This window comes from Gelidibacter gilvus (assembly GCF_004115975.1).
In the GTDB taxonomy this organism is placed as follows: domain Bacteria; phylum Bacteroidota; class Bacteroidia; order Flavobacteriales; family Flavobacteriaceae; genus Gelidibacter; species Gelidibacter gilvus.
Map to the genome: position 1 here is coordinate 288357 of NZ_SDDZ01000004.1, position 57671 is coordinate 346027.

53 protein-coding genes and 2 tRNA genes (2 of these 55 cut by a window edge) are annotated in these 57671 nt (G+C 38.0%); 23 read left to right on the top strand and 32 right to left on the bottom strand.

Annotated elements, in window-relative coordinates; genetic code table 11:
- A protein-coding gene (locus ESZ48_RS09620) for a type I restriction endonuclease subunit R (protein WP_129017199.1) crosses the window boundary here: on the top strand, window positions 1–1564 show its 3' portion. It extends 1310 nt beyond the left edge of the window; only the last 1564 of its 2874 coding nucleotides appear in the window; its start codon lies off the left edge, out of view; it ends in the stop codon at window positions 1562–1564.
- A gap of 164 nt (window positions 1565–1728) precedes the next feature.
- Here the strand turns inward: ESZ48_RS09620 and ESZ48_RS09625 are convergent, their stop codons facing one another.
- The gene (locus ESZ48_RS09625; protein ID WP_129017200.1) at window positions 1729–2478 is read right to left on the bottom strand and encodes a hypothetical protein; all 750 of its coding nucleotides are present in this window, start codon (window positions 2476–2478) and stop codon (window positions 1729–1731) included.
- Window positions 2479–3132: 654 nt separating this feature from the next.
- Between ESZ48_RS09625 and ESZ48_RS09630 the strand changes: the two genes are divergently transcribed.
- The 3 genes from ESZ48_RS09630 to ESZ48_RS09640 all read left to right on the top strand — a co-directional run bounded on the left by ESZ48_RS09630 (window position 3133) and on the right by ESZ48_RS09640 (window position 7369).
- Complete coding sequence (locus tag ESZ48_RS09630; protein WP_129017201.1) at window positions 3133–3951, top strand: GIY-YIG nuclease family protein; 819 nt, start codon at window positions 3133–3135, stop codon at window positions 3949–3951.
- Between the two features lie 299 nt (window positions 3952–4250).
- Entirely contained in the window at window positions 4251–5930 is a 1680-nt protein-coding gene (locus ESZ48_RS09635; RefSeq protein WP_129017202.1) for a glycoside hydrolase family 10 protein, read from the top strand.
- A gap of 230 nt (window positions 5931–6160) precedes the next feature.
- Window positions 6161–7369: an exo-beta-N-acetylmuramidase NamZ family protein gene (locus ESZ48_RS09640; protein WP_129017203.1), complete on the top strand. Its 1209-nt coding sequence runs from the start codon at window positions 6161–6163 to the stop codon at window positions 7367–7369.
- A gap of 58 nt (window positions 7370–7427) precedes the next feature.
- On the opposite strand, the gene ESZ48_RS09645 is transcribed toward ESZ48_RS09640, so the two are convergent.
- Window positions 7428–7501 (bottom strand) — tRNA-Met (locus tag ESZ48_RS09645).
- A gap of 238 nt (window positions 7502–7739) precedes the next feature.
- On the opposite strand from ESZ48_RS09645, the gene ESZ48_RS19660 reads away from it, so the two are divergent.
- The 3 genes from ESZ48_RS19660 (at window position 7740) to ESZ48_RS09655 (ending at window position 9038) form a co-directional block, all read left to right on the top strand.
- Window positions 7740–7832, top strand: coding sequence for an START-like domain-containing protein (locus tag ESZ48_RS19660; RefSeq protein ID WP_262707973.1), 93 nt, complete (start codon window positions 7740–7742; stop codon window positions 7830–7832).
- A complete protein-coding gene (locus ESZ48_RS09650) occupies window positions 7801–8130 on the top strand; it encodes an START-like domain-containing protein (protein WP_262707974.1) in 330 nt (109 codons plus the stop codon). Before ESZ48_RS19660 ends, ESZ48_RS09650 begins: the two co-directional genes overlap by 32 nt.
- A 62-nt stretch (window positions 8131–8192) precedes the next feature.
- The gene (locus ESZ48_RS09655) at window positions 8193–9038 is read left to right on the top strand and encodes an aminotransferase class IV (RefSeq protein WP_129017204.1); all 846 of its coding nucleotides are present in this window, start codon (window positions 8193–8195) and stop codon (window positions 9036–9038) included.
- Here ESZ48_RS09655 and ESZ48_RS09660 read toward each other — a convergent pair.
- From ESZ48_RS09660 to ESZ48_RS09680, 5 genes are all read right to left on the bottom strand, one after another.
- Window positions 9035–9595: a YqgE/AlgH family protein gene (locus tag ESZ48_RS09660; RefSeq protein WP_129017205.1), complete on the bottom strand. Its 561-nt coding sequence runs from the start codon at window positions 9593–9595 to the stop codon at window positions 9035–9037. The two genes, ESZ48_RS09655 and ESZ48_RS09660, sit on opposite strands and share 4 nt — an antisense overlap.
- A 122-nt stretch (window positions 9596–9717) precedes the next feature.
- Window positions 9718–9990 (bottom strand): HU family DNA-binding protein, encoded by a 273-nt coding sequence (locus ESZ48_RS09665; RefSeq protein ID WP_129017206.1) that lies wholly within the window; start codon window positions 9988–9990, stop codon window positions 9718–9720.
- A 194-nt stretch (window positions 9991–10184) separates the two neighbouring features.
- The gene (gene fmt / locus ESZ48_RS09670; RefSeq protein ID WP_129017207.1) at window positions 10185–11138 is read right to left on the bottom strand and encodes a methionyl-tRNA formyltransferase; all 954 of its coding nucleotides are present in this window, start codon (window positions 11136–11138) and stop codon (window positions 10185–10187) included.
- A gap of 386 nt (window positions 11139–11524) precedes the next feature.
- On the bottom strand, window positions 11525–13429 hold the full coding sequence (locus ESZ48_RS09675; protein WP_129017208.1) for a RecQ family ATP-dependent DNA helicase: 1905 nt from the start codon (window positions 13427–13429) through the stop codon (window positions 11525–11527).
- Between the two features lie 2 nt (window positions 13430–13431).
- Entirely contained in the window at window positions 13432–13971 is a 540-nt protein-coding gene (locus ESZ48_RS09680) for an AAA family ATPase (protein ID WP_129017209.1), read from the bottom strand.
- 92 nt (window positions 13972–14063) lie between these two features.
- Here ESZ48_RS09680 and ESZ48_RS09685 point away from each other — a divergent pair, with 92 nt between their 5' ends.
- From ESZ48_RS09685 to murA, 3 genes are all read left to right on the top strand, one after another.
- Window positions 14064–14357 (top strand): DUF493 family protein, encoded by a 294-nt coding sequence (locus ESZ48_RS09685; protein WP_129017210.1) that lies wholly within the window; start codon window positions 14064–14066, stop codon window positions 14355–14357.
- Window positions 14358–14646: 289 nt separating this feature from the next.
- Window positions 14647–15294, top strand: coding sequence for a DUF4290 domain-containing protein (locus tag ESZ48_RS09690; RefSeq protein ID WP_129017211.1), 648 nt, complete (start codon window positions 14647–14649; stop codon window positions 15292–15294).
- A 6-nt stretch (window positions 15295–15300) separates the two neighbouring features.
- The gene (gene murA / locus ESZ48_RS09695) at window positions 15301–16611 is read left to right on the top strand and encodes a UDP-N-acetylglucosamine 1-carboxyvinyltransferase (RefSeq protein ID WP_129017212.1); all 1311 of its coding nucleotides are present in this window, start codon (window positions 15301–15303) and stop codon (window positions 16609–16611) included.
- Window positions 16612–16787: 176 nt separating this feature from the next.
- Here the strand turns inward: murA and ESZ48_RS09700 are convergent, their stop codons facing one another.
- The 11 genes from ESZ48_RS09700 to ESZ48_RS09750 form a co-directional block, all read right to left on the bottom strand.
- Entirely contained in the window at window positions 16788–18101 is a 1314-nt protein-coding gene (locus ESZ48_RS09700; RefSeq protein WP_129017213.1) for a cryptochrome/photolyase family protein, read from the bottom strand.
- An 88-nt stretch (window positions 18102–18189) separates the two neighbouring features.
- Complete coding sequence (locus tag ESZ48_RS09705; protein WP_129017214.1) at window positions 18190–18657, bottom strand: SRPBCC family protein; 468 nt, start codon at window positions 18655–18657, stop codon at window positions 18190–18192.
- A 96-nt stretch (window positions 18658–18753) separates the two neighbouring features.
- On the bottom strand, window positions 18754–19215 hold the full coding sequence (locus tag ESZ48_RS09710) for a TspO/MBR family protein (RefSeq protein ID WP_129017215.1): 462 nt from the start codon (window positions 19213–19215) through the stop codon (window positions 18754–18756).
- A 276-nt stretch (window positions 19216–19491) separates the two neighbouring features.
- On the bottom strand, window positions 19492–19716 hold the full coding sequence (locus ESZ48_RS09715) for a hypothetical protein (RefSeq protein WP_129017216.1): 225 nt from the start codon (window positions 19714–19716) through the stop codon (window positions 19492–19494).
- A 4-nt stretch (window positions 19717–19720) separates the two neighbouring features.
- Window positions 19721–20419: a GTP cyclohydrolase I FolE gene (gene folE / locus ESZ48_RS09720; RefSeq protein WP_129017217.1), complete on the bottom strand. Its 699-nt coding sequence runs from the start codon at window positions 20417–20419 to the stop codon at window positions 19721–19723.
- 88 nt (window positions 20420–20507) lie between these two features.
- A complete protein-coding gene (locus ESZ48_RS09725; protein WP_129017218.1) occupies window positions 20508–20942 on the bottom strand; it encodes a hypothetical protein in 435 nt (144 codons plus the stop codon).
- A 218-nt stretch (window positions 20943–21160) separates the two neighbouring features.
- Window positions 21161–22591 (bottom strand): SDR family oxidoreductase, encoded by a 1431-nt coding sequence (locus ESZ48_RS09730; protein ID WP_129017219.1) that lies wholly within the window; start codon window positions 22589–22591, stop codon window positions 21161–21163.
- 177 nt (window positions 22592–22768) lie between these two features.
- Window positions 22769–23173, bottom strand: coding sequence for a response regulator (locus tag ESZ48_RS09735; RefSeq protein WP_129017220.1), 405 nt, complete (start codon window positions 23171–23173; stop codon window positions 22769–22771).
- On the bottom strand, window positions 23160–26936 hold the full coding sequence (locus ESZ48_RS09740) for a PAS domain S-box protein (RefSeq protein WP_129017221.1): 3777 nt from the start codon (window positions 26934–26936) through the stop codon (window positions 23160–23162). The genes ESZ48_RS09735 and ESZ48_RS09740 overlap by 14 nt, the downstream gene beginning before the upstream one ends.
- Window positions 26937–27165: 229 nt before the next feature.
- Window positions 27166–28476 carry an ABC1 kinase family protein gene (locus ESZ48_RS09745; protein ID WP_129017222.1) on the bottom strand — a complete coding sequence of 437 codons (1311 nt, stop codon included), beginning with the start codon at window positions 28474–28476 and terminating at the stop codon, window positions 27166–27168.
- Window positions 28477–29133 carry a TetR family transcriptional regulator C-terminal domain-containing protein gene (locus ESZ48_RS09750; RefSeq protein ID WP_129017223.1) on the bottom strand — a complete coding sequence of 219 codons (657 nt, stop codon included), beginning with the start codon at window positions 29131–29133 and terminating at the stop codon, window positions 28477–28479.
- Between the two features lie 222 nt (window positions 29134–29355).
- On the opposite strand from ESZ48_RS09750, the gene ESZ48_RS09755 reads away from it, so the two are divergent.
- On the top strand, window positions 29356–30201 hold the full coding sequence (locus ESZ48_RS09755) for a DUF2911 domain-containing protein (protein ID WP_129017224.1): 846 nt from the start codon (window positions 29356–29358) through the stop codon (window positions 30199–30201).
- Between the two features lie 84 nt (window positions 30202–30285).
- On the opposite strand, the gene ESZ48_RS09760 is transcribed toward ESZ48_RS09755, so the two are convergent.
- From ESZ48_RS09760 to ESZ48_RS09805, 10 genes are all read right to left on the bottom strand, one after another.
- Window positions 30286–31257, bottom strand: a complete 972-nt coding sequence (locus tag ESZ48_RS09760) for a Gfo/Idh/MocA family protein (protein WP_129017225.1) — start codon at window positions 31255–31257, stop codon at window positions 30286–30288.
- Window positions 31257–33026, bottom strand: coding sequence for a sodium:solute symporter (locus ESZ48_RS09765; RefSeq protein ID WP_129017226.1), 1770 nt, complete (start codon window positions 33024–33026; stop codon window positions 31257–31259). The genes ESZ48_RS09760 and ESZ48_RS09765 overlap by 1 nt, the downstream gene beginning before the upstream one ends.
- Before the next feature lie 341 nt (window positions 33027–33367).
- Window positions 33368–35893: a PIG-L family deacetylase gene (locus ESZ48_RS09770; RefSeq protein WP_129017227.1), complete on the bottom strand. Its 2526-nt coding sequence runs from the start codon at window positions 35891–35893 to the stop codon at window positions 33368–33370.
- A gap of 163 nt (window positions 35894–36056) precedes the next feature.
- Complete coding sequence (locus tag ESZ48_RS09775) at window positions 36057–36599, bottom strand: mechanosensitive ion channel domain-containing protein (RefSeq protein ID WP_129017228.1); 543 nt, start codon at window positions 36597–36599, stop codon at window positions 36057–36059.
- Window positions 36600–36650: 51 nt separating this feature from the next.
- Entirely contained in the window at window positions 36651–37583 is a 933-nt protein-coding gene (locus ESZ48_RS09780) for a septum formation inhibitor Maf (protein ID WP_129017229.1), read from the bottom strand.
- A 29-nt stretch (window positions 37584–37612) separates the two neighbouring features.
- Window positions 37613–38206, bottom strand: coding sequence for a Maf-like protein (locus tag ESZ48_RS09785; RefSeq protein ID WP_129017230.1), 594 nt, complete (start codon window positions 38204–38206; stop codon window positions 37613–37615).
- A 193-nt stretch (window positions 38207–38399) separates the two neighbouring features.
- Window positions 38400–39323, bottom strand: coding sequence for a geranylgeranylglycerol-phosphate geranylgeranyltransferase (locus tag ESZ48_RS09790; RefSeq protein WP_129017231.1), 924 nt, complete (start codon window positions 39321–39323; stop codon window positions 38400–38402).
- A gap of 246 nt (window positions 39324–39569) precedes the next feature.
- Complete coding sequence (locus tag ESZ48_RS09795; RefSeq protein WP_129017232.1) at window positions 39570–40100, bottom strand: KdsC family phosphatase; 531 nt, start codon at window positions 40098–40100, stop codon at window positions 39570–39572.
- Window positions 40101–40105: 5 nt separating this feature from the next.
- Window positions 40106–40897: a Rossmann-like and DUF2520 domain-containing protein gene (locus ESZ48_RS09800; RefSeq protein WP_129017233.1), complete on the bottom strand. Its 792-nt coding sequence runs from the start codon at window positions 40895–40897 to the stop codon at window positions 40106–40108.
- Window positions 40898–41049: 152 nt separating this feature from the next.
- Window positions 41050–41637, bottom strand: coding sequence for a Crp/Fnr family transcriptional regulator (locus tag ESZ48_RS09805; RefSeq protein ID WP_129017234.1), 588 nt, complete (start codon window positions 41635–41637; stop codon window positions 41050–41052).
- A 73-nt stretch (window positions 41638–41710) separates the two neighbouring features.
- Between ESZ48_RS09805 and ESZ48_RS09810 the strand changes: the two genes are divergently transcribed.
- From ESZ48_RS09810 to mscL, 4 genes are all read left to right on the top strand, one after another.
- Window positions 41711–42001 carry a hypothetical protein gene (locus ESZ48_RS09810; RefSeq protein WP_129017235.1) on the top strand — a complete coding sequence of 97 codons (291 nt, stop codon included), beginning with the start codon at window positions 41711–41713 and terminating at the stop codon, window positions 41999–42001.
- Between the two features lie 6 nt (window positions 42002–42007).
- Window positions 42008–42409 carry a group III truncated hemoglobin gene (locus tag ESZ48_RS09815; protein WP_129017236.1) on the top strand — a complete coding sequence of 134 codons (402 nt, stop codon included), beginning with the start codon at window positions 42008–42010 and terminating at the stop codon, window positions 42407–42409.
- A 445-nt stretch (window positions 42410–42854) separates the two neighbouring features.
- Window positions 42855–46055 (top strand): cytochrome c biogenesis protein CcsA, encoded by a 3201-nt coding sequence (gene ccsA / locus ESZ48_RS09820; protein WP_129017237.1) that lies wholly within the window; start codon window positions 42855–42857, stop codon window positions 46053–46055.
- Window positions 46056–46144: 89 nt separating this feature from the next.
- A complete protein-coding gene (gene mscL, locus ESZ48_RS09825; RefSeq protein WP_129017238.1) occupies window positions 46145–46588 on the top strand; it encodes a large conductance mechanosensitive channel protein MscL in 444 nt (147 codons plus the stop codon).
- A gap of 115 nt (window positions 46589–46703) precedes the next feature.
- Here the strand turns inward: mscL and ESZ48_RS09830 are convergent, their stop codons facing one another.
- On the bottom strand, window positions 46704–47378 hold the full coding sequence (locus ESZ48_RS09830) for an HAD family hydrolase (RefSeq protein WP_129017239.1): 675 nt from the start codon (window positions 47376–47378) through the stop codon (window positions 46704–46706).
- Between the two features lie 271 nt (window positions 47379–47649).
- On the opposite strand from ESZ48_RS09830, the gene ESZ48_RS09835 reads away from it, so the two are divergent.
- From ESZ48_RS09835 to ESZ48_RS09855, 5 genes are all read left to right on the top strand, one after another.
- Window positions 47650–48828 (top strand): trans-sulfuration enzyme family protein, encoded by a 1179-nt coding sequence (locus tag ESZ48_RS09835; protein ID WP_129017240.1) that lies wholly within the window; start codon window positions 47650–47652, stop codon window positions 48826–48828.
- A 43-nt stretch (window positions 48829–48871) separates the two neighbouring features.
- Complete coding sequence (gene rlmF, locus ESZ48_RS09840; RefSeq protein WP_129017241.1) at window positions 48872–49765, top strand: 23S rRNA (adenine(1618)-N(6))-methyltransferase RlmF; 894 nt, start codon at window positions 48872–48874, stop codon at window positions 49763–49765.
- Between the two features lie 4 nt (window positions 49766–49769).
- Entirely contained in the window at window positions 49770–50486 is a 717-nt protein-coding gene (gene bshB1 / locus ESZ48_RS09845; RefSeq protein WP_129017242.1) for a bacillithiol biosynthesis deacetylase BshB1, read from the top strand.
- Window positions 50487–50561: 75 nt separating this feature from the next.
- A tRNA-His gene (locus ESZ48_RS09850) sits at window positions 50562–50637 on the top strand.
- A 180-nt stretch (window positions 50638–50817) separates the two neighbouring features.
- Window positions 50818–51351: a protein-disulfide reductase DsbD domain-containing protein gene (locus ESZ48_RS09855; RefSeq protein ID WP_129017243.1), complete on the top strand. Its 534-nt coding sequence runs from the start codon at window positions 50818–50820 to the stop codon at window positions 51349–51351.
- A 263-nt stretch (window positions 51352–51614) separates the two neighbouring features.
- Here ESZ48_RS09855 and ESZ48_RS09860 read toward each other — a convergent pair whose 3' ends face one another.
- The 3 genes from ESZ48_RS09860 to ESZ48_RS09870 all read right to left on the bottom strand — a co-directional run bounded on the left by ESZ48_RS09860 (window position 51615) and on the right by ESZ48_RS09870 (window position 54777).
- Window positions 51615–52394: a S1/P1 nuclease gene (locus tag ESZ48_RS09860; protein WP_129017244.1), complete on the bottom strand. Its 780-nt coding sequence runs from the start codon at window positions 52392–52394 to the stop codon at window positions 51615–51617.
- 15 nt (window positions 52395–52409) lie between these two features.
- The gene (locus ESZ48_RS09865) at window positions 52410–53759 is read right to left on the bottom strand and encodes a DEAD/DEAH box helicase (protein WP_129017245.1); all 1350 of its coding nucleotides are present in this window, start codon (window positions 53757–53759) and stop codon (window positions 52410–52412) included.
- Window positions 53760–53886: 127 nt separating this feature from the next.
- A complete protein-coding gene (locus ESZ48_RS09870; RefSeq protein ID WP_129017246.1) occupies window positions 53887–54777 on the bottom strand; it encodes an aldose 1-epimerase family protein in 891 nt (296 codons plus the stop codon).
- Window positions 54778–54858: 81 nt separating this feature from the next.
- On the opposite strand from ESZ48_RS09870, the gene ESZ48_RS09875 reads away from it, so the two are divergent.
- The 3 genes in view from ESZ48_RS09875 to tilS are tightly spaced (at most 31 nt apart) and all read left to right on the top strand, a layout consistent with a single transcriptional unit that may run on beyond the window.
- Window positions 54859–56148 (top strand): anthranilate synthase component I family protein, encoded by a 1290-nt coding sequence (locus ESZ48_RS09875; protein WP_129017247.1) that lies wholly within the window; start codon window positions 54859–54861, stop codon window positions 56146–56148.
- Window positions 56149–56179: 31 nt separating this feature from the next.
- On the top strand, window positions 56180–56815 hold the full coding sequence (locus ESZ48_RS09880; protein ID WP_129017248.1) for a hypothetical protein: 636 nt from the start codon (window positions 56180–56182) through the stop codon (window positions 56813–56815).
- On the top strand, window positions 56815–57671 hold the 5' portion of the coding sequence (tilS, locus tag ESZ48_RS09885) for a tRNA lysidine(34) synthetase TilS (protein ID WP_129017249.1). Its footprint extends 454 nt past the window's final position; 857 of the gene's 1311 nt are visible here — the first part of the coding sequence; its start codon is at window positions 56815–56817; the stop codon falls past the right edge of the window. The genes ESZ48_RS09880 and tilS overlap by 1 nt, the downstream gene beginning before the upstream one ends.

Genomic DNA, 57671 nt, shown 5'->3' on the forward strand with positions numbered 1-57671 from the left:
GCGTTTTGGGATTGAATACATTGGAAAATACAAACAAAAAGGCAATACCTTTATGGATATTGAAGTCGAAGATATCGACAAAGCCGAAGTATTTGCTGACCCGCGCCGTTTAGAGAAGATAGCCGATTATATGATTGCCTATCACAATCAAAAGACATTTAACAAGGAATATTCGGCACTGTTTGCTGTCAATAATATTGATACACTTATTAGTTATTACGATATTTTTAAACGTAAGAAGGAAGCAGGTGAACACGATTTACGAATTGCCACCATCTTTACCTATGGCACAAATGAAGACAATGAAAACGCGAAGGACTTTATGCCAGATGATGATTATTACGGCACTGAAGAACCTGATGCAAGTTATGGGTCCAAACACACCAGAGATAAACTGGAATCCTATATCAGTGATTACAATGGCATGTACAATACAAGTTTCTCGACCAAGGATAGTCAGCAGTTTGAGAACTATTTTAAGGACATTAGCAAGCGTTTAAAAGATCGGGAGAAAATCTCATTCAATGATGAAAAAGACCGCTTAGACATTGTGTTTGTCGTAAATATGATGTTGACAGGTTTTGATGCCAAAAAAGTGAATACGCTCTATGTGGATAAGAATTTAAAGTATCATGGATTGATTCAGGCATTTTCGAGAACAAATAGGATTTTAGGCGAGAGAAAGTCGCAGGGCAATATCCTTTGCTTTAGAAACTTGAAAAAATCAACGGATGAAGCGATTACTTTGTTTTCAAATAAGGAAGCCATTGAAGAAATTATATTACCACCTTATGAATCTGTTGCCAAGAAATTTGATGAAGCTTTAGAGCACCTCTTGCAAATAACACCAAGTTATCAGAGTGTAGACGATTTATTGAGCGAAGAAGATGAAGCGGCATTTATTCAAGCCTTCCGTCAACTCATGCGTGCTAAGAATGTCCTCGAATCCTTTACCGATTTTGATTGGGATGATTTAGACATGACGGCGCAAGAGTTTGAAGATTATAAAAGCAAGTACCTTGATTTATACGAAAAAGTAAAGCAAGATCGCCAAAAGCAGAAAACCTCCATCCTTGATGATATCGATTTTGAATTGGAGTTGATACACCGAGATCAAATCAATGTGGCTTATATCCTTCAGTTATTGGCAAAACTTAAACAAGCCAGTCCTTCAGAAACCCAACAACAGAAAAAAGCCATCATGGACATGCTGTCGGGTGATATCCAATTGCGAAGCAAACGTGAGCTAATAGAAAAGTTTATTGAAGAAAACCTGCCTAAAATTGACAACCCAGATACTATTGATGACGAATTTCAGAACTATTGGCACGAACAAAAGATTCTTGCGCTTGCTAAACTTTGTGAAGAAGAACAACTTGACAAACAACAGTTCAACGCATTAATAGAAAGTTATTCATCTTCTGGTCGTGAGCCACTAAGGGATGAGGTTTTTAAGTGTTTAGACAGTCGCCCAAGTATTTTGAAAGCACGAGAAATTGGTGAGCGTATTTTAGACAAGATGCGTGAGTTTGTACAGATATTTATCAATGGGATGACGGGGTAAAATAATTCACAATGTACACCTCAGCCCATCGTCAATCCGTCAATCCATCAAACCATTAATCCTTCAATTCGACAATCCGTCATTGCGAGGGAGGCACGAACGCGGCAATCTCATAACCAATGTCCGCGTCTCAAAAGGCACATATCCTCCACTAGCATTAACCCTCAAAGCCCGTGTACCTCCAAAATCTGCAGCCCACGTAAAGTCTCCAAGCCATATACCTCATTGGCGATGATCTCATAATACCGGATGCCCAAAAGGACAATCCCCGTATGTGCCGGCGGCCTCAGCAGATCAGGCACCAACTCAAAAGAAGAAGGTCCCGCGCCAACTTCCAAAAACCGAGTCGGAGAGACCGCCAAGGTGCTTTCTAGACTGTCAAAGTCAAAGTCCAAAATTCCCATCGTTACCCCAAGATGGGTGGCTGTTTTTATCCCTTTAAGACCCGCCGGATTAAAGTTTGTAATCCGCAAAGTTTGAGACGGCCAATCAAAAGCTGTCGTTTTGTAGAGGGCATATAAAACGGGATTTTTAGGAGTCACTTCATACTGCCGTAACACCTGCTGGCCCTTCTCCGTTTGCAAGCCGCTGTTTACACGGCGTTTGCCGCGCTCAGAAACAGCATCCAAAGCTTTGATTTGTAAGAATACCTGCATCATCCGCGAATGAAACGTCTTGTTTTGACGGGGATTAAGAAACGGCAGCAGTGCCAAGCGAAACTGTTTTTTAACCCTACTGCAATGCCCAAATTCGCTGGCATTCTCGCGCACCCGCTTCATATTGTCTTGGGTACGGATGGCAAAGCCATTAAACCCGCCACCGGCTTTTCGGGAGTATCCCACCCCTTTAGTGATGAAGAAGTTGATCTCCCCGAGTGTTCCTGAAATTTTAAAGGGTCCTGTCTGTCTTGCCATAGCGGAGCTAATGTATTGCAAATCTGTCATATAAACAATAGGTATAGCGTATATACCCCGTGTATACCTCGGGTATACCTCGGGTAAGCCGGCGGTTCGTTCCATGCCATCCTCGGCTAAGCTTCGACCCGCACTGGAAAGGGGAGCGGTCTAGGGGGTTATTTTGAACTGATCTGCTAGGCTTTGATCTTTAGAATTATAGCCTCCTCCGCCTTCTTTTTGTAAATTGATTTTGATTGTTAGATTTAAAGTTTAAAATTTTGCCTAATTTTGTATGCTAACTTTATGTCGCTTAATTTTAAATCGGTTTTACTACTCATGCTCTTTAATGAAGCACTGCATTCTTGTAAATCTCCCATGGTGGTATTAAGACCTACACCTCCGAAAAGGGAATTATCACGGGTGGTTGTAAAGCCTAAACCGTTACTTCCTCAAATCAAAAATGATATTGAAATAAATCCTATAATGCTACGAGTGACACAATTCAAATGGCGCTCTTATGTCATGGAGAAATTCGGGCAGCATAGGTTGCTGCTAGAGTGAAAATCAACCGACCAAGTAATCGGGGGTCAGTCAACGAAAAACAAGTTCAAAGCTGAATATATAAAGTTCCAAATCCTAACAAAATTTTTAATTAATCAAGTGTTTTAAATTATGACATTACACGAAGCGATACAACAAGCCTTATTAAAAGCAGGGAAATCCTTAACTGTTTCAGAAATTGCGGACGTTTTAAATGCAAATAGTTGGTACAGTAAAAAAGATGGCTCCGACATAAAAAGTAGTCAGGTTGCGGCGCGGGTAAAAAGTAATTCGCATCTTTTTAGTAATATGAATAACCTTATTGGTTTAAAAACTACCCTGGGTCTCGTTGCACAAAAATCGGTGCCAAAGCAAAAGCAGATTGCTGTAAAGAATATTGGCTTGGATGATAACTTGCTGATGAAAGTGCTGATCAATGAAAAGAACTTCAAATCCATTGAGGCGTGTGAGCAGAACATCCCGGATGCGCCAGGACTTTATTGCGTGCGCATCAAAGATCCGAAAGCATTGGATGCTGTCTTTTTAAATGTTTTAACCGAACGGAATCATACCATCTTATATATCGGCGTAGCTTCCAAAAGTTTACAAAAAAACTTTTTTGAGGAAGAATTGAGGGCTAAAGGACACGGTACGTTTTTCCGGACCATCGGGGCCGTTCTTGGTTATGTACCAGAGGAAGGCTCACTCGTAGGGAAGAGCAATCAAAACAATTATAAGTTTTCTTCTGACCATGAGGAAGAAATTATAAAATGGATTGAAGAACATCTGATTTTTAATTGGATTGCCACCACCACCGATCTACATGCCGTACAGGCCAAGTTAATTAAAGAACATTTGCCTTTGTTAAACCTTGCTGGAAATCCAGGCGTGATCAATAATATCAGGGTTTTAAGGAATAAGTGCAAGGCCATTGCCCGCGGAACTAAATAAGCACTTGTTGGTGTTTAACTACTATTGTTGGTGACTGCCAGCCTATGTTGGTGTTTTCCACCAACAAATTAAATCGCCATTGTTGGCCTTTTCCACGAACAATGAATCGCCGTTGTTGGTGTTTTCCACCAACGATGAATTCTATTGTCCTAACAATATCCAGTATTTAAAACGCCCATCCCCACATCATCCCAAAACATTGGCTTTGAGCTTTAAATTTATGTCGTGTTCTTTTTGTTAATACATTTTGAATGCTGGATTTAAAGTTTAAAATTTGCCGAATTATAAGTCCTAAGTCTATGTCTTTCAAAATGAAATCTGTTTTGCTACTTCTTTTCTTTGTTGTCGCACTGCATTCTTGTAAATCCCCCAAAGTGGTCTCAAGACCTGCACCTCCAAAAAGGGATGTGCCAAGGGTAGTGGCAAAGCCTAAACCGCCACGTCCTGAAATCAAAAAAGAAGTTAAAGTGGAGGTTGCAAAAGAGATCAAAGAGGAAATTAAAGCCGAAACCTATGCAGAAGTAGTACCACAATTCAAACAGAGTCCTTATGTTATGCGCGAATTTAGGGCGGCGTGGATTGCGACCGTGGCGAACATCAACTGGCCAAGTAAGTCTGGGCTGTCTACACAACAACAGAAGGATGAAGCTATAAAATTATTGGATTTCTTAAAAGCCCACAATTATAATGCGGTGATCTTTCAAGCCCGACCTCAGGCAGACGCGTTATATCAAAGTCATTTGGAACCTTGGTCTTTCTTTCTGTCGGGAGAAGTGGGGAAAGCACCATCACCGTTGTATGATCCGTTGCAGTTTTGGATAGAGGCGGCCCACGACAGGGGCATGGAACTGCATGTTTGGTTGAACCCGTATCGGGCGCATCACAGTACAGGCGGTGCAGTGGTGCCAAAATCTTTGGTGAAATCACGTCCGGAGCTTATGGTGCCTTTAAAAAATGGCATGTGGTGGATGGATCCTTCAAAGAAAGCCACACAAGACCATTCTGCAGCGGTCGTGATGGACATTTTGAAAAGATATGACGTGGATGGGATTCATTTTGATGATTATTTTTATCCTTATGCGTCTTATAACGGCGGAAAGGACTTCCCCGATGCCGAAAGTTACCAGCATTATTTAAAAGCAGGAGGAAAGCTTTCCAAACCCGATTGGCGAAGAGCTGCGGTGAATGGCTTTGTGAAGCGCATCTATCAAGAAATTAAAGCTGAAAAGCCAGAAGTAAAGTTTGGCATCAGTCCGTTTGGAATTTGGCGCCCTGGGTACCCAGAATCCGTTTTGGGCATGGACCAATACGACGAACTGTATGCAGATGCAAAGCTGTGGTTGAACGAAGGGTGGATTGATTATTTTACGCCTCAGCTGTATTGGAAAATCAATCAAGTAGGTCAGAGTTTTCCGGCATTACTGGGATGGTGGGAAAGTGAAAATACTCAGAACCGTCATTTATGGCCTGGAATTCGAATTGATTATGGTGGCGATGCCGCCAATGTGGATGAAACCATCAATCAGATCATGTTAACGCGTAGCACGGGTGCCGAGAGTAAGGGCACCGCACATTGGAGTATTAGTCCGCTGTTGAAATATCCAAACTTGTCAAGAGCTTTGGTGGATGGACCGTACAAAAAACAGGCCTTAGTGCCCGCAAGTCCGTGGCTCCATACAACACTGCCTGAGGCGCCTATAGTAGGCACCACCATTGAGGGAGACAATGTATCGATTACTTGGAGTCATCCAGAATCCCCATCTGTTTTCAATTGGGTGGTCTTCTATAAATATGCGGGCGACTGGGATTATGTGATTTTGGACAGTAAGAAAACCACCATCCAATTACCTCTTTATTCAGAAATATTGGGGCATAGGGAGCCACTGTTGGTCGTAGGTGTCACTGCCGTAGATAAAACTGGAAATCAGAGTAGCTTCCACAACATTGAAATAGGAGCAAAATTGTTTGGGGCGTTTTAAATCGGTCAACTGACTTTTGGGAAAACGCTGGGTTGGCATATTTCGACAACTGATCTGAAATAAATTCCTTTTTTGAAATGCCCATTTCATGAGCCAGCAAGTGCTTGCTGTAGGCTTTTACCAGCGTGAGGGAGGAGAGAAATGGATGCGTTTTTCAAGAAGATGTTAGTGCCCGAGGTGACTATTTCATTATTTTCATTACCTTTATTTTCAATCGGTAACCATAAATTATGAAAACAATTATAATGGCCCTTCTAGCCGTGTTTATATACGCCACCTCGGTATTACCTGGTCGCGTTCCAATAGAAAATCAAGAAATAAAGACTGGTGCCGAGCAAACGCACTTATACCTTCCCTTATTAAAGAACAAACGGGTTGCCATTTTGGCCAATCAGACCTCGATTATCGGCAAATCACATCTGGTAGATAGCTTAAGTCAATTGGGGGTCAACATTGTTAAGGTTTTCGGACCTGAGCATGGCTTTCGAGGCGATGCCAGCGCGGGCGCAAAAGTGGAAGATGCCATTGATCCCGCCACCGGAATTCCGATCATCTCCTTATACGGTAAGAAAAATAAGCCAAGTGATGCAGATCTTCAGGATGTCGATATTCTTATTTATGATTTACAGGATGTGGGCGTCCGCTTTTATACCAACATCAATGCCTTGGCGCGGTTAATGGAAGCTTGTCAACAGAATAATAAGCCCTTATTGATCTTAGATCGTCCCAATCCCAATGGGTATTTAATTGACGGTCCCGTGCTCGACATGAAGTATAAATCGGGGATTGGGATGTTTCCCATTCCCATGGCCCACGGCTTGACCGTAGGAGAGTTTGCCTTGATGGCTAATGGTGAAGGCTGGTTGAAAGATGCGGTCAAAGCAGAAATCCAAATCATTCCCGTGGCCAATTATGATCACGATTTGCCTTATGTGCTTCCGGTTCCCCCGTCCCCAAACTTAAATACGCAACAGTCCGTTTTATTATATCCTAGTCTCTGCATGTTTGAAGGGATTTACATCAATCACGGCAGGGGTACTTATCATCCGTTTGCGGTCTTGGGCAGTCCAGCCTATAAAGGTATTTATGATTTCAGCTTTACACCAACGGGAATCAAAGGGATGGCCGAGACACCACTATTTATGGATGACGTATGCTACGGAATTGATTTACGCAACTATGACACGGCGCTGTTAAGGGAACGAAAACAAATAAATTTTGATTGGATAAAAGAACTCTACAAAGCGCATCCAAATAAAGAACAGTTTTTTGACTCCAAACTGAGCAATCAAATGAACAGCATCGAAATCCAGATTGGACGTGGCGATTTTAGGCAGCAAATCATTGATGATATCCCTATGGCAACAATCAGGGCCGGTTGGGAACCTGAATTAAACGCCTATAAGAAAATGCGTTTAAAGTATCTGCTATATCCGTGAAGCAGCACACGTAAAATTAAAAAAGCAGCTACAAAAATGTAGCTGCTTTATTATCAAGTAGCGAGAAGGGGGCACGATCCCCTGACCTCCGGGTTATGAATCCGACGCTCTAACCAACTGAGCTACCTCGCCATTACTTATTTTATAACTCCCACCAGATAGTGTATCCACTGTTTCCTTTTCGAAGCTGACTTCGGTTTGGACTGACAACCCATAAGGCCGTAGTGCCATAATTTAAGGCTGCAAATATAAAAACAATATTAATCTCACCAAACATTAAAACCATAAAAATTCGATAAAATTATTTTAGTCAATTTGTCTTTAAACTAAACAATTAATTCTATATTGAGCGAGTTAACAAAATAGATCTATGCAAGAAAAAATTAAATTTGAATTGGAGTTCCCCATTCAGTCATCTCCTCAACTTTTATATCAATATATCGACGCCGTCAGGCTTATCTGAGTGGTTTGCAGACAACGTAAACTCACGCGGGGAGTTGTTTACCTTTATATGGAATGATAGCGAAGAGAAGGCAAAGTTACTCAGTAAAAAAAGTGGTGAGCGCATCAAATTCAGATGGATGGTTGATGAGGATGAAGGCGACTCTTATTATTTTGAAATCAGAATACAGGTGGATGAGATTACTAAAGACGTGTCAATTATAGTTACTGATTTTATCGATGAAGATGAAGTGGAAGAAGCTAAAATGCTCTGGGAAAATCAAATCTCCGATTTAAAGCAGGTTTTAGGCTCTGCTTAGGCGGACTCTTTTTTATAAATAGTATATTTGTCTCGATTTTTAAAAACTTCGAGACTTTTTTTATGGTTAATTTTAACGGTACCCTTCACAACGCTTCTTCAAATTTATTGTCTCTTGAAAATAGAGGGTATGCCTATGGCGATGCTCTCTTTGAAACCATTAAGGTAGTTCATGGAAAAATCCTGTTTTGGGAAGATCATTACTTTAGATTAATGGCTTCCATGCGAATTTTGAGGATGGAAATCCCTATGAATTTTACCATGGAATTCATAGAAAGTGAAATCTTAAAGACGGTTGACGCCAATCAATTATTGAAGGCTACAGCAAGGGTACGCATGAATGTCCATCGGGTGGAAGGCGGAAAGTATACGCCGTCGTCCAATGATATCGGTTATAATATCCTCACGGAAAGATTGGCCTCTGATTTTTTTGATTTAAATACAGATGCCTACACGGTGGAATTATTCAAGGATTTTTATGTGGCTCCCGGTCTGTTGTCAACCTTAAAGAGCAACAACAGGAACATTAATATCTTGGGAAGTATTTTTGCCAAGGAAAATAATTTTGAGAACTGTTTGCTGTTAAATACGGATAAAACAGTGGTTGAGGCATTAAATGGAAACTTGTTTTTGGTGAAAGACAGAGTGATTAAAACGCCACCATTGTCTGAAGGATGCCTAAAAGGTATTATGAGAAAGCAAATTATGGAGCTGGTTGAAAAGCTTGAGGGCTATGTTTTAGAAGAAACTTCTATTTCGCCATTTGAACTTCAAAAGGCCGATGAATTATTTATAACCAATTGTATTGTTGGAATTCAGCCAATTACAAAATATAGAAAAAAAGAATTTACAGCAGAGGTTTCAAAACTGCTCATAGAAAAACTCAATACAAAGATTAGGCTCTCTTAGTTGTAATTGGGGTTTTCGGGTGCATTTGACCAAATGCTGTATTCGCCACCTAATTCCAACATCTTTTCTTTCCAAAAACTGTCGTCCTTTTTCTCAATAATGGCTTTTTTGTAGATGTTTTCAGTAACGATCCAGGAATTGGTTTCCAATTCACTTTCCAATTGAGAGGGTTCCCATCCAGAATACCCTAGAAAAAAGCGAATATCGCAACGTTTGATCTGTCCGTTATTAATGAGCGTTAGTACCACATCAAAATCGCCACCCCAATAAATACCCAAAGAAATCTCAATGCTCTCAGGTATTAAGTCTGGAATTTTGTGTATAAAATAGAGGTTATCCTGTTCAACAGGACCGCCATTATATACTTTAAACGCGGCTTTTGTGTCTGGCACTAAGTCTTTTAAGGTGTATTTTAAAGGTTTATTTAATATAAAACCTACGGATCCTTCACTGGTATGGTCTGCCAGTAAAATAACAGAGCGATTAAAAGATGTATCACCAATAATGGAGGGTTCGGCTATCAGAAGGTGTCCCTTTTCGGGCTTAATTATAATCATAAGTCATGATTTTGTAATTAAATCTAAAACATATTTTCTGAAAAACCAATAGATTTGTTAAAAATTTCACAAAAAAAGTCCACTCGACTGTGAGTGGACTTTTAAATATATCTAATGTGATCTTAGTTTACAGCGCTGCTCAAATCTGAACCAGCTTTAAACTTTACTACGTTTTTAGCTTTGATTTGGATAGTCTCACCTGATTGTGGGTTTCTTCCTTCTCTTGCTGATCTTTTAGAAACTGACCAAGATCCAAATCCTACTAAAGATACTCTATCGCCTTTCTTTAAAGAACCTTCAATATCAGTTAATAAAGAATCTAATGCTTTTTTTGCCGCTGCTTTAGTAATACCAGCATTTTCAGCCATTCCATTGATTAAATCTGTTTTGTTCATAAAATTATAATTTTAATTATTAAATAAATAGTTGAGATAACATTTTGTCAAATCCTCATACAAAATTATACGGAATATTCGTTTACGCAAGTAATGACAAGGGAAATGCGAATTTTTGTTGATAACTTTGGCCATTTGTTAATAAACCGGATGCCTTTCAATGGATTTGTTGCAATATCAATGTTCATAAGGGTTTACAGCATTTTGTCATCTTCGGAAAAATTGAAACCATTCAATAGCGACTTGATATCCATTTTTCGCTTCCCAGGGAGCTGCATTTCATTGATAAAAAGATAACCTCCTTTGACTGCGACTTTTAACTCGTTTTTGTTCGAAATGAGCGTTCCAACCGATTCTGAATGGGAGATGCTCTCTTTAGAAACACCAAATAATTTCACGGTTAAATTCCCATCCTTCGTTTTAAGATAGCTCCAAGCTCCAGGAAACGGATTCAGACCCCTGATTTTGTTGTAGATGGCATCCAAATCTTTAGTCCAGTCAATTTGACTATTGTCCTTATTGAGTTTGTACGCCGTTTTTGGCTGTTCCACTTTGGGTTGGATCGTCGTCTTGACCTTTCCGCTTTCTATCAGTTTTAAAGTGTCAATGACCAATTCACTTCCTATACTTTGTAGAGTATCATGTAAGGTACCTACGGTTTCGTCGTCTTTAATGGCTACTTCTTTTTGCAGGATGATGGCGCCCGTGTCAATTTTATCATCGATAAAGAAGGTGGTCACACCCGTTTTTTTCTCGCCATTGATTACCGCCCAATGTATTGGAGCAGCACCCCGGTAATCGGGTAGAAGGGAAGCGTGGAGATTGAAAGTGCCGTAGGATGGCATTCTCCAGACCACCTCGGGCAACATTCTAAAGGCAACCACAATCTGTACATTGGCTTGTAATGATTTTAGTTCGGATAGAAATCCTTCATCTTTTAAATTGGTGGGCTGAAGGATTCTTAAGTTTTGTGAAAGGGCATATGTTTTCACATCAGACTGGTGCAGTTTTTGTCCACGACCCGCTGGTCGGTCGGGTGCTGTGATGACACCTACAATCTGATAATCGTTTTCAACCAATAGTTTTAGAGTGGCCACCGCAAATTCTGGCGTGCCCATAAATACAATTCTTAAATCATTCTTTTTCATGTGCTTAAATTTATTGATTTTTAATGGTCATACTTCGACAAGCTCAGCAACCATACTTCGACAAGCTCAGCAACCATACTTCGACAAGCTCAGCAACCATACTTCGACAAGCTCAGCAACCATACTTCGACAAGCTCAGCAACCATACTTCGACAAGCTCAGCAACCATACTTCGACAAGCTCAGCAACCATACTTCGACAAGCTCAGCAACCATACTTCGACAAGCTCAGCAACCATACTTCGACAAGCTCAGCAACCATACTTCGAGAAGCTCAGCTACCATACTTCTACAAGTTCACCAATCATAATTCCACTTCGCTCAGCACAGGCATGTAGTTCGCAAATAATTATTCCACTCGGTGTTGAAGTTTTTAGCATGCTCGGTTCATGTATGTTTTATTTTGTACGAATTGTTAGCGGTAACCTCCAGGATATTGTTGGCAAGCATGAGTTGAAGGGTTTCCAGAATTTCGTTTTCTGAATGTTGCATCTGCTCAACCAATGCCCTTGAGCTTAAAGGTTGATTTTCCAAAAGTAAAATAATGTCGTTAGAAATGCTTTTTGTAGACGACTTTTTGGTTTTTGGCTTTTTTAAAATGCAAACGGAACAAATGCCACAAGGGGTGCTGTTCTTCTCACCAAAATATTCCAAAAGCCGAATACTTTTGCATTGCTCTTCATCAGAAATATAACCAATGACCGCATCAATTTGATCTTCTTTCAAACGTTGCTGCTGTTCAATGATACTTGCAATTCTGTTGATGGTCTTGTCATCTTCCCGAGGTTGTAAAAAGGTCAACTCAGAATCGGTATTGGAGTGTTGAAACTCCACAACGCCATCCTTATCCAATTGCTGAAGAATATTTAGGACTTGGTTCTCATTTATATTCGACTTCTCAGAAACCAAATTGAGATTGATTTTCAGTTGATGTTCAAAAATGCCACCGTAAGTGCGCAAAATAGCCTTAATAACAGGTTCGAAATTTTTATGCGTGTTCAGGTAACCAAATAGCGCCGGACTTGGTATCAGGAACTGAAGTTTGGTTTGGTAATTGAATTGTTGGGAAAGGCTAATAATACTGTTGCTGTCCAGTAGTTGGACAGCATTATAAGCAGTGCTTGTAGGGAATCCGTAGGTTTTACAGAAGGCATTAAAATTAAACTGATGTTGCGTCAAGTGGCCTTCACCATAAGAAATCTGGAAATAGTTGCATAATTTACGGTACACTTGCTTTATAAAATCGACGGAGGGCAAAGTGCTTAAAAACTGATGTTTCAGGTGCTGTTCATCGCTCGCATTTTTTAAAATGACCGCAAAGGCTTTCTCCCCATTCCTGCCTGCCCGTCCAGCTTCTTGGTAGTAACTTTCTAGACTTTCTGGCAAATTGATATGGATGACGGTTTTGACATCCGCTTTATCAATGCCCATTCCAAAGGCGGTCGTGGCGACCATCACCGTTTTTTGGTTGTTGGTCCATTGTTCCAAATGGTCATTTTTTTCTTTGCTGCTAATCCCACCGTGATAATAAGTCGCTGAAATCCCCTTCGATTCCAAAAAGGAAAAAATCTCTAAGGTTGCACGCCGTGTCCTAACATAAATAATGGACCTACCTGGATATTTTTTTAGAATCTGTTCAATTTTATAATGCTTATCATTGGTATCCAAAACCATATAGGCAATGTTTGGCCTTTTAAACGAGGCTTGAAAGACCTTTGGCGCCATAAAGTCCAATTCTGCCATGATTTCTTGTACCACTTTAGGTTTTGCCGTTGCTGTAAGGGCAATCACGTTGACAGATGGATGTAATTGGCGCAACACCGCAATGTTTTTGTAGGCAGGTCTAAAATCATTTCCCCATTGGCTGATACAATGTGCCTCGTCAACCGCAATTAAATTGACCGGCATTTGTTGGATTCTGTCCTGTACCAAGGTTTGTTGTAAGCGTTCAGGAGAGAGGTACAGGAATTTGTAATTGCCATAGATGCAATTGTCCAAAAGGGTATCTAAGGTGTTGTAGGGAATGCCACTGGTAATAGCCATCGCTTTTATGCCCTTAGCCTTAAGTTGATCTACCTGGTCTTTCATTAAGGCAATTAGCGGAGAGACTACAATACAAATGCCGTCTTTCACTAATGCCGGAACTTGAAAGCAAATGGATTTTCCACCGCCGGTTGGCAGTAATACAAAAGTGTCTTCGTTATTTAAGACCGCATTGATTATCTCTTCTTGCAACGGCCGGAAGGAGGTATGGTGCCAATAGCGTTCTAAAATGATTATAGGATGTGACATCGCTATAAATTTAAGGAATCTATAATGAAGTCTGCGCGTTTTTCTACAGTATCAAAAGGAATAGGAATCAAATGGTATCCGAATTTTTTATAGGTGATCATGAGCTGTTCATGAATCTGCTCCGACTGTTCGAAAGTTTCATAGCGGACATTGTCACTTTGGAATATATCGGGCCAAGGTGTTACGATAAAAATAGTGTCGTAGCAACTGTTCTGGCAGACTTGGACAAAGCTTTCAGGATAGTCGCTGCCATAAAAATCCATATAGGCCAAAACATCAGGAAGGCCACGATCGAGAAAAATGGTCGTATTTTCGTAGGTATTCGCTTCAGTAAATTGTTTGATTCTTCCTTCTAAAAGTAGTTTGCTAAAGAGCAAGGGCTGAGTTAGAAATAGCTGTTCTATCCCATTTTCCCTGGCTTCGAGCGTCACTTGTCTTGAGATTTCCTCAAAGCAAATGTGTCCTCTTTTTTTTAATTCGTTTATTATTGATGATTTTCCAGTTCCTGGACCTCCAGTAATAACAATCTTTTTAGTGTTCAATTTGGCAGGGTTTTGGCTGCAAAAATCGTAATTATAATAGAAATTAAAAAATGTAAAGTAAAATGTATCTTTGCAGATGAATAAGAACCATTATGAGTACAGAGAAAAATCAAGACGAATTTTACGATAAATTACGATCGCAGCTATATGCAACAGCAAGTTGGCCATCAGAATACCTTTACAAATTCATCGTATTATCAGATAACCGTAAAATTGCGGAAATAGAAAATATTTTTGATAATATGGGAGCAGTAATAAAAACCAAACCTTCGAAAAACGGAAAATATACCAGTGTGTCCATTAATTTGCAGATGCTCACTCCTGAACATGTTATTGAAAAATATAAGGAAGTGACGGAGAAGGTGGAGGGGGTTATTTCGTTGTAAGGGTTTAGTGGGGAGTTGGTAGAGGTGAGAGTTTTTTAGTTTTGAGTTATGGGTGAGGACGGATGACTGATGACGGATGACCGATGGCGGAAGACCGATAACGGATGACCTATGACTGATATCTGCGCCTGAGACTGAGAACTGAGACTGAAAACCGAAGACTGCCAGCTGAAGACTGATTTTTACGAAACTTTTACAGCACAATTAAACTTTCTTTATTTTTTTTCGTATTTTGCAGACATGCACAAAGTACTGCGATGCATAACATTTAATACTACACATTAATATTTTGATAGACAATTTAGAATACAATACCGAGCGCGAACATTTGATCATTCCTGAATATGGAAGACATATGCAAAAGATGATCAATTACGCCAAAGAGCGCGAAACAAAAGAGGAACGCAATAAGGTTGCTAAGGCCATAATTTCTGTTATGGGCAATCTACAACCACATTTAAGGGATGTTCCCGATTTTCAGCATAAGCTATGGGATCAGCTATTTATTATGGCGGATTTTGATTTGGACGTAGATTCTCCATATCCTAAACCTTTAAGAGAAGAATTACAGGCACACCCTGAACCTTTAAAATATCCACAAAACTTCCCAAAATACCGTTTCTACGGCAATAATATCAAAACAATGATTGATGTTGCCAACACATGGGAAGACGGCGATTTAAAAGAGGCTTTAATTTATACCATTGCCAACCACATGAAAAAATGTTTCTTAAACTGGAACAAGGACACTGTGGAAGATGATGTTATTTTTAATCACTTATATGAATTGTCTGAAGGAAAAATCAATCTTAAGGAAGAAGATGAAGACTTATCTGACGTCACTACGTTGATGAGAAATAAAAAGAAATACTCTTCGAGCACTAAGAAAGCACACCCTAAAAAAAGTACTACCAACCGTAATAGAAAACGCTACTAACTATACATGTCAACATTTATAATTGAAGGAGGTCATCAATTAAAAGGAAGTATCCAACCTCAAGGCGCAAAAAATGAAGCACTACAAATATTATGTGCTGTTTTGCTCACTCCAGAAATCGTCACCATTCATAATATTCCAGACATCGTTGATGTCAATAAACTGATTTCACTTTTAGAGAAATTAGGCGTCAAAACCAAAAAAATTGGTTCTGGTTCTTATACTTTTCAAGCGGATGAAGTGAATATGAAATACCTTGAATCTGCTGAATTTAAAGAAGATGGGAAAGGTTTGCGTGGTTCTATAATGATTGTAGGACCGCTTTTGGCACGTTTCGGAAAAGGGTATATCCCAAAGCCTGGAGGTGATAAAATTGGACGCCGAAGAGTGGACACCCACTTTGAAGGCTTTATAAATCTAGGCGCAAAATTCCGATACAATCGCGAAGACCATTTTTATGGGGTGGAAGCCGACCGATTAAAAGGCGCATATATGCTCTTGGATGAAGCTTCTGTAACAGGGACCGCCAATATTGTGATGGCTGCGGTTCTAGCCGAGGGCACGACCACTATTTACAATGCGGCATGTGAGCCTTATTTACAACAGCTGTGTAAAATGCTGAACCGAATGGGCGCCAAAATCAGTGGTGTGGGTTCCAATATGCTGGTTATTGATGGCGTGGACGCTTTGGGCGGCACGGAACATAGAATGTTGCCGGACATGATTGAAATTGGAAGCTGGATAGGATTGGCTGCCATGACCAAAAGTGAACTGACCATAAAAAACGTGAGTTGGGATGACTTGGGACAAATCCCTAATGTCTTCAGAAAACTTGGGATTACCGTTGAAAGAGATGGTGATGATATTTATATTCCTGCTCATAAGGATGGCTACGAAATTCAAAGTTATATAGATGGTTCCATTTTAACGGTTGCCGACGCTCCGTGGCCTGGGTTTACGCCAGATTTGTTGAGTATTGTGTTGGTGATTGCCACACAAGCCAGAGGCGCTGTTTTGGTGCATCAAAAAATGTTTGAAAGCCGTTTGTTCTTTGTGGATAAATTGATTGATATGGGTGCAAAAATCATTCTTTGCGATCCGCATCGTGCTACCGTCATAGGTCACGATTTCAAATCGTCCTTAAAAGCAACCACAATGACCTCGCCAGATATTAGAGCTGGGATTTCACTCTTGATTGCTGCTTTATCAGCTAAAGGGACATCCACCATACATAATATCGAGCAGATTGATCGTGGGTACGAGCGTATTGATGAACGTTTGCGTGCGATAGGTGCCAAGATTACGCGATTGAGCTAAGCACAACTCATGTAAAATATAAATAGAAATGCCTCAGAACTTTTGAGGCATTTTTTTATAATGATGCCATTGTTGGTGTTTTTCTCTTCATGCCATTGTTGGTGTTTCCCACCAACAATTCTTTCTTATAAAATCAACATAAAAAGTTTTTGTAGTCTTTTTACAAAGATGCATCCTTATTCCAAAGCTCGTTTATAAGTTTCCAAACAGCGCAGTCGTGCTTCCTTATGATCAACCATTTTATCTGGGTAACTCAGTTCTTGGAATTCAGGCACCCATGTAGTGATGTATTTTAAATCCTTATCAAATTTTTCGATCTGAGTTGTGGGATTGAAAATCCGAAAATAGGGCGCGGCATCCACGCCACAACCCGCAACCCATTGCCAATTGCCCACATTGCTAGCCATTTCATAATCGTGCAGCTTTTCAGCAAAATAAGCTTCGCCCCAACGCCAATCGATCAAAAGATGTTTGCATAAAAAACTACCCACCAACATGCGCACACGGTTATGCATAAATCCTGTGGCATTCAGCTGTCGCATTCCAGCATCTACAAGAGGATATCCAGTAGTGCCATCACACCAACGCTTAAAATTCTCTTCATTATTTAGCCATTCAATGCGATCGTATTTCGGTTTAAAACTCTCAGTGGCGGTGTGTGGAAAGTGCCAAAGAATTTGCATAAAAAATTCACGCCAAATGAGTTCTTGCCAGAAGATTTCATTCTTTTCGGCAATGGCCTTTTTCATCATTTTTCGAATGCTGACAGTTCCAAATCGTAAATGCGGACCCAATCGTGATGTGCTGTCCTGTGCTGGGAAATTTCGGGTTTTTTCGTAGTCTTGAATTAAGGATGGAGTCAGCTCGTAATTGGCGATCTTTTGCGATGCTTTTTTAAACCCAAGATCGGATAGGCTTAAATTTGGTAATTCGGTATTTTCAACGAGATTATGGAGATGGGAATTGGTAGTAAAGATCTTCAAATCGATGGTCTTGAATTTTTCTTTCCAAATCTTCATATAGGGCGTATAAACCACATACGGATCACCATCTTTTTTAACGACCTCATTTTTTTCAAAAATAACCTGATCCTTAAAGCTGTGAAAAGCGATATTGTTTTTTGAAAGGAATTCTTTTATTTCCGCATCCCGTTCTTGGGCGTACGGTTCATAATCATGATTGGTAAAAACAGCAGCAACGTCATAATCTTTGACGAGCTGTTTGTAAATCGTCAAAGGTTTTCCTTGGTATAATGCCAAACTGCTACCATGTTCCTTTTGCAATATGGTTCGCATGTTTTGAAGCGCATCAAAAATAAAAGTGACACGAGCATCATCTTCAGGAAGATCTTCCAAGATTTCCGTATCAAAAATGAAGAGGGGCAGGACAGGATGTTCTGATGTCAAAGCCTCGTAGAACCCGATGTTGTCATCCAATCTCAAATCGCGACGGAACCAGAAGATGTTTATTGGGGTTTTTAGTTGTTTCATATTTCAGGTTTCTTGATTCTAATTTGCTGCTTTTCAACTTCAATTTCAACTTGCCGCAACGTCAGTCGGACAATTAAACGTTTGAAATTTATTTTTTATAAACCCCGAACAGTTCTTCCAATTTTTTTGTTCTATAAGTAAAGATTTCTTCCAATTTAGGCTTGACAATAATGGGATGTGCCAATTGTCCCAGAAATCCAAAGGGCAATTTATAATCGATGATATCTTCCATTTCTACACCGCCGTCAATTTCTTTGATAAAATGTTTATGGTGCCACAAGGCATAGGGACCAAAACGCTGCTCATCTACAAAATATTGATTTTTGACGCTGTGCGTGATTTCCGTAACCCATTTGGTCTTGATGCCCAAAACCGGTGTCACAATATATTGGATGATCTGTCCTGCAAACATAGGTCTGTCCGCGCCAGAAAGAATATGGAAGCCCATATATTCTGGGGTAATGGTCTTTAAATTTCTTGGATCTGAGAGGAAATCCCACGCTGTGTCAATGCTAATAGAAAGATTTTGCTTTTGGTGGAGCGTGTATATTTTCATAGTTATGCCCACATAAGTGGGGATCTGTTTAATTAATTCCCTGATTTTTATTTTCATTCCCTCGAAAGAGAGAACCTCCTTATAGTAAGGATTTATTTAATTATGTATCAAAATGTAGAGATTCAGTGAGGTCGCAATACAAATCCATATTAAATATGGAAAAATCAGTAAGTTGTAGGCTTTCATCAACTTGAAATATGTTACTAAAAATGCCGTAATGATAAAGGTCAATGCGATAATGGTTCCCAATCCAAATGCAATCATGTGCTGATTGAAAAAGACAAAATTCCAGGCGATATTCAAAACAAATTGAATGATAAAAAGTGTGATGACTTTACTGGTGGGATGCTTACGATAAAGAATGGCCATGTAAAATGAAAAACAGAGCATGATGAATGTCCATGCTGTTCCAAAAAGCCAGTTGGGAGGTGTCCATGGCGCTTGCCTCATTGAGGTGTACCAATCGCTGGTTGGACCATTGCCCATAAGCAGGATACCAAGACCTAACGCACCAAAATTGAGGATTAGAAATACGAAAAGTGGTTTTAAAAACTTCATTTTTTCATGTGATTTTTCGCTGCTCCTTGAAGATTATAATCCTAGATATAGGTTCTAAATTCTGATGAGTAGTGGATAGTTTCTTAAAAAATAAAAATTCTATCTTAGCATCGTCCTTAATAGTGACGATCCTCCTATAGAATATTTCAAATAAAACTCAGACTTTAGCTACAGAGTTAAAGAACACTACATGTTTAAATACAGGAACAATTGGGTTATTTGAGCGTTTTACTTAAATAACCCAATATGCGTCCACTGATATACTTTATATATTGCTTAAGCAGTAAGTGGTTTACCTTTTAATCGTTTTTCCACTCTTTGTTTAATGACAGTCAATCGTTTCATAATGTCCATGATCTGTTCATCCTTTTTGCGTTTATAAATTTCATTTAAGCCTAAAATTAACGTTTTGGCTTTTCTGGAAATTTCTATTCTGTCACTAGTTGAAAGTGATCTTAACTTTTGTTGCTCAAATTCGAGTGCTTCATTAATAATGTCCATAATGTTAATCTTTTAAATAATTTTGTAATTCGGCGATTTTTTCCGGTGCGCCAAACTTTCCACCGTAATATGAGGTAATTGTTGTTGAGGATTCATCCTTGATGCCTCTTGAGGAAACGCATAGATGTTTGGCGTCAAGAATGACCGCCACATCTTCGGTTCCTAAAATATGTTTTAAATCTTCTGCAATTTGATTGGTCAAACGTTCCTGAACTTGCGGACGCTTTGCATAATGCTGAACGATTCGGTTGAGCTTTGACAATCCAATGACTTTGCCTGAAGAGATATAGGCCACATGGGCTTTACCAAAAATGGGTACAAAATGATGTTCGCAATTGGAGTTAAAACTGATGTTTTTTTCCACCAGCATCTGATTGTATTGATATTTATTGTCAAACAGTGTTATTTTTGGTTTGTTGGCAGGATTCAAACCAGAAAAAATCTCATCGACATACATTTTGGCTACCCGATTTGGAGTTCCTTTTAATGAGTCGTCAGTGAGGTCCAATCCTAACACATCCATAATTTCCTCAAACAAATGAGCGATGCGTTGTTTCTTTTCTTTATCAGAAAGTTTAAAAGCATCTTTCTTCATTGGCGTTTCCAATCCACTAAATAAATGATCGTCACCAATATCATTGGCGTTGAAACCATTTATAAGCTCATTGACTTTGAATATTTTTAAATCTTTTTCTGGAATCATGCTATCTTTTTTAGATGCTGTCCTTGGAATACATTTTCCAAAGCAAAGCAACGTTTAGTTTTAAAAATTAAATTTTGAGTCAATTGTTTCATTGAAATGATGGAAGTGTATGATATTGCGCTTCGTATTTTACTTTTTCGTTCAGAAGTTTGTCAAAAAAAGCTTTGTTTTCCCTGAAGGTTGTATTCGGCCTGAAATTGATAAATTTTCCTTCGGCATGAATACTGCTACCGTTGCTTTTATGAATGCCCAGTTTGTAATACGGAATGACCCAAGTATAATTCTTCAATCCTTTATTGATTCTGACGAGCAGTCCTACCGGTCGTAATTCCAGATTGGCATAATTGACATCAGATACTTTATTGATATATTGCGCCAAATTTGGACTCACTTCTTCAATAATCATCCGTTTGGAGCCGATGCCTTTCATCATTATGGATTGCCACAAACTAAAAGGTTTACCCAGCAAATCATTGATGAGTTCATCGTGTTTTTTGTTAGAATATGTGGTGTTTAAAATCATGGGTTAAAGATAGTTAAATTAAACCTGCGTTTACAGTTATGGTCAAAACATTAAACAATAATTAACACTATGTTCGGGGAATTTGGCGTATTACGTGTTTTTTAGGATTAATTGTTCAATTATGAGCTAAAAGCTTACAATTCTCCATTTTAAGGAACTTATTTAACTCCGTGGTTAATTCAGAAGCTTCTTCGAGATATTTAGTCCGTGGTCCTCATTTAGTCTTTAATTTCAACTAATTTATTGATCATCCCATTAAAAATAAACCAATGAAAAGGCAATATTGAATACCAATATAACCTGCCAGCCAATCCATGAGGTCTAAACGTCGCGGTTTGTTTGAGAAGGCCATCTTCAATCTTAAATTCCAACCAGGCTTCACCCGGAAGTTTCATTTCGGCGTAAAGTAATAATTTGCGCTCTTTTTTATCGCTGAAAATCACACGCCAAAAGTCCAAGGCATCCCCAGCGTTCAAATCAGAACTATGGGTTCTACCACGTCGCAAACCGATGCCTCCAAATAATTTATCCATATGGCCTCTTATTTTCCATAACTGATTTCCATAATACCAACCTGTAGAACCTCCAATGGACCAGATGCGATTGATGGTGATGTCCATATCCACAACCTTACGTTCTTTATAATCGGTGAAACATCCGTAGGTAGGTACATTGACATATTTATGGAGACTGTTTTTTAGTCGGCCGCTGCTGACCATGGAATCCTTCCAGCTGGAAACAATGCTGTTTTGCTCAATTTTTTCGAAGGCCAGCTCAACCGCTTCACGATAATTTATGGGATGGACATCGAGCAGTTCATTGATATTACTTTTTTTGCCAATAATTTGGATGCCCATACTATCTACCAAAGACGATGCGAGTTTATAAGACGTAGAGGTCACAAAATAAAGCCAATAGGAGGACAGTTTGGGCGTCATGATGGGAACCGTGAAAATATAACGTTTCAAATTGCGGATTTCAGCAAACTTGAGTAACATTTCCTTGTAGGTCATGGTTTCTGGACCAAAAACATCAAAGCTTTTATTGTATAATTCTTCTTTGCCCTTGGCTCTTGACAAAAACGACAGCACATCCCTTACCGCCAAGGGTTGAGTTTTTGTATTCAACCACTTTGGAGCGATCATCACCGGTAGTTTTTCAACCAAATCACGAATGATTTCAAAAGAGGAACTTCCTGAGCCTACAATAATTCCTGCTTTAAATATGGTAAGTGCATAATTTTCTGATGCCAACAAATCTTCAACATTTTTACGGGATTCTAAATGTTTTGAAAGATGTTCTTCATTGGTGATGCCACTCAAATAAATGACTTGTTTGACTTGTGTTGTATCAAAATAAGTCTTGAAGTTTTTTGCGCAGTCCGCTTCCAGTTTTCCAAAATCATCAGAAGTGCTTGACATGGAGTGAATTAGATAATAGACAACATCTATATCCTTAGGTATATTTTCGAGCGTCTCTGGTTTGAGAAAGTCGGCTTCGACAATAGAAATATGCCCATCTTCGAGAAGATTTTTGTCCACTCTCAATTTGTCCCTTACGGCACAAACCACATCATGGCCTTCATTGATGAGAATGGGAATCAGCCTTTTTCCAATATAACCAGTAGAACCTGTAACGAGAATTTTCAAGAGAGTTGTAATTTTTAAATAAAGATACGATATGTTTAACAATATAATGCAAATGTTAAACAAAAAAAAACAAAATCATGTGCGATTATAGGAAATGATTTGCAGAATCAAGTCCATTGGTATGAATGGGTTTTTAAAGTTTTGTGGATATGAAATTAAAACTTATAATTTGGGAGATTAAGCATGGTTTTTCAACTCTCCCATAAGCTCTTGAATTTTAGAAATGGAGAATGGTTTTACGATATATTTGTTGACCATTTTATAGCTTTTTGCTTTTTTAATATCCCGACTATCCACAGATGAGCTCACGATATATATAGGAATGTTTTTTGCAAAAGGAATCTTAGCAAGTTCATCGAGAAACTGCCATCCATCCATAAGCGGCATATTCAGGTCCAGTAAGATGACATCTGGGAGGTTGGTGTTCAATCGTAATTGAGGCAGTAAATTATCAAAGGCGTCCTTTCCATTTTTATAGACTAAAAATTTAAGTGAAAACTGAACGGTTTCCATCATTTTCTTTGTCCCAAATCTAAAGATCGGGTCGTCGTCAATGATGCATATCGTATTAATTTTTTTCATCTTTAAAATATATTGTGAAGGTGCTTCCAATGTTTGGTTTGCTTTCAACTTCAATGCTGCCGCCCATGGCTTCTATCTGATTTTTGCTGATAAAGAGTCCAATACCTCTAGCATCTTTATGCTCATGGAATGTTTTGTACATGCCAAAGATCTTTGAGTCATTTTTTTCCAGATCAATTCCTAAACCATTGTCGGTAATGCTCAGGAACGTATGGCCATTCTTTTGTCCAGCTTTTATTTCGATTTTTAAAAGTCGGTAAGGTGATCTGTATTTTATGGCGTTGGTGAGTATGTTCAGGACAATGCTGTCTAAATAAGAAGGCACAGCATATACCATATAATCTTCATTGACTTTGATGGTCATTTCACCATTAATTTGACTTAAAGTCGTTTGAATGTTTTCAATCGATTTATTAACACGTTTTCTTAAGTTCTGCGGTACAAGGGTGTCCTTTATGAGGTTATTAATTTCGACAATCTCACTTAAATGTTGCACCGTCTCATTCATGTTGTGGGAAGCTGATTTGATGTGTTCAAACAGTTCTTTATCACATGTTTGGTTGTTATTGATCTCCGTCAATTCCAACAACATGGACAGGTTTCCGGTATGGGATCGTAAATTATGGGATACGATATGAGCATAATTTTGGAGTCTGTTATTGTGTTCTTTAAGACTTTCTGTCAGAAGTCTTTTATCGGTAATATCGCTGGCTTGTAACACTAAATGCGTCGTTTCTCCCTTGTCATTTTTAACGGCCGAAATGGAGAGGATTGCCCAAATCAAATTTCCGTTTTTATGGAAGTATCGCTTTTCCTGTTGAAAACTTTCGCGTTTCCCACTTAAAACATCTGCCAATAATTTATTTGAAAGTTCTAAATCTTCCGGATGGGAAACAGCACCTTTCTCAATAGCGATCATTTCATCTTCTGTATACCCGAAAGTTTCACAAATAACCGGATTGACTTTGACAATTTTGCCGTTTAAATCTAGTAACGCCATCCCAATAGGAGCGTGCCAAAAGGTTTGTCTAAATTCCTCTTCGCGGAGTACTATCTCCAATTGTGCTTTTTTGAAATCGTCTATATCCTGAACTAATCCATGCAGCATTTTGCAAGTTCCGTTCTCAAAATCCGAAATACCCAACAAACGCATCCATCTTATGCCCTTAGTGGTTTTTAATGGGATTTCCACATCAAAATTAGTGCCGTGATCTAGGGCTTCTATTACCAAGGTGGTCAATTGGTCTTGGTTGTTATCAAGCGCAAAGTAGGCAATGAATTCCCTTAGATTACGCGGGGTAAACTCTGTATTGCCCAGTAATCGACCAAGGTTTTCGTTCCAAAATAAATTTTCGCTTTCCGGATCCATTTCCCATGAACCAATTTTCGCCAATTTGTTTGAACGTTCTAAGCTTTCTTTATACTTTTTTAACAGAAGTTGATTCGTTTTTGATTCTGTAATATCAACCACTTGAGCTACCATGTGGGTAAACTGATTGTAGTCATTCTTTACGGCCGAAACCGAAACATTGGTCCAAATGGTATGTCCGTTTTTATGCAAGAATCGTAAATCGTCGGTGAAGTTTTCAATCCGTCTATGGATCAAATCGTTCATTAGTTCAATGTTGCTTCCAAGATCTTCACTTAAAGAAATATCTTTGATCCCAACCTCCTGCATTTCTCGCATGGTGTATCCAAAAATATCACACAGACTTTTATTGACATTATCGGCATAACCACTAAAATTGATCAATGCCATGCCTGCTTTGGCATGGTTAAAAGTAGTACGCCATTGTTCTTCTTTAACGGCAATGGCTAATTGGGCTTTCTTTATATCATTTATATCTTGGATAAGACCATAGAGTCTCGTGCATTGGCCATTCACAAACTCTGAGATACCGATTATTCTTATCCATTTTTGCTTTTTTCCATACGTTTTTGCAAGTGTCTCGATATCAAAGTTGACGCCTTCTTTTAAACCCTTATTTAAGGACGATTTTAAAAGATCTTTTTGTTGTGGCGTACTTGTGAAAAAATCAATGGACTCATTAAAATTGGGAACAAAATGATCTTTTGTTTTCAGGATGGTATGCATGGACTTGCTCCAAGTTACCGTATGGTCGCCTATGTTGATTTCCCAAGAACCAATTTTTGCCACATAATTGGAGCGCTCAAGTAAATCTTTATAATTGATCAACAACAATTCATTCGTTTTTCGATCGGTGATATCTTGAACCTGTACTATAAAGTTTGTGATTTCATTCAACTCGTTTTTAATGGACGAAACCGATATTTGAGTCCAAATGGTGTCGCCATTCTTATGAATATAACGTTTGTCCAATTTAAAACTCTCGCGTTCTCCTTTTAAAAGTTCGATGACGTGATCGTTGGAAAGATTTTTGTCGTCAGGATGAGAGAACTTGTTGAAGTTATTTTGTAAAAGTTCATTTTCAGTTTGGCCAAGACATTCGCATAAATTTTTATTGACTTGCGAAATATTTCCTTTTAAGTCTATAATTGCCATCCCGACAGGAGCATGTGAGAATGTTTTACGAAAGAGTTCTTCCTTTAATGCGAGCTTTTTTGTAGCGATGGTTTTTTCATGAATGTTTTGAAAAAAGCCAAATAGTCGGGTACACTTCCCGTCTTTAAATTCTGAAACACCGATGGATCTTGTCCAGATTACTTTATCATCTGAGGTGATCGATTGCAATTCTATATCGTAATTTGTGCCGTTTTTAATCGCATTTTGAAACGCGTCTATCACTTTTTGGCGACTTTCACCTTCCTTAAAAAAACTAACGACATCTTCAAGATTTGATTCAAAGGACATTGGAACCCCAAACATTTTTTTAATCTCCGGACTCAAATAGATATTGTCGGTTTCTAAGTCAACTTCCCAAACACCAATTTCTGCGGCTTGATTGACGCCTTCTAAAAGGTTCTTGTATTTTTCTAGTTGTTGCTCGGTATTTTTTCTATCTGAAATATCGTAAAGTATTCCTCCTAAAGATTCGGGTTGGCCATTTGTGGTATACTTTATAACTTTCCCAATCGTTGCTACCCATACCCAGTCTCCATTCTTAACCCTCATCCTACATTCACTTATAAAGCAAGATGATTTAGTAGAGATGTGTTCTTCCAGTAACTGTCGTGATTTTTTGATGTCCTCAGGATGGGTCAGCGCATGCCATATATCTATTGCGAAATTATTGAGTTCTTCAACTGAATAACCAATGATAGTAGCCAAGCTTTCATTGCAAATTGATTTTCCTGTAACCAAATTACTCTCCCACGTACCTATGGAACTATCGTTTAAAATCGCATGGGCTCTTTTATGGCGATGGTTAAGTTCTAATTCTGTATGCCTTGTAGTAGAGATGTTTTTAAACGCAATAAAAATAAATTCAAGACCTTTTTCAGAATTTGGTTTGAAATAGATATGACATTGCATCCATAAGATATCTCCACATTTATGAATCAGTCTTAGGTCTTCATGAATGCCAATTTCTTCTTTTCCGCAAATGGCACTAAGCTGTTCTTGAAACTTATTTATGTCGTCAGGGTGGAGGATAGTTTCCCAAAGTAGTTTCCTATTTGGCTCATAGCCCAGTAAAACCTTGAAGTTCTTGCTGATATAAAATTTTTCGGGTTGTGATTTTTCGAAATACCAAACACCGTCATAGAGCTCTGAATTGAATAGTTCAAAGATGGTCGAATCAACAATTGAGAATTGTACTGATTGGGGATTTATATTGATCAAATTAGTTGGTAATTTGGCAGGTTTCAACAGGCTAAAGATATCTATTATTAGATGGAAAACAATATAAATCTATAAAATAAGCAAAAAGTGTTCTAGCACTTCGTCTCAGATTAGCGGCACTTGGTCTTGTTAACTCTTAATAAGTGAAGAAAATTCCTGCCAGGAACCTCTCTTGGCCGCATTTTAACAAGACACTATTTCTCTCATATTGCTTGAGTGAAGGTCGAGATTATAAGGTTTTGAAATTGTTAATTTTAATATCTTGGGCCTTTAAATCGAACATCAGATTGTACAGCCCAAAGAAGGTCCTGTTCATATAAATAAAATGCTTGGAACCTCGGTTGCCGTTCATTTTTCTAAGTTCTGTGCTTTTGGAGTACCGTTGCCCCAGTTCTGTGATCTTACCGAAAAAATCGGCGTCAGAGAAATCAAAGGTTTCTGCATGAAATGGCTGTGTAAACAAACCCAATAATTCGTGGAACATTTCGGAGAAAAACAGCACTTCTTCTTTGGTGTCGTCTTCCCGCAGAATTTCCAATTGGTATAATTTTGAGATAAAAAACGCTTTATCAGATATGTTTTCAGGTTTTGCCAACTCAAAATAGGGGACATAAAAGGCGTCCGGGATGGTTTTCATACAACCAAAATCCAATGCCACTAAATTGTGGTCTTCAGACACCAAGAAATTCCCTGGATGCGGATCGGCATGTACTTTTTTGAGGACATGGATTTGGAACATATAAAAATCCCATAAGGCTTGACCCAGCTTATTGGCCACTTCTTGATTGGTATTATAAGCCGTAAATTCCGAAAGGTGCTCACCTTCCATATAATCCATGGTGATGATTCTTTCAGAAGATAAGTCTTCATAATATTGAGGAAACAAAAGATTTGGAATGTGCGAACACGCTGCAACAATTTCTTTGCTCTGTTGCATTTCCAAAATATAATTTGTTTCCTCAATAAGCTTTCCTTCAACTTCCTTAAAATATTTGTCTGAATCGCTGCCCTTAATATTGAACATTTTCATGGCAATGGGCTTTACAAGCGCTAAATCAGATGAGATACTTTCGGCAACTCCTGGGTATTGGATTTTCACAGCAAGTTTCTTCCCGTTTTTTTCTGCAATATGGACTTGTCCAATACTTGCAGCGTTGACAGAAGTTGTGTTGAAGGAGTCATATAATTCATTTGGCAATTTGCCAAAATAGTTTTTAAAAGTTTTGATCACCAATGGCGGTGACAATGGTGGTACAGAAAATTGAGCCAAGGAGAATTTCTCTACATAGGCCTGGGGCATGATGCTTTTTTCCATACTCAACATTTGCGCAACTTTGAGGGCGCTACCCTTGAGCTGCTTTAAACTGTCGTAGATGTCCTCAGCATTGTTCTCATTCAGTCTTGAACGTGCTTCATCTTCAGTTTTGGTCAGTTTATCACCATAATATTTCAAGTAATTCACTCCAACCTTGGCACCGGTAGAAACCAATTTTGAAGCTCTTTGGATTTTTGATGTGGGGATTTTATCTATTGTTTTCATCTATTTCAAGTGCATTTTTTCCTTAAAGAGGAATTTCCCAAGGTCAATGACGCTTTTCAAAGGCGCAATGTTCAGAACATCAAAGCTGGTGTTGACTGATTTTTCAATAAAAACATCCGTTTTCTCAAAAGAGGTAGAGGTGTCGTCCATCCAAAACTTCATGGTCAACAGCAGTTGCACCCATGCCGATTCTTGCAAAGCACGACGTTGTAGTTTATCGAAACGCTCCTCTTTAATATCTAAGGTTTCAATATCTAAACTATCGATATATTTTGTAAAGCCTTTTTTCAATTCGGTTAAGACCGATAGATTTTTTAAGGCGTTTTTATGTTGTTGCAGCGCAAAAACCACATAACTTCTATTGGCAGTCAGATTCTCGAAAAACGTGAAATAAAAGCTTAACAGTTTATTGCGCGCATCAAATATTTGATACTCTTCACTTTTGTGCAATAGTGTAAGGGTATTGTCAAAGAGCTCTCTAAAAATACGTTTTTCAACAGCTTCAAAGGTTCCGAAATGTTCGTAAAACTTCGATTCTTCAAAGTTATTGGCCTTAGCGAATATATAAACGGATTTAGGTTGTGCGCCATGTTCCAAAACATAGTCCATATAATAGGAGATGATGTTTTGATCTGATATGTTTTTCTTTTTTGCCATGATGTAATTTTGCTGTAAAGATACAAAATGTTCAACCTTTAATCAATAAGATTAAACAAAATTTAACAACGGTTTAAGATTTGCAAATAAGTTTATAAACGAATGCATTTCAATAAATTAGCTTTTATGGAACATTTAATTTAGGATTTCATTAACAATTGAGGGTTTTAAAAACTGTAATTTTACTTTTTGAAAAATATAATCAACTAAAAATAAATTATCATGAAAAAAATTATGCTATTTTTTGGTGTTTTAGGAATGACCTTTACAACACAGGCCCAAATTCAAACCCCGCAACCAAGTCCATTCTCTAAAGTGGAGCAAACTGTTGGTTTGACTGATGTAACCTTGGAATATTCTCGTCCAAACATGAGAGCACGTACTGTTTTTGGTGATTTGGTACCTTACGGAAAAGTGTGGCGTTTGGGTGCTAACGAGAATACAAAAATCAGCTTTAGCACCGATGTTACGGTAGGAGGAAAAGAATTGAAGGCCGGAACTTACGCGCTTTTTGCGATCCCGAACGAAAATAACTGGGATATCGTGTTTTATTCGAGTGCTGAAAATTGGGGAGCACCTCAAGATTTGGATGAATCAAAGATTGCTGCTAAAGTTAAAGCAGATACCTATCCATTACCAATGAATATTGAAACCTTCACCATGACTTTTGATGATTTATCAAGTACTGGAGCAACTCTTGGGATGATGTGGGCAAATGTATATGCCGGTGTGACATTTGAAGTGCCAACCGATAAGATTGTAGCGGCTTCAATTGATAAAGTTATGAACGGCCCTGGAGCTGGCGATTATTATGCTGCTGCAGCATACTACTTCCAAGAAGGGAAAGACATCAATCAAGCTAAAACATGGATAGATAAAGCCATGTCTATGAATTCAAAACCAGCCTTTTACCAATTGAGACAACAGTCCTTGATTTATGCAAAAGCAGGTGACAAAAAAGGAGCGATTGAATTGGCGAAGAAATCCTTAAAAGCTTCAGAAGAAGCAGGAAATGCTGATTATGTTAAAATGAACAAAGATTCCTTGAAAGAGTGGGGAGCGAAATAAATAGAAATTAAAATCAAATTGAACAAAGCCTTGCAGACAACTGTGAGGCTTTTGTTTTTTATATCCATTCTGTAGCGCGTTATCTTAATCGTAGTTGAGATTGATCAAATGTCTGACATCATCTAAAATCGACATCAAATCCCTGCTGAAATCATAAGTCATTATTGGACTTTCTGTTTTGTTGTTTCTTAACAATTCATTGAAATGCTCTGTTTCATAACTGTAACCAAGGGTAGTGCAGTCAAAAGTATGTGTGACTTGTTTTCCGTTGTAAGTTATCGTAACCGTAGAGGGCCGATGGAACTGTCCATTAATTTTGATGATGCCTTTTTCACAATAAAAAATAGCTTCCGTTGGTGTTTTTTCCAGAAGTGAACTTTTCAAAAATGCCTTGACGCCATTATAATAATTAAAGATGATCTTACAGGATGCATCTACGCCATTATCAAAAAAAGTAGCTTTGGCATCTATGTCAATCGGCCTTCCTAATGTAGATAAAGCCGCAAAAATAGGATAGATACCAATGTCCAATAAACTGCCGCCACCAAGGGTTTTATTAAAAACCCGAGAATGCATATCAATCATTGGCTGAAATCCGAAATCGGCTTCCAATTTATTAATGGAGCCATATCTTCCCGTCATCAATTCCTTTATAACAAACTGATAATGCGGTAGAAAATACGTCCACAGCGCTTCCATCAACAATACATTATTGGCCTTGGCAACAGCAATCATCTCTTCAACCTCTTGGAGGTTCATGGCCAATGGTTTTTCACATAATACCGCCTTCTTATGGTTTAAACATAAAATGGCATATTCTTTATGTGAGCTATGCGGGGTGGCTATATATACCGCGTCAATATTGGGATCTGCGGCCAAGCTCTCATAATCGCCATAAGCCTTGATGGCGTTATATTGTTTGGCAAACGAATTGGCCTTTTCTTGATGTCTTGAGGCCACTGCATAAAGTTGGCAATGCTCAACCTCTTGCATATCCTGAGCAAATTTGTTCGCTATTTTACCGAGTCCTATAATGCCCCATTTTATAGTTTTCATTAAATGGAATTTTTAAAGATTAAATAACCAAAATAAGCCAAAATACTAACTAATAAAAATAGTGTCCATCGGTTGTTTTTAGAGAGTTTTTTAAAATCAATGAACATCGCGATTATAATTGCTAAAAAGCAGCCCACAAAATTCAGCCATAAATAGGGGAGATTGATATGATCATATTCATCTAATAAATACAAGCTTATGACGAGTGCTTGTGTGATGAGCCCTGAAATGAAAACAGCATTTCCTTTTACGTATTTGAAGAAAAACGCCAAAAGGAAAATCCCCAAAATATTACCATAAAAGATGGAGCCGATAATATTTACCAATTGAATCAAATTGTCCACTAAGTATGCAGCTGACGCAAAAATAATGGCGATAATCCCCCAACTTAAGGTCAGCCATTTTGAAACTTTTAAATAGTGGTCTTCATCTTTATCCTGCACAAAACTGCGTTTGTAAAGATCCATGGTTGTCGTAGAAGCCAAGGCATTAAGTTCGCTGGCAGTACTGGACATGGCAGCACTTAAAATAACCGCCAATAAAAGACCGATTAAACCACGAGGCAGATTATTTAAAATAAAGTGGATGAACACGTAGTCTTTATCATTTGTTTCTACCGAAAGTGTTCGTTCTTTATTGGCTTTGCTAATCAATTCTTTGGCAGCCTCTCTGTTTGCCCTATCGCCCTCATTATAAGAAGTAATCTGTTGGGCTAACGCTTCACTTTTTGTTTCGGCGTAAGCGTGCATCAGCTCCTTTTTCTGCGTAAAAATTTCATCTTGCTTATTTTGTAATTCAATGTATTCTTCAGCATAAGAAGAGTTCATTACCGTCTCTGTAGCGGCAGGATTGAAGTTGATGGGCGAGGTGTTGAATTGGTAAAACACGAAAACCATCACCCCAACCAATAAGATAAAAAACTGCATCGGTACTTTTAATAAGCCATTAAAAATCAGTCCCATTTGCATTTCCTTGACTGATTTACCCGAAAGATAACGTTGCACCTGGCTTTGATCTGTACCAAAATAAGAGAGCGCCAAAAACGTACCCCCAATAATACCGCTCCAAAAGGTATAGCGATTATTGAAATCGAATGAAAAATCGAGGATCTCCATTTTTCCGCTGGCTCCGGCAATTTCCAATGCTTTCGTGAATGTGATGTTTTCGGGAAGGTAGCTCACAATCAAAAAGAAGGCGATAAACATGCCCGTAAAAATAACCGCCATTTGATGTTTTTGGGTGATGCTGACGGCTTTTGTGCCTCCAGAAACGGTATAGATAATAACCAAAACACCAATGATGATGATGAGTAAATTCAAATTCCATCCTAAAACTGCCGAAAGAATAATAGCAGGTGCATAAATAGTAATCCCAGCTGCCAATCCGCGTTGGATCAAAAATAAAATAGCGGTCAGACTTCTGGTTTTGAGGTCAAAGCGATTCTCCAAAAACTCATAGGCCGTATAGACTTTGAGTCGGTGATATAAAGGAATAAATACCAAACAAATGATGATCATGGCAATGGGCAATCCAAAATAGAATTGGACAAACCCCATGCCGTCATGAAACGCTTGACCAGGAGTGGAGAGAAATGTAATAGCACTGGCTTGGGTTGCCATAACGCTTAAGCCGATAGTCCACCATTTGGCTTCATTTCCGCCTTTTAAATAATCTTCAACATTCTTATTGCTGTCACGGGTTTTCCAAGTGCCATAAGCAACAATGGAAACAAGTGTTCCAATAAGTACAATCCAATCTAATGTCTGCATCTTAGAAGGATTTCATGATAAAGTAAAACAATATGATATAAATGGCGTTGGCAACCAATACCAAGGTGTATGATTTTTTCCAGCGCTCTTTTGGTGGTTGTATCGGTGGTAGGTTCTGCATATTTTATTATCTAGTTAAAGGTTAAAACTTGAATTTCTTTAAGTCCTATAAATATTTTGGCCACGTCCCGATTGCTATCGGGAACACGAATAATAATGTATTTTTTTCATATTCTTTACCAGTTATTTTACGAAGCAGATGCTCAAATTACCAATATAAAACTATGGATTTCCAATTAATATTGGGTGATTTAAAATCTGAAAGCAACGGCGCATAACCCTTAATCTTTCAATTGAACATCCGTTTTAATCGTCTCTTTTCCTACGGAAAGCATATTGGCAAATAAACGGTAGGCGCCAGCAACACCTTCAGGGAATTCTCTGAAAAAGCTCAATCCTGTATAAATATAGTGCCCTTTCCCATATTTGGCCACTAATAAGCTGCCTTCTTTTGGTGATTCATTTTTGTCGTGCATGGATAATAGTGGCGTAAACTCTTTTGACCATTTGTTCGGAAAATAGAGGCCTCGTTCTTGCACCCAGCCTTCAAAATCTTTTTGGGTGATCTTGTTTGGATAGTTGAGTAGTTTGTTATTGGTATTCAATAAGCGGACTTCCGAATTTTCGTCGGTAACACGATCTCTTGATAATTCTAATGGATAAGGCGCCAACTGGTCTACAATAAGACCGCCGTTGGTATTGTACTGAACTATTAAATTACCACCTTGTTCTACAAAATCGAATAATTGTTTCTGCTTGAATTTTAAGGCATCCACCGTATTGTAAGCTCTAATTCCAACAACAACCGCATCAAAACGGTTTAGGGTTTCGGCATTGATATCTTCAGGTTTGATGATGGCCACATTATAGCCAATTTGCCGTAGACTTTCGGGGACTGCATCTCCAGCGCCTTCAATATAACCAATATTTTCGCCCTTTTTCTTGATATCCAATCGTACGACCTTACTGTCATTTGGTAATAATACCATTTGAAAAGGAATATGATCATATTTGATTTCAACCAACTTTTTACTAAAAACATCTTTACCAACATGCACTTTGGGTGTCAAAATGCCTTCGCTTTGGTTTTTTGGAGGAATCACCGTAAACGTCAGCATCTGTTCTTCGCCTTTACTTATGATGGCTATATTTTGCTTTTCAGGATACACCTGCCAACCTTGAGGATGATCTAATTGCACATAACCTTCTAAGGCATTCCGATTGGCTTTGACGATCACTTGAATATCCTTTTGTTGGTCATCTGCAAAAATAATAACGGGTTCCGCAATGTGGGCCGACACTATAGGAACAATTTCAAAAGGTTTATAAACCTCACCTTTTACAGGATCGTTGGTTTTGTAGATGATTGTTTTTACATAGGATAATGTTTCTCCTTCAATGGAGACATTAAAGGTTGCAGTCATCTCTTTTGGCGTTTCAGGCAAGCCGATGAGACTTTGATCATCTACTTTGTACATGCCTAAAGTGCCTTTGGTTTCCAACCAATATGGGGTAGAATAGGATGCGGTTGAAGGAATGTTTATTTGTGATTCAAAACGGTGGGACTCATTGAATTTCAGATCTGTATTTTTTTGAATTCGTGTGCCATCCGATAAGATTATAGAAGTTAAAGCCATGTTCTGTCCACTGCGATTGATGGCTTCCAACTTCAATGTCACCGTGCTTTTTGGTGTAGCAAGATTGGATGCTGCGGCAGCTTCCAGAAACAAGCCGGCACAAGCAGCTATGACGTTTTTAAGATCTTCGGACTTGAGAGTTTTCCAATGTGAATTTTCGAGGTTTTGAACCAATCTATATGCTTCTATCAATTTTGGAATGGAAGCTGACGGATTTTTGAAATTATAATTGTCCTGAACCGTTTTCAATATTTGACCAATAGGTTGCCCACCTTTGATGCGATTCCAACTTGTATCAATGCCTTCAAAAATGTTGTTTTTATCTTTTGGAGCATCTCCTTTTATGAGTTCTAAATACTCAAAGTCGCTCCCACGAGTTCCTGTGTTTCCAAAACCCTGCGATTTGTGCGCACTTCTGCTCAATGCCGCAATTTCGGGATTTGACAAGCCGAGAGCGGGATAGAAATCGCCAACTTCCACAGCATACTGATTCGTTTTATCGGCAGCATCAAATTTCTCCTGACTGCCGTAAAACCACCAAGAGGTATTAAAAAACTCACGTTTTGCTTGCCAAACAGCTACAGATTTCAATTGATTCGGGAATTTAGAGTGATCAGCGGCATAATCAAAAGCTTTCAGGCTCAACATTGCTGAACTTGTATGGTGCCCATGGGTGGTGCCTGGACTTCTATGATCAAACCTGTTGATAATGATGTCGGGTTGAAACTTACGGATGGCCCAAACAACATCGCTCAAAACCTCATTTTCATTCCAAATGGCCAAGGTTTCATCAGGATGTTTAGAGTAGCCAAAATCATCGGCTCTAGTAAAAAGTTGCACGCCACCATCAATACTTCGTGCGACCAATAATTCTTGGGTCCTGATCACTCCCAAAAGTTCCTTTAGTTCCGGACCAATAAGATTTTGTCCACCATCACCACGCGTTAGTGAAAGATACGCAGTTCTTGCCTTTACTTCATTGGCCATGTGAGAGATAAGTCGCGTGTTTTCATCATCCGGATGAGCAGCAACATACAGCACCGATCCAAGAAAATTGAGCTTTTCTATGGCTTGGTAAATCTCTGAGCTTGTAGGTTTTTTAGGCTGTTGTGCTTGGGCGGAAAAGCAATAAAAAAAAGTGATTAAAAGGAAAAAATAGGGTTTGAACATTTTTTGGACATTAGGGTATTCCTCAAATATAAAAAAGAAGCATCGTAAATTCCGATTTTAGTTTTTATTTAACTCAAAATATAGGGCGATTTGATTTCATAGAGATCGCATGTCAAGATGTAAATTAAAACTTAATTGGGGAAAACTGAATCTATTAGGCCTCCTAAATTAGATCAGTTCCATCATCAAGAACGTCATAAATGGCGTCTTTTTTGATTAAGGTGACTGGTTTTTGGAGCATCAAGTTGTTCGGGTAGGTGATTAAATCGCCATTTTCAATCCGCAAATGTAACTGAAAGGCTCTAATGTCTTCAATGATTCCTTCCAAAGGAAAATCGTGATCGTGAATTTTTATTTTATCACCTACTTTGTATGGAAACGATAGGAACATAATAATTCCTGAAGTGATATTGCTTAAAATAGACCAAATAGCAAAAAGGCCAATTCCAATAACGGCAAAAACGGAGGAAAAAAGCACTACCAAATCATTTGCTTTTGTTCCAAAAATAAAAGGAATGATTAATAAAGCAAGCATGAACAAGGCAACACTTACATAACGCTGCATTAAATGAGTCCGCGCTAAATTAATACCATTTTTTTTCGATATTTTACCGATAAGCGCGTTGATGAAATACCTAGTTACCAGTAAAAAAAGAAGGACAATGCCCGTGTAAATAAATTCTTTCTGATAGGATTGAAAAAACATAGAATTTTGAATGTAAAATTAATGGCAAAGATACGTAGAAAAGGTCTAAATCTAATTTAAACCAAGGCTTTCTCTCAATTTGAAATCGTCATTGGTAGTCTTGTTCCAATAGTCGGACTTTATCGATTTTAATTGAGTTGCTTTGGTGGTCAGTGCTTTGGCGTTATCACCATAACCGCTGATAAAAGATTCTTCCCAAGAGGTTATGTTAAAAGGAAATTGTGGATTGAAATTAATGCTGAGACTTCTGTTCAAATCTGGATAGGTGATCTTGTAAGTGCCGGATAACAATTCTGCGGAAGCGGCATAGGCTTTAAAAGGAACATGTCTTAATCGTAAAAACTCAAAAGACGGGATAATTTCCAAATCGCCAATTGGCAAACTTTCTGGATTGATGCGCAATTGTGTCCATAATTCACTTTCGAGAATGGTTTTCCCCAGATTGAAATTTTCATCAGCTTCACCTTCAAAATAGGAGTGTGAGGTCACTTCAAACTCTGAGCGGTTATTGAGCTGGGTATACACATGACCACACCATTCTTGTACTGAGCATGATATCTTTAAAGCATGTTGATTGTTGGCCAAGGGATAAAAAACACTTTGCATAATGCTATACGGATAGATGCCAGTATAAAAGTTTTTTGTGGCATTTAATTTTAGGACGGGAATGTTTGTGGACGACGATAGATCAGCTTTAACCTGTTCGTCCTTTAAAAACGGTTCGGTAACAAAAACCAATACAGCACTGCCTTCTCTGATTTCGCCATAGCGCGCTTGTTCTAAAGTGTACGACGTAATTTCGGCGGCATTGGCAAACCAATAGGCTTTAAATTCCTCTGATAAAGGTTGGGAATTTTTCAGGGTTTCTTCTGTAGAAATTGAGGAAACGTCATTTGTTTTTTGATTGTCTTGGGTCTCTTTTTTACATGATGACATCATCAGAAAAATAACAGCAGCAAAAATGAATGAGTGGGATAATTTCATAGGAAATCGTTTTGACTAAAAATACAATGCTAAATGATTTTAACCATGTCATTTAACGTTTCATAAACAAGATGTGTTGGCAGGCCCATCACATTAAAATAGGAACCTTCTATTTTAATGACTCCAATTTGCCCAATCCATTCTTGGATGCCATAAGCACCAGCTTTATCAAAGGGTTTACAAGTACTGATATAATAGTTGATTTCTTCATCAGAAAAGTGTTTAAAAGTCACTTTTGTAACTGCATTTACAGTTTTTTCGAAGGTGGTCGTGGTGAAACAAACCGAGGTAATGACCTCATGCGTGGCATTACTCAATGATTTTATAATCTCAAAAGCTTCTGCGGCGTCTTTTGGTTTGCCTAAAGCTTTATTCTTGAGCCAAACAATCGTATCACTGGTGATAAGGATATCGTTGGGCTTTAGCTCTTCTTTAAAGGGTAATGCTTTTAGCTGGGCCAGATAATCACTGATTTCAAAATGGGTCAATCGCTGTGGATATTCTTCATGGACAGGTTTTAAACGGATTTCAAATTCCAAACCCAGATCCTTAAAAAATTGTTGTCGCCTTGGTGACGCCGAGGCTAAGATGATGTTATGATGTTTTAGTTTTTCGTTGAGCATTTTTGTATAGTGTTCAGTTTTCCCGCCTTCGCAAAAGCTACGGACGGGCAGGCAGTCTTCGGTTGGCAGTCTTCAGTTTTTCAATGCCTAAATCGTGTTGACCAGTTATACTTTGAACTTCCAGCTTTGAACTTACTTCTTCCATCTTCTGCGCCTCCGCATCTCTGCGAGAGAGTAATTCCGCCGCGAGAGTTTACTTCAACACAATAGGGTAAAGCAGTAAGGAGAGTATCCCAAAAAACATGACTAATTTAAGCATATTGCTGATATGATGGTAGTGTTTTTTTGATTTTGCGTGGAATGTTTTTAGAGCAATATAAATTAATGGCACAATAATCAATACCAAGAAATAGCCGATAAACCATTCATATTTATAAAGATAGGTAGATACATAATATATCGAACCAAATAGGGGTAAAAGAGATACGGCAAACGCTACTTTTGAAGCTCTATCACGCCCAATGACAATTGGCAAGGTGTTCATTCCCGATTTATAATCGCCATCAACATCTTCAAGGTCCTTGATGATTTCGCGAACAAAATTAATCAGAAATGCAAATAAGGCATAGTCAAAAAGGATTTTAAAGAAAGTCAATTGAGTAGCTTGATTTTGCTCTGTAATTGAAGGCATCAATTCAAAGACACCTACAATTAGAATACTCAAGCCTACCAATACTGAAATGACGATGTTTCCTATTAAAAGCATTTGTTTTAGATAAGATGCATAGACATAAAGCAATGCCGAAATGATGACGAAAATGGCAAAAAATCCACTTCTGCCGACCAAGTGTGACAGGTAGAATCCGATGAGAACGCCAATCACATTAAAAATAATGAATAGGGTATAGGCAGTTTTTTCAGAAATCTTTTTACCAATGATGACTTTGGATGGGCGATTGACCATATCTGTTTCAACATCATAAATATCATTGATGATATTTCCTGCAGCCGCAATACACAGCGTGGATACTACTAAAAGTCCAAATCCGAAACCATTGAGCATAATGGTCAATTCTGTGGTTTCTAAAAAAGGTTGAAACAAGGCGTATTTAATGAGTAATTGCACAAAAGCAATCATCAATAAATTTTTCCAGCGGATTAAATTTAGAATATTCAATTGTTTGGTTGAGTTAGTTCAGAGTTCAGAGTTCAGAGTTCAAGAGTTTCAAGTTTCAAGTTTTTCACCTCATTTTTTTTTAGTTTTTTCCCGCAGATTTTCGCAGACTTTGAGGTTATATGTTTGGAGACTGAGTTGCTTTACTAATCCCGAATCCCTCATATTTATTGCCGTTCAGATCTAAGTCTTCCAACTTCAATTTCCAAGCTTCACGCTTCATGCTTCCCGCTTCCCGCTTCCTCTTCATCAATCGTAATTCGCGTTAAAATTACCATTCCATTTACCTTGGACTTTTAAAACCTGTTCAATCACATCTCTTACGCATCCTTTTCCGCCATTTTTATGTGAAATGTATTTTGAAATGGCCTTAATCTCTGGTACGGCATCTTGCGGACAGGTGGGCATTCCAACGAGTTTCATCACAGGATAATCAGGAATATCGTCGCCCATATACAGCACATGTTCATGTTTGATGTTGTTTTTGCCCATATACTCGTTCAACTGCTCAATTTTATTGTGGGAACCTAAATAAATATCGGTGATTCCTAGTGCATTTAAACGGTGACGGACCCCTTCATTGCTGCCTCCAGAAATGATGCACAGATGGTAACCAGCTTCTAAGGCGGTTTTCATCGCAAATCCATCTTTGGTATGCATGGTTCGCAACATGTCGCCAGTAGTGGTCAATAAAATAGTGCCATCGGTCAATACACCATCGACATCAAAAACAAAGGTGGTGATGTGTTCAAGGTATTCTTTATAACTTTTTTCTTCCATTTATTTTATTTTTTTTTCGCTCGGACCGTTGCGGCTGTTGAAACGCCATGTGTTTTTTGGATACTTGCGGTCAGGAGCTCATAAATAGCTTTATGCTGCTCGTTTTTCAACAATTCTAAATGTTTTGCAATGGTTTTTTTATCGTTGCGTTTTGCCGGTCCTGTTTGCGCATTATAAGGCGATAATTCTTGGACTTTTTTTGCGGTTTCCATAATTAAAGGTTTTAGAATATCAAATTCCACACCTTGGTCCTCGGTAATTTCATGCGCCACACGATAGAGTTGATTCGTGAAATTATTGACAAATACCGCAGCTAAATGTAATGATTTACGCTGATTGGTATTCACTTTATGGCTTTTACTGCCTATGGCTTTTGAAAGCGTTTTTAAAATTTTAAGATCAGATTTATCTATGGTCTCAATGCAGATGGGAACGTTTGCAAAATCTAAAGCCGCACTTTTACTAAAGGTTTGTAAAGGATAAAACACCCCACGGCGATTTTTTTTGTCGAGATCGTGAATGTTAACAGTGCCAGAAGTGTGGACGACCAATCGGTTTTCAAACGGCAATTTTGTTGATAAATTGGCCACAGCATCATCACTTACCGCAATGATATAAAGATCGGCTTCTTTTAATTGCGCTAAATCGTCCGTAATGTCAACTCTGTTTTTGTAAGATTGAAGACTGTCAATATTCCTGTTAAACCATTGGTTCACAGTGACAGTATCTGCATTATCAAAAGCGTTGAATAAATGTGTTGCGACATTGCCTGCCCCAAGAATAACCACTGAAATCATGCTGCTAAATTAATGAAGAATTAAGAATTAAAAATTAAGAATCAGAGTTTTTTGAATTTCCCCGTGAATCGAGTCGGCATATCAATAGCTTAAGTGTTATAATTGAGCGTTTTATTCCCACTAATGGGTTTTAATACCCCGAGGTTCTTGATTTAAATAAACACCTTTCGGTCAATAATGGACAAAGCCTCTGATTTTTCTAGTTTTTTAATGGCCCTGATTACAGTTTCTACCCGTAATCCGGTTAAGTCTGAAATTTGTTGTCGTGTTAATTGAACTTCAAAGCTACTGTCACTTTTCGTACTTCCTTTAAGATGGTGCAATAGGGTCAGAATGCGATGCTCTGGCGGATAAATGGAGACTTCACGAGCTATTTTGGCTTTATAGATCATGCGTTTACAAATCAATTTCGTGAATTTTAAATGGATCTCGGGATGTGTTTTTAGAAGCGTGAAAAATGAAGCTTTCGGAAGCACATAGATTTCAGAGTCGTCAAGGGCCAATGCCGTGGCAGGATATTTGAAAGCTCCAAATAATGGAGGCTCTCCAAAGGAATCGCCGTTTTCAAAAAATCCTTGGACAAATTCCTTTCCTTCTTCGGTCATATTGAACATTTTGACATGTCCTTTTTTGATCTGAAAATAGAAATCGGCCCGTTCACCTTCGTTGAAAATGGTTCGATCTTTAGAATAGTTCTTTAAACTACCGCCAAAAGAGTGAATAATATCTTCGGGAATCATGATCTTATGATTTGAATCATAAAAGTACGAATAAACGTTTAGGAACTTTGTAAGAACACTAAAAATAAGAATTATGACACTCTATAACAAAGGACTTGAAGATTTTAAAGAACATTTGACCTTATATGTTCCGCTGACCATCATTTTCCAAAGTTGCTTGGGTTCTATTGCAGCGATGTTTATTCTTAAAAACAGTATGCATACCTTTCATTTCTTGGATTTGATATTAGTTGTTAGCTTTGCAATGGCTTATAATGGATCTCTGTATGCGCAGATGAAGCCAAAAGTCATTTACAATTTATTGATCGCAACAATTTTAGTGCATTCTACGTTCCTCATCATTAATCTGGTACGTTTGGCTTAATTTATAATGGAAAAAAAAGATATTCAGAATAGGGACGATGTATTTCTACTCGTGTCAGAATTTTATAAAAAAGTTAGAAAAGATGAAGTTTTAGGGCCTTTTTTTAATCGCGTCATCACCGATTGGGATGCTCATATTGAGCGTTTGACCACATTTTGGGAAACCAGTTTGTTCATGACCCGGAAACTGGAAAACCGATATTATGGAAATCCTCTACAAGTCCATATAGACGTTGATAAGGAAAATGACAATACCATTACAGAACTGCATTTTGGTCTTTGGATTAACTTGTGGTTTGCAACCCTTAATGAACTTTTCGAAGGTGAATATGCCGAAAACGCCAAAAACCGTGCGCGTAAAATGGGATCGTTCATGTATTTGAATATTTTTCAGGCGCGTCAAGGTTAGGGTAGAGTCCAAAGTTTGGAGTTCAGAGTTCAAAATTTAGGTTCAAAGTTTAAAACTCTGCTGTCTATTTGAGATTTTAAAATCACCCGAATTTTAATTTGTAATAAGTGCATCTACAGTGTTTTACGTTCTGGATACTCACCTCTGATTTGCCGCTATATCACTATTTGTTTTTTATAAAAGTCTCGCATTTGGTGCTATAATGTGCGTGACTTACATGCTTATACTGTCGGTAACTACCATCTGTAATCCCTGTCTTTAATGCAAGCATTGTCTTTTGGAGTTATTATTTAGAGGTCTACAAAGCCTTTTTTGAAATCGTTTCTCCGAAACTTTAGCGCATCTTAAATATCTGAAATTTAACATTCAATATGCCTTCAAACATCAACTAAAAAGGCTAAATTTGCACTGCTTAAATGAACACGCAAAAATTAGTATTTCTACCATGCAAAAAAGACTCGCTAATATTCTTTTCTCCACCCGTTTAACTGCCATTTTATTTGTTGTATTTGCCTTAGCTATGGCAATTGGAACATTTTTGGATGCCAATCAAGAAACTTCACCTACACCTTATACACGACATTTGATTTACAATGCTTGGTGGTTTGAAGCCATTATGGGCTTTTTTATGATCAACTTTTTTGGTAATATGTTTCGTTACCGATTGTTGAGAAAAGAAAAATGGGCCACTTTGATGCTGCATTTATCATTTGTTTTGATAATTTTTGGAGCCTTCATCACCAGATATATCGGATTTGAAGGGATGATGCATATCCGTGAAGGCGCCTCTGAAAAACAATTTTTATCCCAAAAAACATACGTCACTGCCTATATAGACGGCGATTATATGGTAAATGGCGTCGCACAACGTAAAATAATTGAACGTGAGGTTGATTTCTCCTACCGTTTGAACAATAAATTCAATGTAGAAACTGACTATAATGAAGTTCCAATCACCTTAGAACTTGAAAAATATATCAAAGGCGCAGAAACTGATATCATTCCTGACGAATCTGAAGAGTCTTATCTTAAATTGGTAGAGGCCGGAGGAGATGGACAGCCCCACAATCATTTCTTAAAAGTTGGAGAGGTTCAAAATCTGCATAATGTTTTAATAGCGTTAGACAAACCAACGCCTGGTGCCATCAATATTACCTCAACGCCTGACGGCTTGACCATCGAGTCGCCTTATGAAGGAACGTATATGACCATGGCTACTCGAGATACCGGTACGGTTGTAAAAGATAGTGTGCAGCCCTTGGTATTGCGTTCACGATACCTTATTGGAAATATGTCCATGGTATTTCCGAAACCCGTTGTAAAAGGCGTTTTTGATGTGGTGAAAAAATCCGAAATGTTAGCTGGAGATGAAGATGGCGTGGTGTTGAAAGTAACTGTTGATGGCGAAACAAAGCGCGTGAACTTATTGGGTGGTCCGTATAAAAACAATCCTTTTGAACAGGTGAAATTTGGCAATCTGGAAATTGCACTTAAGTATGGTTCCAAATTGATGGAGCTGCCATTTGAAGTAAAACTTAACGAATTTATCGCCCAGAAATACCCAGGAACTGAGAAAAGTTATTCGTCTTATGAAAGTAAGGTCACTGTTCTGGATAAAGAACAAGGCGATTATGATTACCATATCTATATGAATAATATTTTAGATCATAGAGGCTATCGCTTTTTCCAAGCGAGTTTTGATCCTGATGAAAAAGGAACCATTCTCTCCGTTAACCATGATTTTTGGGGAACTTGGGTCACTTATATTGGCTATTTCTTATTGTATATCGGGCTTATGGCCATCTGGTTTGACAAGAACACACGTTTTGCCGATTTGAATCGTATGCTAGAAAAAGTTAAAAAACAAAAACGAAAACTCGTCACGATTTTAATGATAGGGTGCTCCACTCTAGGTTTTTCTCAAGCACACTCTCCAAATGATGGGCATGATCATGATAGCGGCAGACCTACAAAAGCACAGATTGATTCGGTTCTTAAGGCAAATATCACGCCTAAAGAACATGCAGATAAATTTGGACATATCGTCGTTCAGGATTATAGTGGACGAATGATGCCGATGGATACATACGCCTCTGAAGTATTGCGTAAACTGAGCAAACATGATACTTATGAAGGGTTTGATGCCAATCAAGTTATGTTGTCTATTCAGGAAAGTCCGTTATTGTGGTATAATGTGCCAGTTATTTATCTGGCTGCAAAAAAGGCAGATACCATCAGAAAGATCATTGGGGTTCCAATGGATCAAAAATACGTAGCGTTTATCGATTTTTTTACAGAAAACGGTACCTACAAACTAAAACCTTATCTTGAAAGTGCCTACAGAGCGGCAATACCTAACGGATCTCAAAAGGAATTTAAAGAAGCAGATCAACGTGTTAATTTAATGCATAATGCATTAGAGGGACGCGCCATGAAAATCTTTCCTGTTCCAGAGGACGACAATAACAAATGGATTTCTTCAAAGGAATTTAGAGATGAAGGGTATCGTGAGAAAATAAGCGATTCGCTTTTAGCAAATTTCATAAACAATGGTTTTAGTGCCTATTTGTTGACACTCAACAATGCGAAACAGGATGGTGATTTTTCAAGAGCTGATGCTGTGTTGAATGGAATTAAAAAAACCCAGGAGAAATATGGAAGTGAAGTCATGTTATCTGATGATAAGATAAAAACCGAAATCGCCTATAACAAATATGATATTTTTAAAAACCTGTTCAGTTGGTACATGTATGCGGGAACGCTCATGTTCATCCTCTTAATTATCCAGATTTTCAACGGGAAGAATAAATTTGTCAATATCAGCGTTAAAGGATTCGGATTCTTACTTTTAGGATTATTTATAGTCCACACCATCGGATTAGGTGTGCGTTGGTACCTTTCAGGGCATGCGCCGTGGAGTGATGCTTACGAATCGATGATTTATGTGGCGTGGGCCACCATGTTCTTCGGATTGGCTTTCGGGCGAAAATCTGATTTGACCATTGCAGCAACAGCGTTTGTGACCGCCATTATTTTGATGGTTGCCCATTGGAATTGGATGGATCCTGCTATTTCTACCTTAGAACCTGTTTTGGACAGTTATTGGTTGATGATTCACGTTGCAGTAATTGTTATGAGTTATGGGCCATTTACGCTTGGAATGATCTTGGGAGCAGTTTCTCTAATCTTGATGATTTTTACCAACGAAAAGAACAAACATAAGATGTTGCTCAACATCAAGGAACTCACCATCATCAACGAAATGGCGCTGACCACAGGTTTGGTGCTATTGACCATCGGAAACTTTTTAGGTGGGATGTGGGCCAATGAAAGTTGGGGACGTTATTGGGGTTGGGATCCAAAAGAAACCTGGGCTTTAATTAGTATTATGGTCTATGCCTTTGTCATCCACATGAGATTGGTTCCAGGTCTTCGCGGACGTTTTGGATTTAACTTGGCTTCGATTATTGCTTTTGCAAGTATTATGATGACCTATTTTGGAGTGAACTTCTATCTTTCAGGACTTCACGCGTATGCTAGTGGCGATCAAATTGTCAGTTTGAAGTTTATTGCCATAACCGTAGGTGTTGTAGCTATATTAGCGTTTTTTGCTTACCGAAAATATGTCGTTTATTATAAGAAATAAGAATTAACACAGTTCAGATATTATACCAGCCATAAACATTTTGTTTGTGGCTGTTGTACTTTATATTAAAAACAAAAACTTTAAAAGAGATGGGATTTTTAAAACAATTTAAAGAATTTGCCGTAAAAGGAAATATGATGGATATGGCCATCGGAATCATTATTGGCGCTTCATTTAATAAGGTTATTGATGTCCTGGTGAAAAAAGTATTAATGCCACCTTTATCTTTGATGACTGATGGTTTAAAGTTTCAGGACAAGCGTTTCGTTTTAAGAGAAAAATTAATGGATCCCGCTGGTGAGTTGATTTCTGATGAAGTAGCCATCGGTTATGGAGCCCTTTTTGAAGCTTTTATGGATTTTTTGATCATAGGATTTACCGTCTTTTTGGTCGTTAAATTCATGAACAGTCTGAAAAATAAAGCTCATGATGTCAAAGATAAAACCATAAAAACACCAAAGGACATTGAATTGCTTTCGCAGCTCACAGAGTTGATGCAAGAGCAGAATGAACTTTTGAAAAAGGATAAATAACCTTCAGAAAAATTATTAGTCGATAGAATAATACTGAGTTATTTGAAAAATGCGACTTTTCTTTTGAAGCGTTGCTAAACTAAAACTCAGCGCAATTTAACCCAGTTAAACCTCATTATTTTTCTGCAAGAACAGAATTGAAATGCGCGGAAATGGTTTCATAGCCAATGTCTTTAAAATCGCTTACTACCAAATCGGCAAGTGAAAAATCTTGATTAGAATCCAAATCGTCATATCCAACACAAAATATACCGGCATCTTTGGCGGCTTTGATACCGTTTGTTGAATCTTCTATCACCATACATTCGTCACGTTCAAAACCAGCAGCTACTGCAGCATTCTCGAAGATTTCAGGATGTGGTTTGGATGCTTTTAAATCGGCACCACTTAATTTGGCTACGAAATAATCGTTCAAATGGAAACGCTCAAAAATATTATTGATGTTTTCCATTGATGCAGAGGACGCTAGAACCAAGGTTAATCCGTTAGTATAATAATCTTTAATAACATCTAGAACGCCAGGTAAAAGGTCTAATTCATTATCGTTTTCAAACAAATATTTGAAGTGATGTCGTTTAATATCTACTAAAGTTTCGACGCCCAATGGTAATTTAAAATGATTGATCAGCATTTCACAAATTGCCCGAGTGGATTGTCCTGTAAAAGTCGAATAAAGATCATTTGGAACGTCAATATTGACGTCATCGAACATAAGGGAATAAGATTTTTGATGTAAAGGTTCAGTGTTTACAATAACACCGTCCATATCAAATAATACGGCTTTAAGCATTTGGAGAGTAATTTATTAATAGCGTCACGAATATAAGTGAAATGACTTAGAATGCCTAAAATACAGTTTTTAAGTTTGGATATTTTTTAAGTTAAGCAATTTTTGATGTGCTTATGTGTTGTCTGTGAGTACTTTTTGGAACAAAAACTTGCGGTGTACTTCATCGGAGAGACTTCGAAAACGAGATTTAAACTTAAAAAATGCACTCCCATAATCCGTCGATGTATAACCAATTATTCGTAATTTTAAACCTTATTAAATTTTAGAACTCATGTCAAAATCAAAATACGGATTAAATACCATTTGCACGCACGTTGGCGAAATCAAGGACGAACAGTTTAAAGGCGCCGTTTCGCCAATTTATCTCTCTACGTCCTATCAGTTTGATGACGTCGATGTGAAACGTTATCCACGGTATTTCAACACACCAAACCAGGAATACTTATCTAAAAAAATAGCTGCATTGGAGCACGCTGAAGCAGGTATGATTTTTGGAAGTGGTATGGCTGCTGTAAGCACAGTGTTTTTGGCGTTTTTAAAGCAAGGCGATCATATTGTGGTTCAAAATACCTTGTATGGCGGAACTAGTAATTTTATCCGGGAAGAGTTTCCAAAATACGGCATCGAATTTACGTTTACGGATGGGTACGAGGTTTCTGATTTTGAAGCAGCCATCCGTCCGAACACAAAACTTATTCATATTGAAACGCCCTCCAATCCGTTGTTGACCATTACAGATATTAAGGGTGTAGCCGATTTGGCGAAATCAAAAAACATCATCACGACTATAGATAACACTTTTGCAAGTCCGGTAAATCAAACGCCAATCGATTTTGGAATCGATATTATCATCCATTCCGCTACAAAATATCTGGGAGGACATTCTGATATTTTGGCAGGTGCGGTTGCTTGTAATAGTGCACATATGCATACAATTTTTAATGTTGCCAAGAACTTAGGTGGTAGTTTGAGTGATATGACCGTATGGCTATTGGAACGCAGTATGAAAACCTTGGCCTTACGTGTCAAGGCTCAAAATAAGAATGCAAAAAAAATGGCACAATTTCTATCTGACCATGACGATGTCAAACAAGTTTTTTATCCGGGTCTTAAAACCCATCCGCAATATGCTTTGGCTAAATCGCAAATGAAAGGTTTTGGAGGGATGCTTTCTTTTGAATTGGTTGATGGCTTGGATGCCATGGCATTTCAAAAGGAATTGAAGTTGATCAAATCGTCCATGAGTTTGGCAGGTGTGGAAAGCACAATGTTGTCACCTCATAAAACTTCACATGCTTTAATGACACAGGAAGAACGTGATAAAATTGGAGTGAGCGATAATTTGATAAGATTTTCAGTTGGAATAGAATCAAGAAAAGATTTGATTGCTGATATTGAGCAGGCCATTGAAGCCGTAAAAAATTCAAAACTTCAGGTTCAGAATGAGTAGAACTGGCAATCTGAATTAATTTAAACCTTAAAAACCTAATAAATTGCATAAAAATTCACTTCATAATAAAAAATATGATTTTGATCTGCTTATAAAAAACCATGACGCTTTAAAGCCTTATGTCTTTGTTAATGATTATCAAACCCAAACCATTGATTTCTCAAATCCTGATGCTGTAAAGGCTTTGAATACCGCATTATTGTTTACCCATTACAATGTGAAATTCTGGGAGTTTCCTGACGAAAATTTGTGTCCGCCAATACCAAGTCGTGCAGATTATATGCACCATTTGGCTGATTTATTAAGACGAAGCCAGTTAGAAACTGATATCAAAGTATTGGACGTTGGTGTAGGTGCGAGCTGTATATACCCTTTACTCGGGAATGCTATTTATAACTGGAGTTTTGTAGGAACTGATATTGATGAAAAATCCCTTCAGATTGCCCAAAAGATTATTGACAAAAACAATCTTGGGAATTCCATTGAATTGCGCCATCAAAAGGATTATCAGCATATTTTAAAAGGAATCCTAAAACCATCAGATAAATTTACAGCTTCTGTGTGCAATCCGCCATTTTTTAAAAGTCAGGCAGATGCTCTCGAAGCCACAAAAACCAAATTAAAAGGGTTGGGCAAGGAAAACGATAAGGTGGTTAGAAACTTTAGTGGAACGCCAAAAGAGTTGTGTTATGCCGGTGGAGAGAAAGCTTTTTTACACAATTACTTGTATGAGAGTTCTCAATACCCAAAACAATGTTTTTGGTTTACAAGTTTGGTATCAAATGTGAGTCATGTGCGATCAATGGAAGCTTCTTTGAAAAAATTGGGCGCGACAGAGTTTCAGGTTTTGGATATGATCCAAGGCAATAAAGTTAGTAGAGTAGTGGCTTGGTCATTTTTGACCAAAGCGGAACAGAACGATTGGATAAAAAATTAAACAGATGAAATTAGATATATTGGCTATTGGCGCACATCCGGACGACATTGAATTGGGCTGTGGTGCCACCATTGCAAAAGAAGTTCATAACGGCAAAAAGGTTGGTATAATTGACCTTACACGTGGTGAATTGGGAACTCGTGGTACTGCGGAAACCAGAAAGTCAGAAGCCGAAGATGGTGCGCGAATCTTAGGGGTTGTGGTACGAGAAAATATGGGTTTCGCGGATGGTTTTTTCATAAATGATAAAGCACATCAATTGGAACTTATCCGAATGATCCGGAAATACCAACCTGAAATAGTCTTGTGTAATGCTATCAGCGATCGGCATATTGACCATGGAAAGGGAAGTCAATTAGCGAGTGATGCTTGTTTTTTGAGTGGCTTGACCAAAATTGAAACGGAATGGGACGGAAAAGCACAACAGCAATGGCGACCAAAATTTGTTTACCATTATATTCAATGGAATACTATTGAGCCAGATATTGTGGTTGATGTGTCAGGATTTATGGATAAAAAAATGGAAGCAGTTGCAGCTTATAAAACGCAATTCTTTGATCCTGAAAGTAAAGCGCCCCAAACGCCAATCAGTAGCAAAAACTTTACAGATAGTATTGACTACAGAGCCAGGGATTTAGGTCGATTGATAGGAACAGAGCACGCTGAAGGTTTTACAGTGGAGCGTTATGCCGCAGTAAAAAGTTTATTCGATTTAGTGTAATTTTTTTACCAAAAGGCTTTGTAAACATTAGTAAATAAATTACATTTGCAGTCGCATTTAAGGATGCGGCTACATGGTGGTTGTAGCTCAGTTGGTTAGAGCATCGGTTTGTGGTACCGAGGGTCGCCGGTTCGAGCCCGGTCTTCCACCCAGAATTTAAGCCTTCAAAGAAATTTGAGGGCTTTTTTTGTGCGCCATTGTTTATGAATAGTGTTCGTGGAGACACAAACAATAGGAGAATCAATTAAAGGTTGATACAGAAATATTATCTATAGTATTAAAATATCAGTAATTTAATCGCAAAATCATAAAAACTCAGAATCATCAGACTATGAATAAATTATCATTAATAATCTTAATTGTTATTTTCATCAGTTGTAAAAACGAAAGTAAAAATCCAGAATCGAACGAGGAAAATGTCAAATCTGAAATCTTAAGTTCAAATTCAAATAAAGAAAAGGTAAAAACCAATACTTCTCTCAAAATTGTTGAACCGGTAAAATGGACAACCAAAACAAACCAAATTTCGGAGACAGATTATGAATTAATAATAGTAGCCAACATTGAAGATGATTATCATTTATATTCTCAAAAAGTTCCAGAAAATGGTCCACTTCCGACAGTTTTTATTTTTGAAGAGAATGATGATTACGACTTAGTTGGAACTACATCTGAGGAAGAGGGACGAACAACTCATGATCCCACATTCGACATGGAAATCAAATCGTTCAAAAATAAAGCGGTTTTTAAGCAGTTGGTCAAAATGAAAAAAAAGAATTCAAAAATTATGGCAGAGATAGAATTTATGTCTTGCAATGATTCGCAGTGTTTGACAGGATACAGTGATATCGAATTCCAAATTTAGAATGCATTCATCTTAATTCTATCAACTAACTGTCTTGTACAATCAGATAAATATTTACAATTAATAGTTTTTAACGTGTTAATCCTGAGGTTGACTTTGTTTTTTAAATTAGTAACCTCGAAATGTAATTACGCAAAATGTTAAGAACACCAACTAAGACCTTTTCGATCAGAAACTAATTATTAAGTTAGTCCGTTCATTAAATATCAAAAAAAAAGCACCTCAGTTAAGAAGTGCTTTATATTGCTATACTTTAAAGTTTCTCAGAATAGATCATTCAAAACCTTCGCTAATCTAATCCCTGCAATTTGCAGTTGGGTTCTTGCAACGTCCAGATGGTTATAAGAATAAGCATAACCTAAATTTTCACCTTCCTCAACTGAACCATAAACGGTTTTTGCCAAGTTTTGCGTATCATTTACCCAATCCATAACAGAACCTTCTTGAAGAAACTTAACTTGTCTTTTTGATAAAAATTCAGCGTTTTTTGCCAATTCACTATAACTCATATTATAGGATTCAATCATTTGACTATCCCATACGCGATGGAGATTGGTGTCTTTATTTTGCCATTTTACTTTAATATCGTTGCCACCTCGGTCTTCTTCACGACCAATATGTAAAGGTTGGTGTAAATCGCCCACCAAATGAATCAACATTTTTAAATAAAAGGTTTTGTCAGCATCAGAAGCATTGGGATCCTTAATGACGTTCTTGCAATGTGCAATGCCAGTCACCAAATCGCCTTTTGGATTTTTTTTGGACGATTCATAAGTGTCGTCAAAGGACATGTTGACATAATGCCAAGTTCCAAATTCCTTAAAACGTGGATCTGCTTTGATCTCATCTCCAAAAGTAGAGACCAATGCCAGCGATTGATGATTTAATATTTTTTTGAGATGACGCTTTGTTTTATTACTGGTATGCTGATCTGCAATAGCTCCAACAGCACGATGTCCTGTAGCACCCCATCTTTTTGTGGCGAAACTATTGGCGTTGAAAAGTAGTACAACGGTAAGAATACATACGGATATCGATCTCATAACACTATATAACTATTATTTCTTATTTCTTTTATTGAAATTTTTATCACCTCTTGATTTAGGTTTTTTATATTTTTTGGCGATCTCTCTTTTGTAAGAGCCTCCCTGATTGATTTTTTTGTTTTTCTCTTTTTTCTCATGAAAGGCGGGGCCAGCAAGATCATCGTCACGTCGTTTTATCGGGTTGTGGTGCTCTTTGTTCTGTATGCGCTCTTCTTCAATCAATTCTGTAGACAGCGATACAGCATCAGGAATTTCTTTTAACGGAATTTCCATTTGCATCAATTCCTCAATAGCGGTGACCCACTCTTGTTCAGCTTCGGTTGAAAATAAGATGGCTTGTCCTTCACGTTCCGCACGACCTGTCCTCCCTATCCGATGCATATAGTTTTCGGGAAAGTGTGGGGTGTCAAAATTGATGACGTGACTGATGTGGTCAATATCGAGTCCGCGTGCCATGACATCGGTTGCAATCAAGATACGGTTTTCACCTTCTCGGAATTGTTCGATACTCCGCAATCGGTAATTTTGTGTTTTGTTGGAATGGATCACGCAACTTTCATTAGGAAAAAGCGCTTCGATCTTATCAAACAGTAAGTCTGCCATTTTTTTATAGGCAACAAAAATCAAGACTTTATTGAAAGTTTCTTTATCGCCTAATACATGCTCCAAGACATTTACTTTAGAATAAAAGTTGGGCACATTATAACGCGTCTGACTGATATTTTCCAATGGTGTTCCTGAAACCGCAATGGTGATTTTTTCTGGTTCGGTAAAAAAGTCGGTAATCAATGCGTCCACATCATCAGTCATCGTTGCCGAAAACATAATGTTTTGACGACGTTCAGGAAGAATATCGAAAATATTTAAAAGTTGATATCTAAAGCCCAAATCGAGCATGACATCCACTTCATCAATTACCATTTTCTGAATGGATTTTAGTGGCAAAACATGGCTCACTGCTAAATCAAATAAACGACCAGGAGTAGCCACAACAATGTCCAAACCTTCGGCTACAGCCTGTCTTTGGGTGTTGATGTTGACGCCACCATAAATCCCGAGGACTCTCACATTCATGTATTTGGTGAGCTTTTCTATCTCCTCAACTACTTGAACTACTAATTCACGAGTAGGCACTAAAACCATCACTCGCGGATTGTCCTGCTTGGAAAACGGCAAGTTTTTGAGAATGGGCAACATATAGGCGTAAGTCTTGCCCGTACCCGTTTGTGCAATACCCACCACATCTTTTCCAGAAGCCACCACATTAAATGCTTGTTCCTGAATAGGGGTAGGCGAGGTAAAACCTAAATCGTCTAAGGCGTTATATAACGGGGTGTTTAAATTAAGGTTTTTAAAGCTCAAGGTGTATGATATTTATTAATGTTGAGTGAGGTATTAGTTGGTGGTCTGCAGGGTTAAGTGATTAGGTTCGAAACTCAAACTCCTCAACTAATCCTTACAGGCTGCAAAGTTAAAACTAATAATCAACTTATACTAAATGCCTTTCGTGTATTTCAATGCTGTAAGAAGCGCTATAGGTCTTGTTTTTGGCTAAGGCCACAATGCCTTCTTTATCCTTTAAGACGTGATCGCTATCCTCAGAATCAGCCAAACCTTGCCATGGTTCAATACAAACAAAATTAGCATTTGGTTTTGCCCAAATTCCTAAATATGGAAACTCAGCGAAATCGAAATTTAAAATTTCACCATGATTTTTGCTAATTAATGCAACTTTTTTCGATTTTAAATCCTTAAAAACAAGTGCGTCTTTGTCGAACAAATGGGCGTGTAGCGGAATCGTATCCGGTGTTTTAAAAACAGCTTCAGTTTCTGATGTGAAAAGTCCTGTGCTTAGATTCAACAAATGTGTTGGCGAGGTTTCTGGATGTTCAAATTTCAAACTATAATCCTCATAAGTTTCCTCAGGATATACAGGGCATTTAAAGGCAGGATGTCCGCCTACTGAAAAACAAATGGTTTTGTCATCTATATTCTTAACTGTATAGGTGATTTTAATCTGATTTTGTAACAAGGAATAATTCACCAAAAACTCAAATTTAAAAGGATAGGTGAGCAGTGTCGCTTCGGAATATGTCAATTTAAGACTTAGGTTATTTTCGCTTTGATCAGCTACCACAAAAGCATCGCTACGTCTTGCAAACCCATGTCTTGATAAGTGATAGGATTTGTTTTCATAAGTAAATATACCTTCCTTTAATTCGCCAACAATAGGAAATAAATTGGGCGCATGCCCACTCCAAATTTCCGGATTGCCATCCCACATAAATTCCAAGTTATTTTTTATGGCTGAAATTTTTTGCAATTCTGCGCCTACAGGATGGATGGCTATTTCTAAAAGTGAATTCTTTAAGATAAACATGGTCTTGATATTTTTAACTAAAGTACAAAGTTCTTAATTAGTTTGTAGAATCTCATTAACTTTACCTCGGAAAATTAAGCCTTGAGAACACAGCACACCTATACCATCCAATCCCCTAATTTCAAGACCCAGCTTTTGCAATGGAGCCAGCAATTTGAGGAAGTTGTTTGGTTGGATTCCAATAAGCATGCTCAAAAACATAATAGATATGATGCGATTTTGGCTGTGGATGCGTTTACCGGGATCACTACAGATTGTCATCAGGCATTTGATAAACTGCACGAGTATCAAAGCGTGACCAAGGATTGGATCTTTGGCTATTTGACTTACGATTTAAAAAATGATCTCGAAAACCTACACTCCAACCACTTTGACGGCTTAAACTTTCCGGAGTTATTCTTTTTTCAACCGAAGAAAATCTTTCTGATTAAAGAGGATGTTGTTGAAATGCACTACTTGAAAATGGTGGATGACGAATTTGAGTCTGATCTTAAGGAAATAGAGGAATGGACGAAGAATAAAGTTGAACTTAGTTCAGAAAAAATCAACATAAAACTAAGATTGACTAAGGATCAATATTTTGAAAAAGTCAATAAGATGTTGGCACACATACATAGAGGCGATATTTACGAAGCCAATTTTTGCCAAGAGTTTTATGCTGAAGACACCCAAATTGATCCGTTGGAAACCTATCAAAAATTGAATAGCATTTCAAAAGCGCCTTTTGCTACGTTTTTTAAAAATCGACATTATTATGCATTATCAGCATCTCCTGAGCGTTATTTGAAAAAAGAGGGCCCTATAGTGATTTCGCAACCTATAAAAGGAACTGCTGAGCGTTCGTTAGATTCAATAGAGGATGAGCGACTCAAGGAGGAGCTCAAAAGCAATCAAAAGGAACGCAGTGAAAATATCATGATTGTGGATTTGGTACGTAATGATCTCTCACAAACAGCCATTAAGGGCAGTGTTACAGTTGAAGAATTGTGTGAAGTTTATACTTTTGAGCAGGTGCATCAATTGATTTCGACCATTACATCTGTGGTTGGAGAAAAAACACCTCCTGTTACAATTATTAGATCCACGTTCCCCATGGGAAGCATGACAGGTGCGCCGAAAATTTCTGCAATGAAAATTATTGAAGATCTTGAGGAAACCAAACGTGGCCTCTATTCTGGCGCCATTGGTTATTTTAGTGCGACAGGTGATTTTGATTTTAACGTCGTCATCAGAAGTATCCTATATAACGCACAAAATCATTATGTATCCTACTCCGTAGGTGGCGCCATTACTGCAAAAAGTGATCCTTTAAAAGAATATGAAGAGTGTTTGATAAAGGCGAAAGCCATGCGTCAAGTGCTTGAAAATTAGCTACATTTATTATTAAGTATATTTTAAATTTATGAAAAAAATCATCCTGAGTTTTTGTGTTGTGTTATTATTATCGTCTTGTAAGGACGAGGTTAAAATTCCTGAAAACTTCGATTATGGTAAAATAGAAAGCGGGGTTTATGACAACAAATTCTTCAATTTCGAATTGGCATTTAACGACCAATGGAGTGTTCAGACAAAAGAGGAAATGCAACAAATGAGTGAAAACAGCCGAAATACTATGGCTGGAGATAATCAAAATTTAAAAAGCACGTTGCAGGCATCTCAAGTTAATGTAGCCGATTTATTTTCAATTTTTAAGTTTCCAGTTGGATCCGTTACGGGTGGTAATGCTTCATTGATCATCAATGCTGAAAACTTACAGAGTTTTCCAAATGTAAAAACTCCAAGAGATTATATAATGTCAGCACGTCAACTTCTTGACCAAACCTCACTCACTCTGATTTATAAAAAAGAACCCTACACTAAAACTATTGGAGGCAAACAATTTATAGGTATGGAAATCTTTAATCAAGATTATAATTTAACGCAAGACTATTTTGTAACCTTACGGAATGGTTTTGCCATTTCAATGGTACTTTCTTATGATAATGCTGAAGATCAGCAAGAACTTTATAAAATGCTCGACACTATAAAATTTGAATAATGCTACAAACTTTCCAGAAACATCTTGATGAGAAATTAGACATGCTCCACGGCAGCCGATTGCTCTTGGCTATTTCTGGAGGCTTGGACAGTGTTGTTTTGACGTACTTATGTCATCAATTAAAGTTAAAGGTGTCCTTGGCACACTGTAATTTTAATTTGAGGGCTGCTGAAAGTGATGCCGATGAGGAATTTGTTTTAGCATTGGCAGACGATCTGGAATTGGATGTTTTTATAGAAAGTTTTGAAACGGAAATCTATGCCAAAGAACAGGGAATTTCCATTCAGATGGCGGCACGTGAACTCCGCTATAATTGGTTTTTTGAATTGGCAGAGCAATTGGATTTTGATTATATTCTCACCGCGCATCATGCCGATGATAACCTCGAAACGTTTTTGATCAATTTGACACGAGGAACCGGTTTGGAAGGTTTAACTGGAATTCCTGAAGTATCCGATAAGATTGTGAGACCGTTGTTGTCTTTTTCAAGAGAAACATTGGAAACCTACGCACAAAAGGAACACATTGAATGGCGCGAAGATGCCAGTAATGCGTCAACAAAATATCTGAGGAACAAATTGCGACATGATGTTATACCGACATTAAAGGAAATGAATCCTCGGTTGCTTCAAAATTTTCAAACGACGATTTCCAATCTGCAAGACAGTCAGGATCTCATAGACGATGCCGTCGTAAAAATTCAGAAGAAGTTAGTCACGGTAGATAACGATCAGATCAAATTGGATATCAAGAAATTGAAAAAGCTGTCCAATCCCAAGGCATATCTTTATCAACTCCTAAAAGATTTTAATTTTACCTCTTGGGACGATGTCGTCAATTTATTGAACGCGCAATC

What these genes read in the sequence shown, in the direction of transcription:
- ESZ48_RS09765 (WP_129017226.1), bottom strand. Translation starts at nt 33,026, where the DNA reads ATGCAGACATTAGATTGGATTGTACTTATTGGAACACTTGTTTCCATT.
- bshB1 (WP_129017242.1), top strand. Translation starts at nt 49,770, where the DNA reads ATGAAATTAGATATATTGGCTATTGGCGCACATCCGGACGACATTGAA.
- ccsA (WP_129017237.1), top strand. Translation starts at nt 42,855, where the DNA reads ATGCAAAAAAGACTCGCTAATATTCTTTTCTCCACCCGTTTAACTGCC.
- ESZ48_RS09705 (WP_129017214.1), bottom strand. Translation starts at nt 18,657, where the DNA reads ATGAAAATATACACGCTCCACCAAAAGCAAAATCTTTCTATTAGCATT.
- ESZ48_RS09750 (WP_129017223.1), bottom strand. Translation starts at nt 29,133, where the DNA reads ATGGCAAAAAAGAAAAACATATCAGATCAAAACATCATCTCCTATTAT.
- ESZ48_RS09795 (WP_129017232.1), bottom strand. Translation starts at nt 40,100, where the DNA reads ATGGAAGAAAAAAGTTATAAAGAATACCTTGAACACATCACCACCTTT.
- ESZ48_RS09800 (WP_129017233.1), bottom strand. Translation starts at nt 40,897, where the DNA reads ATGATTTCAGTGGTTATTCTTGGGGCAGGCAATGTCGCAACACATTTA.
- ESZ48_RS09760 (WP_129017225.1), bottom strand. Translation starts at nt 31,257, where the DNA reads ATGAAAACTATAAAATGGGGCATTATAGGACTCGGTAAAATAGCGAAC.
- ESZ48_RS09860 (WP_129017244.1), bottom strand. Translation starts at nt 52,394, where the DNA reads ATGAGATCGATATCCGTATGTATTCTTACCGTTGTACTACTTTTCAAC.
- ESZ48_RS09685 (WP_129017210.1), top strand. Translation starts at nt 14,064, where the DNA reads ATGAGTACAGAGAAAAATCAAGACGAATTTTACGATAAATTACGATCG.
- ESZ48_RS09640 (WP_129017203.1), top strand. Translation starts at nt 6,161, where the DNA reads ATGAAAACAATTATAATGGCCCTTCTAGCCGTGTTTATATACGCCACC.
- ESZ48_RS09770 (WP_129017227.1), bottom strand. Translation starts at nt 35,893, where the DNA reads ATGTTCAAACCCTATTTTTTCCTTTTAATCACTTTTTTTTATTGCTTT.
- ESZ48_RS09775 (WP_129017228.1), bottom strand. Translation starts at nt 36,599, where the DNA reads ATGTTTTTTCAATCCTATCAGAAAGAATTTATTTACACGGGCATTGTC.
- ESZ48_RS09745 (WP_129017222.1), bottom strand. Translation starts at nt 28,476, where the DNA reads ATGAAAACAATAGATAAAATCCCCACATCAAAAATCCAAAGAGCTTCA.
- ESZ48_RS09625 (WP_129017200.1), bottom strand. Translation starts at nt 2,478, where the DNA reads ATGGCAAGACAGACAGGACCCTTTAAAATTTCAGGAACACTCGGGGAG.
- ESZ48_RS09810 (WP_129017235.1), top strand. Translation starts at nt 41,711, where the DNA reads ATGACACTCTATAACAAAGGACTTGAAGATTTTAAAGAACATTTGACC.
- murA (WP_129017212.1), top strand. Translation starts at nt 15,301, where the DNA reads ATGTCAACATTTATAATTGAAGGAGGTCATCAATTAAAAGGAAGTATC.
- mscL (WP_129017238.1), top strand. Translation starts at nt 46,145, where the DNA reads ATGGGATTTTTAAAACAATTTAAAGAATTTGCCGTAAAAGGAAATATG.
- ESZ48_RS09855 (WP_129017243.1), top strand. Translation starts at nt 50,818, where the DNA reads ATGAATAAATTATCATTAATAATCTTAATTGTTATTTTCATCAGTTGT.
- ESZ48_RS09715 (WP_129017216.1), bottom strand. Translation starts at nt 19,716, where the DNA reads ATGGACATTATTAATGAAGCACTCGAATTTGAGCAACAAAAGTTAAGA.
- ESZ48_RS09870 (WP_129017246.1), bottom strand. Translation starts at nt 54,777, where the DNA reads ATGTTTATCTTAAAGAATTCACTTTTAGAAATAGCCATCCATCCTGTA.
- fmt (WP_129017207.1), bottom strand. Translation starts at nt 11,138, where the DNA reads ATGAAAAAGAATGATTTAAGAATTGTATTTATGGGCACGCCAGAATTT.
- ESZ48_RS09700 (WP_129017213.1), bottom strand. Translation starts at nt 18,101, where the DNA reads ATGAAACAACTAAAAACCCCAATAAACATCTTCTGGTTCCGTCGCGAT.
- ESZ48_RS09815 (WP_129017236.1), top strand. Translation starts at nt 42,008, where the DNA reads ATGGAAAAAAAAGATATTCAGAATAGGGACGATGTATTTCTACTCGTG.
- ESZ48_RS09660 (WP_129017205.1), bottom strand. Translation starts at nt 9,595, where the DNA reads ATGATTATAATTAAGCCCGAAAAGGGACACCTTCTGATAGCCGAACCC.
- ESZ48_RS09805 (WP_129017234.1), bottom strand. Translation starts at nt 41,637, where the DNA reads ATGATTCCCGAAGATATTATTCACTCTTTTGGCGGTAGTTTAAAGAAC.
- ESZ48_RS09710 (WP_129017215.1), bottom strand. Translation starts at nt 19,215, where the DNA reads ATGAAGTTTTTAAAACCACTTTTCGTATTTCTAATCCTCAATTTTGGT.
- ESZ48_RS09780 (WP_129017229.1), bottom strand. Translation starts at nt 37,583, where the DNA reads ATGAAATTATCCCACTCATTCATTTTTGCTGCTGTTATTTTTCTGATG.
- ESZ48_RS19660 (WP_262707973.1), top strand. Translation starts at nt 7,740, where the DNA reads ATGCAAGAAAAAATTAAATTTGAATTGGAGTTCCCCATTCAGTCATCT.
- folE (WP_129017217.1), bottom strand. Translation starts at nt 20,419, where the DNA reads ATGATTCCAGAAAAAGATTTAAAAATATTCAAAGTCAATGAGCTTATA.
- ESZ48_RS09655 (WP_129017204.1), top strand. Translation starts at nt 8,193, where the DNA reads ATGGTTAATTTTAACGGTACCCTTCACAACGCTTCTTCAAATTTATTG.
- ESZ48_RS09785 (WP_129017230.1), bottom strand. Translation starts at nt 38,206, where the DNA reads ATGCTCAACGAAAAACTAAAACATCATAACATCATCTTAGCCTCGGCG.
- ESZ48_RS09830 (WP_129017239.1), bottom strand. Translation starts at nt 47,378, where the DNA reads ATGCTTAAAGCCGTATTATTTGATATGGACGGTGTTATTGTAAACACT.
- ESZ48_RS09735 (WP_129017220.1), bottom strand. Translation starts at nt 23,173, where the DNA reads ATGAAAAAAATTAATACGATATGCATCATTGACGACGACCCGATCTTT.
- ESZ48_RS09675 (WP_129017208.1), bottom strand. Translation starts at nt 13,429, where the DNA reads ATGTCACATCCTATAATCATTTTAGAACGCTATTGGCACCATACCTCC.
- ESZ48_RS09630 (WP_129017201.1), top strand. Translation starts at nt 3,133, where the DNA reads ATGACATTACACGAAGCGATACAACAAGCCTTATTAAAAGCAGGGAAA.
- ESZ48_RS09880 (WP_129017248.1), top strand. Translation starts at nt 56,180, where the DNA reads ATGAAAAAAATCATCCTGAGTTTTTGTGTTGTGTTATTATTATCGTCT.
- ESZ48_RS09635 (WP_129017202.1), top strand. Translation starts at nt 4,251, where the DNA reads ATGTCTTTCAAAATGAAATCTGTTTTGCTACTTCTTTTCTTTGTTGTC.
- ESZ48_RS09755 (WP_129017224.1), top strand. Translation starts at nt 29,356, where the DNA reads ATGAAAAAAATTATGCTATTTTTTGGTGTTTTAGGAATGACCTTTACA.
- ESZ48_RS09725 (WP_129017218.1), bottom strand. Translation starts at nt 20,942, where the DNA reads ATGATTTTAAACACCACATATTCTAACAAAAAACACGATGAACTCATC.
- ESZ48_RS09835 (WP_129017240.1), top strand. Translation starts at nt 47,650, where the DNA reads ATGTCAAAATCAAAATACGGATTAAATACCATTTGCACGCACGTTGGC.
- ESZ48_RS09665 (WP_129017206.1), bottom strand. Translation starts at nt 9,990, where the DNA reads ATGAACAAAACAGATTTAATCAATGGAATGGCTGAAAATGCTGGTATT.